We start from the raw sequence: 56073 nt of genomic DNA on the forward strand, positions 1-56073 counted from the left end.
GTTCAGCCCGGCCAGAAGCACGGCGGATTTCACCTGTGCGGACGGCACCGGCACCTCGTAGCGCACCGGCACCGGCTCGGCAGCACCGACCACGGTCATCGGCAGACGGCCCCCCGCACGCCCCACCGACTGCGCACCAAAGAGAGCCAGCGGATCGGTCACCCGCGCCATTGGCCGTTTGTTGAGGCTCGCGTCCCCGGTGAAGGTGGCGCAAATCGGTGAGGTCGCCATCGCGCCCATTATGAGCCGCACGCCGGTGCCCGAATTGCCGCAGTCGATCACCTGTTCGGGCTCTGCAAAGCCGCCCACGCCGACGCCGTGCACATGCCATGTACCGCCCGCGTCGCGCGTCACCTCGGCCCCGAGGGCGCGCATCGCCTTGGCCGTGTCCAGAACGTCATCGCCCTCGAGCAGCCCGGTGACGACCGTCTCTCCCACCGACAGCGCGCCGAGGATCAGCGCGCGGTGCGAGATCGACTTGTCGCCCGGCACCTCCGCCGTGCCGGAGAGCGGCCCGGCGCGGTGCGAGGTCATCGGGATGGGGGTGCCGTGGCCGGACATGGGCGCGCTCCTGAATACGGAAATCGCCTGCCTGATAGCGCAGGCAGGCGACCTCGTCCATCGCTGGCGGAGCGGGCTCAGCCCATGTCGAATTGCAGCGGGCGGATCTGCTGGAACTTGCCCGTCGCGTGCAGCGCCTTGATCGCCGCCTCCGGCACGGGTGCATCCACGTAGAGGAGCGCGATCGCCTCGCCCCCGGCATCCGAGCGGCCAAGCGTGAAGTTTGCGATATTGACGCCACTCTCGCCCATGGTCTGGCCCAGCGTGCCGATGATCCCCGGCACGTCCTCATTGGTGGTATAGACCATGTGCTGCCCGATCTCGGCGTCGATATTGATGCCCTTGATCTGGATGAAACGCGGTTTGCCATCGCTGAACACCGTGCCGCCGATGGAGCGCTCGCGCTTGTCGGTGACGACGGTGATCTTGATATAGCCCTCGAAAGCGCCGGACTTGTCCTGCTTGGTGGTGCTGATCTTCACCCCGCGCTCCTTGGCCACCACGGGGGCGGAAACCATGTTCACCTCGGGGTTCACCGATTTCATGATCCCCGCCACGGCGGCAGAGGTCAGCGCGCCGAGGTTCATCTCGCTGGCCACCCCGTCATAGAGGATGTTGATCGCCTTGATCGGCTCGTCGGTCATCTGGCCGATGAAATTCCCGAGGTGATCCGACAGCTTGATCCACGGCCCCATCACCTTGGCCTCCTCGGCTGTCACCGACGGCATGTTGAGCGCATTGGTCACCGCCCCCGTGAGCAGGTAGTCGGACATCTGTTCGGCCACCTGAAGCGCGACGTTTTCCTGCGCCTCGGTGGTGGCCGCACCCAGATGCGGCGTGCAGACCACGCCCGGCAGGCCGAAAAGCGGATTGTCCACGGCGGGTTCCTCGGCGAAGACGTCGAACCCCGCCCCTGCCACATGGCCCGATTTCAAGAGATCGGCGAGGGCCTGCTCATCCACCAGCCCACCGCGCGCGCAATTTATGACGCGGACGCCCTTCCTGGTCTTTTCGAGGTTCTCGCGGCTCAGGATGTTGCGGGTCTGATCGGTCAGCGGCACGTGCAGGGTGATGAAATCGGCGCGCTTGAGCAACTCGTCAAGCTCGACCTTCTCCACCCCCATCTTGTCGGCCTTTTCCTGCCCGAGGAACGGGTCATAGGCCACCACCTTCATCTTGAGGCCGCGCGCGCGGTCACAGACGATGCCACCGATATTGCCCGCGCCGATCACGCCAAGCGTCTTGCCGGTCAGTTCGACACCCATGAAGCGCGACTTTTCCCACTTGCCCGCTTGGGTCGAGGCCGACGCCTCGGGGATCTGCCGCGCCACGGCGAACATCATCGCGATGGCATGCTCGGCGGTGGTGATCATGTTGCCGAAGGGCGTGTTCATTACGATCACACCCTTTTTCGAGGCCGCAACCTTGTCGATATTGTCGGTACCGATACCCGCCCGCGCGATCACCTTGAGATTGGTCGCGTTGGCGAGGATTTTCTCGGTCACCTTGGTGGCCGAGCGGATCGCCAGACCGTCATACGCGCCGATCACTTCGGCCAGCCTGTCCTTGTCCTTGCCCAGATCGGGCTGGAAATCCACGTCGATGCCGCGATCGCGAAAGATCTGCACGGCGGTTTCAGAGAGTTTGTCGGAAACGAGAACCCTGGGAGCCATTTTTGCTGGTCCTTTGATGAAACATTTGGGGGAGGGCCCGAAGTCTTTGAAAGACTTCGGACCGATTTCTTTTCAAGAAATCGGGGTCACGCCGTCTCGGACAGCGCCGCGATTTCGGCCTCGAAGGCCCATTCGATCCACGGCATCAAGGCCGCCACATCCGCGGTCTCGACCGTGCCGCCGCACCAGATGCGCAGCCCCGGGGGCGCGTCGCGATAGGCACCGATGTCATGGGCCACGCCCTCGGCCTCCAGCCGCTTGACGACCGCCTTGGCAAAGGCAGCGCCATCGGTGATGCGCGGGTCGGTGAACTTGAGACAGACCGAGGTGTTGGAGCGGATCGCCGGTTCCTGCGCCAGAAAGGCCAGCCACGGGTGCCCGGCGACAAACGCCTGCACGGCGGCGAGATTGGCATAGGCCCGCTCGCGCAAACCCTCCAGACCGCCCACCGAGCGCGCCCAGTCGAGCGCGGCGAGGTAATCCTCGACCGCCAGCATCGAGGGCGTGTTGATCGTCTCGCCCCTGAAAATCCCCTCGTTGAGCTTGCCGCCCTTGGTGAGCCGGAAAATCTTGGGCAGCGGCCAGGGCGGCGTATAGCTTTCCAGCCGCTCCACCGCGCGGGGGCTGAGGATGATCATCCCGTGCGCCGCCTCGCCACCCAGCACCTTCTGCCAACTGAACGTGGTCACGTCCAGCTTGTCCCAGGGCAGGCGCTGCGCAAATGCCGCCGAGGTGGCATCGCAGATCGTCAGGCCCTGACGGTCCGCCTTGATCCAGTCGCCATTGGGCACGCGAACACCGCTCGTGGTGCCGTTCCAGGTGAACACCACGTCGTTATCCGTATCGACCGTGGCGAGGTCCACGATCTCGCCATACTCGGCGGTCTTGACCTGCGCATCGAGCTTGAGCTGCTTGACCGCGTCGGTCACCCAGCCCGCACCGAAGCTCTCCCATGCGAGCATTTCCACCGGTCGCGCGCCCAAGAGCGACCACATCGCCATCTCCACCGCACCGGTATCCGAGGCGGGCACGATGCCGATCCGGTAGTCGTCCGGCACGCCGAGGATCTCGCGCGTGCCGTCGATGGCGGCCCTGAGCCGCGCCTTGCCCACGGCGGCGCGATGCGAGCGCCCCAAAGGCGCATCGGCCAGCATATTTACATTATATTCGGGGAATTTGGCACAGGGGCCGGAGGAAAAACGCGGGTTCGCCGGAACGGCGACAGGTTTCGTGACCGGCCGCGCGCCGGGCTTTTCAATAGCCATTTCTGCTATCCTTCCAGATAAGCGCCCCTCGTTGGGGAGGGGTGTCCCACGGACGCCTCTACAGAAAGCCCTTGAAATCGGCAAGTCCTAAAGCACGTTGCCATGCAGGTGCTGGCGACTTGTCGCAGAATGAAACGGGAACGTCCGGGACCAAGCGGTACAAGACCGACACAGGATGTTCGCGGATCGGGGCGGCGGGGCGGCTTCTGAGATCAATCAGTTAACGCCCCTTCGCCGCCTTGTTCACAGAGTTCCCTGAACCGGCAAAAACCGACACCAGGACCTCCGCATGACGCGCGCCATCGTGGATATCCCCCGCCCTGCGGCGGTGCCTGACCGCTGTCATGCGGGGGTCTTTTGGTAACGTTGTGCCAAGACCGCGGTGCGGTTTTCAGTTCGCATGGCTTTCAACGGAGCCGGTCCGTCGCCAGCCTGCCCACCGATCACTCATCGTCCATGACTGCGGTCATAGCCGTTGCGCGGCGGGCTCTGCCAATCGCCCAGCGCGCCCTCGGCGGGCGCGAACACCTCCACCAGCAGAGGGAAACATGCCGCCGAATCGCTGGTGTGTTCGGCCGAGCAATCGCCGCCGGGACAGGCGCTCAGGGCACCCAGAAGATCGATCTCGGCGAAGAACTCCAGATGGTCACCGGGGCGCACCGGACTTGCCTTCATGAAATACTGCCCGGTGTCGCGGGTGAAGCCGGTGCACATGAAGACGTTGAGCACATCATGGACATGCGGCTCGACCTTGGCCAGCGACAGGCCCAGCTCATCCGCCACCGCGCGCGTCAGGTTGGAATGGCAGCAATGGTGATACTGCACACCCGACAGGAGGTTGCCTGTATAAGGATCGCAGCGCGTTCCGATCACGTCATGGACCGAGCCGCCGAATTCGTCGATCCCGTACCAGCCGAGCGTATCCGCGATGATCGTGGCCATCGGGCGCAGGTGTGGGAAGGACGACCAGAGCCGCTCTCCGGTGGTGACATGGGTGCCGTGCAGCGCACGGGTCTTGCCGGAATAGAACCGCTCGGACAGGTCGTGCGCGTTCCACAGGTTGAGGTCGCCCACCTGCGGCCCCTCGACGCTGGTGATGCGAAAGAACTGCCCCGCGTCCACGCGAAAGCAGGCGGCCTCTCGCGGCGCGACGACCACTTCACTCACCTTCGCGGCCGCCTCGCGCGTGGCGCGGTAGCGCGCCAGATCCGGCGCAGGCAGCGTGTCGTTGGGATAGCAGATCACGGGCGTGACGGCGCGGCGCGCGGCGGCATCGGCGGGGACCTGGGACATCGGCTATTTCCTCTGGCGTCCGGGTGCGTGACATACCTTCGGCGGGCCGCCATCGGATGTAAAGACCTCGGCGCCGCAGGCGGCGCAACGCCAGCGCAGCCGCAGGTCGCAGCCGCCCACCCGGTATTCGCGCCAGCGGCAGCCGCGCGTCGCGCGGTTGGAATAGATCATCACCAGGATGAAAGCGACGATCAGGCCGACGACCACCAGCATCCGCGTTACCCTTTCGCCATCGCCGCGACCATCTCGCCAAAGCGGCTGTAGCTGTCGGCCTGCTCCTCTTGGGTGGTGCCGGTGGCGTGGTGGTCCTCGGGGGCCTGCGCATAGTCGAAATTGATGCCCGTGCCCTCGATGATCCGGTTCATCATGTTGAAGAGCGCGCAGACCTGCACCGCCTCGTAGAGCGCGGCCTCGGACCAGCCGGCGTCATAAACCGCCTGCGCGTCGCGCGCGACCAGCTTGCTCGGGAGCGTGTTGAGCTTGGCCACGTAGGCGAGGACCGGGCGCAGCTTGTCGTCGACCGGCGCGGTTTCCGGATCGTCGATCAGCTTATCGATGAGCCCCGCGTCGATGCCGAACACCTCGGCATAGGCCCGGTGCGCGCCGGTACAGAACGTGCAGGCATTGAGTGCCGAGACATAGGTGGCGATGAGCTCGCGCTCGCCGACGCTCAGCTCGCCCGCGCCGCGCAGGAGGCCATCGGTATAGACCATGAGCGGTTGCACGTTGTCGGGGAAGCGGGTGTAGAGATCGCTCAAATGCGCGGGATCGGGGAGGCTGGGCAGAAATGGCATGGCGATCTCCTTGCGTCGGGTCTGCCCGCAGTCATAGACCGCGCGGCGGGGATTTTGTATGGCTCTGCCGAGAGCTGGCGCGGATGTGATCGCGTCCTCCGAGACAAGGAAACTGTCCATGACCCTCTACATCGACGCCGATGCCTGCCCGGTCAAGGACGAGGCGGAGCGGGTGGCCACGCGGCACGGGCTGCGGATGGTTATCGTCTCGAATGGCGGGCTGCGGCCGTCGCGCAACCCGCTGGTGGAAACGGTGATCGTGCCGGATGGTCCGGACGTGGCCGACATGTGGATCGCCGAACGCGCCGGCCCCGGCGACGTGGTGGTGACGGGAGACATCCCGCTGGCCGCGAAATGCGTGGAGACGGGGGCGCTGGTCCTCAAGCACAATGGCGAGGCCCTGACGCGGGCCAATATCGGCAACGTGCTGGCGACGCGCGACCTGATGGCCGACCTGCGCGCCGCCGATCCGTTCCGGCAGGGCGGTGGCAAGGGGTTCACCAAGGCTGACCGGTCGCGGTTTCTCGACGCGCTGGAGCGGGCGGTGCGCAGCGCCGGACGCGCCAGGGAGTGAGGGTCAGCGACGCAGACGCGGAAATCGCGGTTACGTTTCAGAGTTGACCGCACGGGTGACCTTGCCCGCCAGGTCCTCGGCAATCCGGGCTTCGAGTGCCAGACGCACCCGTGAATTGCGCTGGATGCGGCGTTTAAGGGTGGCTGCGTCCCACTCCACGAGACGCGCGCCCGGAGCCACCCGGACCGTTGCAGAGGCCGGCTTGCCGGTCAGGAAGGCGACCTCGCCGATGAACACCTCCGGGGGAAGGGTGAAATCCTGCGAATTCTTCTCTGCCCACATCCCGCCCGACTCAATGAAGTAGAGTTTTTCCGGCACCTCGCCTTCATGCGTCAATGTCTCTGTCGTCTCGACCCCCCGCCGCGCGGCTGATCGCATCAGCGACCGGAACTCGCCCGGCTCCATGCCACCGATCGTGTGGTACAGGTCCATCAGGCTGCCGGGAATGATGAGCTTTGACCGGCTGACCAGAAGGACCACGAGGCCATAGAATGTGGCTGTCGCCATGGCGAGGCTCGCGAACGCGGCCTCCCAGAGGGGCGTGGGCAAAACCACAAGATAGAAAGCGATATAGATCGCGGCACCCGTGATAAAGGTGACGCGCAGGATGACCTGGTGCCGAAAGAGCATGGCCATCGTCTGGACGACCGCGCCGAGCAGCACCAATTGCTCGCCAGAAAACCAGCCTCCCTCCCCGAACATGATCACCTCCCTCTGCCGCCAACGTGCTCCATCTTGCCCACCAAACTGTAGCACCATGGCCTGATCCTGCCTGCCAAACAAGGGCTTGACCCCGCCGAGGGGTGATCAACGCTGCACGACTACCGGATGGATCGCGTTGCCGCGCCGGCGGGACGCCCGGGCACACATCTCTTGCCGCCCCGCGCGACGGCGCGGACGGCCCGGGGGTTTACAATGTGCGGGCGGTCCGCTCATGTAACGGGGACAGTCGGCAAGCCTTGGATATTCATGACCTCCGCGACCGTTCAGCGCGCGAACCTGACCGGCGCCGCCTATGCGCTGGCGGCGGTGTCGTGTTTCTCGATCAACGATGTGGGGATCAAGTTCCTCTCGGGCGGATACGCGCTGCACCAGGTGGTGTTCATCCGGGCATTGGTGGCGCTCGTTGTGTTCACCTGCCTGGTCATGCCGTTCGCGGGGGGCCTCACGGTGCTGCGCACGCGCCGCCCGGTGATCCACCTGGTGCGCGGGCTGTGCGTGGTCGCCGCCAACATGTGCCTGTTTCTCGGGCTGGCGGCACTGCCCATCGCGGATGCCACGGCGATCTTCTTCGTCTCGCCGCTGGTCATCACGGTGTTCTCGGTGATTTTCCTGCGCGAGACCGTGGGGCCGCGACGCTGGGCAGCGATCACAGTGGGATTCGTCGGCGTTCTGATCATCGTCAAGCCGGGCACCGCGGCGTTCCAGGCCGCGTCGCTCCTGCCCATCGCCGCCGCGTTTCTCTATGCCACGCTGCACATGCTCACCCGGCGCATCGGCGGCACGGAGAGCGCCGCGACCATGGCGGTCTATATCCAGATCACGTTTCTCGTCGCCAGCACGCTCATTGGCCTTGCCATCGGCGACGGGCGGTTCGCCGGATCGGGCCACCCGTCGCTGGAATTCCTGTTTCGCGGGTGGGAATGGCCCGCCACCGGCGATTATCCGATTCTGGTGACGTTGGGGGTCTCGGGGCTTTTCGGCGGGCTGTTCATCAGCCAGGCCTATCGCCTGTCGGAGGCCGCCTTTGCCGCGCCGTTCGAGTATGTCGCCATGCCGATGGCGATCTTCTGGGGCGTGACCGTCTTTGGCACATGGCCGGACGCCACCGCCTGGATCGGCATCGCGCTCATCATCGGATCGGGCCTCTACCTGCTGTGGCGCGAAACGGTGCGCGACGCACGCATCGCCCGCCGCGCCCCGACCTATCGACGCTGAGCAGAGGAGACACGCCATGCCCCCCACCATCATCCCCTTCGACGAGGGCGAGTGCGCGCTCGACTGGCTGAGCCTGTGCGCCGCGCTTCAGGCGGGTCACGACCGGCCCCGCGCAGAGATCGCCGACAGCTTTCTCTACCGTGGCGATGACACGCTGCTGAACCGCGCCGCATGGATCGACGGGCTGGGCCTTGCCGTCAAGTCGGCCACCATCTTTCCGGGCAATGCGGCGCATGGCCTGCCCAGCATCAACGGCGGCGTCAACCTCTATGACGACACCACCGGGACGCTTGCCGCGATCGTGGATTTCCACCTCGTCACCAAGTGGAAGACCGCCGGCGACAGCCTCTATGCCGCCACGCGGCTGGCGCGGTCCGACAGTCGGCGCATCCTGATCGTGGGGGCGGGAACGGTCGCACATTCGCTGTGGCAAGCCTATCGCGCCGCCTTTCCCGATGCGGAGTTCACCGTGTGGAACCGCACCCGCGCCCGTGCCGAAGAGATGGCGGAGGCCTGTGGCGGCATCGCGATGGCGGACGATCTGGAACAGGCTGTGCGCGCCGCCGATATCGTGACCTCGGCCACAATGAGCACCGAGCCGATCCTCAAGGGCGAGTGGCTGCAACCGGGCCAGCATATCGACCTCATCGGCGCCTACCGCCCCGACATGCGAGAGGCCGACGACGAGGCGCTGCGGCGCGCACGGCTGTTCGTGGACAGTATCGACACCACCGTCGGCCATATCGGCGAGATCGAGATCCCGCGCGCGGCGGGAACCATCAGCCGCGATGACATCGTGGCCGATTTCTACGATCCGCGCGCGTTTCAGCGCCTCTCCAATGACGAGATCACGCTGTTCAAGAACGGCGGCGGCGCACATCTGGATCTGATGACCAGCCGCTACATCCTCGACGCATGGCAATCGGCGCAGTGATCTGGGGCGCGCTGGCGCTCGGGGCGCTGGCGGGGGCGGCCCCGGTGCTGCACGAGGCCGCGAAGCCGCGGATCGACCGGGCGCGGGGCAACGCGCCGGGCGCCTTCGCACGGCTCAAGCGCGGGCGCGCGCATTACCGCTGGCACGGGCCGGAGGGCGGGCCGGTGACGGTCTGCGTGCACGGGCTGACCACGCCCTCGTTCGTCTGGGAGGGATTGGTGCCGGGGCTGGTGGCCAAGGGGCACCGGGTGCTGGTCTACGATCTCTACGGGCGGGGGTATTCCGACCGGCCCGGCGGGACGCAGGAGGCCGGGTTCTTCGTGAGTCAACTGGAGGAATTGCTGTCTAATCAAGGGATTGAAGGACCAGTGACGCTCATCGGGTATTCGATGGGCGGGGCCATAGCCACAGCCTTTGCCGCGCGGCGTCCGGAGCGGTTGCACGAACTCATCCTGATTGCGCCTGCCGGGCTGGGCCACGATCTGGGGCCGGTGGCACGGCTGGTGGCGCGGGGAGGTATGCTGGGCCGGTGGCTGATGCTCGCCGCCTTTCCCGTGAGCTTTCGCCGTGGATGCGAGACCGAGCGCGCGCTGGCCACGACGGTACCGGGGATCGTGGACCGGCAGCAGGAAGAACTGCGCTGGCGCGGCTTCGTCCCGGCGGTGGCACGGTCGGTGGCGGGGATTCTGGCGGAGGACCAAAGCACGGCCCACACCGCAATCGCCGCCGCCGGCGTGCCGGTGCGGGCAATCTGGGGAGCCGGTGATACGGTCATCCCGCTGTCGCGAAAGGCGCGGTTGGCGGAAGTAAATCCGGATGTGAATCAGTATGTTATCGAGGGCGCAGGGCACGGGTTGACCTATACGCATACCGACCGGGTGCTGGCCGCGATCCTGGGGTAAGCCGCCGCTGGCGCCCGGCAGCGTGCTGGTATATGCCGCGCCTCATGTCCGATTATCACCCGCCCGACACGCCGCTCGACATCCTGCACGCCGACCACGAATTGCTCGTCGTCAACAAGCCCGCGGGCCTCTTGAGCGTGCCGGGCAAGGGCGCGGACCTGGCCGATTGCCTGCTCGTGCGGGTGCAGGAGGCGTTTCCCACGGCGCTCCTGGTGCACCGGCTGGATCGGGACACGTCGGGGGTCATGGTGTTTGGCCTCAGCCCCCACGCACAACGGCATCTCGGTCTGCAATTCGAAAAGCGGCAGGCGAAAAAAACCTATGTGGCACGGGTATTTGGGGCCTTGTCGCCCAAGGTGGGCACGGTCGATCTGCCCATCGCGGTAGACTGGCCCAATCGCCCGTTGCAGAAGGTGTGCTTTGATACCGGGCGGGGGGCGGTGACGGAGTGGCGGGTGCTGCGGCAGGGGGATGGCGAGAGCCGGGTGCGGCTGATGCCGCGCACCGGGCGGAGCCATCAGTTGCGCGTGCACATGCTCAGCCTCGGACATCCGATCCTGGGCGATCCGCTTTATGCCACTGGAAAGGCGCGGGATTATCCGCGCCTGATGCTGCATTCCGAGGAGTTGCGGCTGCGCCATCCCGATGGCGGGGCCGGGGTGCGGTTCCGCGCCAAGGCCCCGTTCTGAGGCCCTGAAACCGGGGGCTGTACCCGCGTCGGTATTCTGTCGGTATTGTGTCGGTGCCGACGGGGGCGGGACGGGGGCAGGACGGCGGCGCGCCCTGTCCCCGCGTCAGGCCCCTCGGTCAGGCGCCGGGTGTCCAGCCCGAGACGGCCTTGACCTCAAGGAAATCCTCGATGCCCCATTTGCCGCCCTCGCGCCCGTGGCCCGACTGTTTCATGCCCCCGAAGGGCGCGCCCGCGCCGCGCGCCTTGCCGTTCATCTCGACCATGCCCGAGCGCAAGCTGCGCGCGAGCCGGTTGGCGCGCGCCGGGTCGCCGGTCTGGACATAGTTGGTGAGGCCATAGGGCGTGTCGTTGGCGATCGCGATGCCCTCCTCCTCCGAATCGAAGGGGATGATCGACAGCACGGGACCAAAGATTTCCTCTTGTGCGATGGTCATGTCGTTGGTGACATCGGCAAAGACGGTGGGGCGGACGTAGAACCCCTTGTTGAAGCCCTCGGGCCGCCCGGTGCCGCCCGCCACGAGCCGCGCGCCCTCGTCTATCCCTTTCTGGATGAGGTCCTGCACCTTCTGGAACTGCGTGGCGTTGACCACCGGGCCGATATGGCGGCCCGGCTCGGACGCGGGGCCGACCTTGAGCCCCTCGGCGATGGCGGCAGCCTCTTCGACGGTGCGGTCGTAGCGAGTGCGCTCAACCAGCATCCGGGTGGGAGCGTTGCAGGACTGGCCGGTATTGTTCATGCAGTGGAGGACGCCGCGCTTGACCGCCTTGTCATCGGCGTCGTCGAAGATCAGGTTGGCGCCCTTGCCGCCCAACTCCAGGCTCACCCGCTTGAGCGTGTCGGCGGCGGCCTTCGAGATCAGCCGCCCGGCGCGCGCCGATCCGGTGAAGGAGATCATGTCCACATCCGCGTGCGCCGAAAGCTGGCTGCCCACCCCCGCGCCGTCGCCGTTGACGAGGTTGAAGACACCCCCGGGCAGGCCCGCCGCGTCGATGATCTCGGCAAATATCAGCGCGTCGAGCGGCGATTCCTCCGACGGCTTGAGCACCATCGTGCAGCCGGCCACCAATCCGGCGATCACCTTGAGCGTGATCTGGTTCATCGGCCAGTTCCACGGCGTGATCATGCCCACGACGCCCACCGGCTCGTGGATGATGCGGTCGTTGGGGGCGTGGTCGCCCAGCGGTTCGTCGAAGCGGAAATCGCGGGCGGCCGTGAGGAAGTTGCCGATATGCCATGTCCCCGCCGGCACCTGGGCAGAGCGGGCCATGTCGATGGGCGCGCCCATCTCCATGCTGATCGCCTGTGCCAGTTCCTCGGCCCGGGTCTCGTAGACCTCCAGGATCTTCTCGACATACGCGATTCGCGTCTCGGGCGCGGTGGCCATCCACCCCGGAAAGGCGGCGCGGGCGGCGGCGACGGCGGCGTCGGTGTCGGCCTGACCGCCGAGCGCGATCACCGCGCAGGGATCTTCGGTCGAGGGGTCGATCACCGGCAGGTCGCGACCGTCGCGCGCATCCACCCATGCCCCGTCGATATAGAACTGGCGTTTCTCGATCATGGTTGACCTCCGTGAATTTGGCGGCACTCTGTCAGGGCCACCGGCGGGCCACAAGCCCGGATCGACCGGGCCGGGCAGGGTATGCGCTTCCGCTCCGCGACCCGCCAAAGGAGCTCACGAAAGGAGACCGCCATGAGTTTACGAATCAACGATACCATCCCCGACCTCACCGTCGAGACCGATCTCGGCACGTTTTCCCTGCATGACTGGATCGGCGACCGTTGGGCGATCCTGTTCTCTCACCCCAAGGACTTCACGCCCGTCTGCACCACCGAGTTCGGTGCCGTCGCGCGGCTGGCCGAGGAGTGGGAAAAGCGCGGTGCCAAGGTGATTGGCGTCTCGGTCGATGGCGTCGAGGACCACCGCAAGTGGAAGGCCGATATCGAGAAGGTGGGCCGCGCCGCGCCGACATTCCCGATCATCGCCGATGACGGACTGGAGGTCTCGAAGGCGTTCGACATGCTGCCCGCCGAGGCCTATCTGCCCGATGGCCGCACGCCCGCCGACAGCGCCACGGTGCGCTCGGTGTTCATCATCGGGCCGGACAAGCAGGTCAAGCTGATGATGACCTATCCGATGACCGTGGGCCGCAACTTCGCCGAAGTGCTGCGCGCGCTCGATGCGCTTCAGACCACGGCGAAGCATGGCGTGGCCACGCCCGCAGACTGGACCATCGGGCAGGACGTGATCGTGCCGCCCTCGGTCGATGACGCGGCGGCGCGCGAGAAATTCGGCGATTTCGACGCCGACCTGCCCTATCTGCGGCGGGTGAAGCTGCCGGGGTGAGCGGGTGAAGGGGCCGGGCGACCGGCCCCGTTTTCCGTCGCAAGCCGTATCACCGGGGAATGGGGAATGAAGCCTGGTTGTGGGGCGAGATTGGCCTGTTGCTGCCATTCGCCTTCTGCCCCGCGCGGAATCGAGGTGCCGTCAGGCACCGCCGCGCGAGCGCCCGACCGCCCCCCGGTCGGGCGCTATTCAACGTCTCAAGCTATTGTGAACGAAGGAGTATGTGGCACCATAAAGTGCTTTGCCTCACCCTCGCAGCGCCCACCCGCGGTCGGGCGCTCGCGCGGCTGCTCCAACGTCCGCTCAAGGCCAGAATGGACCGAACGCCCCCTACCGCACCACCATCACCGAGCAATCGGCGTGGCGCACCACGCGCGCCGCGTTGGGACCGAGCAGGAAGTCGCGGAAGTCGGGTTTGTGCGCGCCGATCACGATGAGCGCGGCCGCATCCACGCGGGCCACGCGCAGGATTTCCTCGTAGGCGTTGCCGGTCACGACGACGTGGCGGATGTTTTCGTTGGCTTCCGCGCCCAGAACGTCAGCCACGAGGTCGTTGAGCCGCTGGCGCGCGTCTTCCTCGATCTTCGGGTGGTGATCCTTGTCGAAATAGCCGCCCACCACGCTCATCCCGTAGTCGGGCACGACGGTGATGACATCGAGCTGCGCGTCTTCGAGCGCGGCGAGCCGCGCGGCCATGCGCAGGACATGATCGTCGCGATGCGGATTGCTGACATCGACGGCGCAGAGAACAGGGCCGGTCATGCGGTGACTCCTTGCTTGGCCTGGGGCTCTCGGGACATGCGCCCGCGCTGCAGAAGGGCGACAAGGCCCAGCAGGATGAACGCGGGGATGAAGATCAGCTCTTGCGGCCATTGCGCCACCGGGGCCTTGACCGAGGTGATCGTGACCGGCTGGTCGCCGTAGAAATCGTAGCCCTGCATCGTTTCGGAGAAGGGTGTGCCGAACATCGGTTCCTCCAGCAGCACCTGATCGCCCTCTGGGATGAGGGTGAGGCCGTAGTCCTGCAAGAGCGCGGCGCCGTCCTTGCCCTCGGTCGCGGTCAGAACGAGCGTGGTGTCCTTGGGGTCGCCGCTGATGAAATCCGGCCCTGCGACCACCATGCGCAGGTCCTGCCCCGGCGCGGCGTTGTCGAGCGCCTGCTCGAGGTTGGCCGGTTCCACCATCTCGAAGGGCGGCTGGATGCGGTTCATGAAATAGTCGGGCCGGAACAGCGCGAAGGCGATCAGGATCAGCGCCACGCTTTCATAGATGCGGTTTTTCGTGAGGAACCAGCCCATCGTGCCCGCCGTGAACACCAGAATCGCGATGGTGGCGACGATGAAGGTGATGATGCCTTGGGTCACCGTCACGTCGATCAGCAGAAGGTTGGTGTTGAAGATGAACACAAAGGGCAGCGCCACGGTGCGCAAGCTGTAGAAGAAGGCGGCAAAGCCGGTGCGGATCGCATCGCCCCCCGACACGGCGGCGGCGGCAAAGCTTGCCAGCCCCACCGGGGGCGTCACGTCGGCCATGATGCCGAAGTAGAACACGAAGAGATGCACCGCGATGAGCGGCACGATCAGCCCGGATTGCGCGCCAAGCTCTACCACCACGCCCGCCATCAGCGACGAGACGACGATGTAATTGGCGGTGGTGGGCAGGCCCATCCCGAGGATCAGGCTGAGCAGCCCCACAAAAATCAGCATCAGCACGAGGTTGCCGCCCGAGACGAACTCCACCAGGTCGGCCATCACCTGCCCCACACCGGTCAGCGTCACGGTGCCGACGATCACCCCCGCGGTGGCGGTGGCAAGGCCGATGCCGATCATGTTGCGCGCGCCCGCGATCAGGCCGTCGAGCAGGTCGAGCAGGCCCGCGCGCATGGCGTTGGCGGTATTGCTCTCACCGCGAAAGATCGCCTTGAGCGGGCGTTGGGTGATCAGGATCACGAACAGGAGCGCCGTGGCCCAGAAGGCCGAGAGGCCGGGGGATTTCTGCTCGATCATCAGGAAATAGACCAGCACCACGATGGGCAGCAGGAAGTAGAGCCCGGCCTTGTAGATCTCGCCCACCACCGGCAGGCGCACGTCCTCGGAGTTGGGGTCGTCCGGCTCCAGATCCGGCACCCCGGCGGCGAGCCACAGGAACGCCAGATAGGCCAGCACCAGAAGCCCCGAGAGGATCAGGCCGGAATTGTCGGGCATCATGGCGACGATCCAGCCCACCGGGTATTGCACGCCGTAGCACAGCGCCGCGAACCCCGCGAAAAAGACGAACATGCCGCCGATGGTGCGCCCGAGACTGACCACGCGGTCCCCCAATGTGGGCATGTTCTGTTTCACCGCTTCGAGATGCACGATGTAAACCAGCGCGATATAGCTGATCGTGGCGGGCAGGAAGGCGTGGGTAATCACCTCGACATAGGAGATGCCCACGTATTCCACCATCAGGAAGGCCGCCGCGCCCATCACCGGCGGCATGATCTGGCCGTTGACGGAGGATGCCACCTCGACCGCGCCGGCCTTTTCCGAGGTAAAGCCCACGCGCCGCATCAGCGGGATGGTGAAGGTGCCGGTTGTGACCACGTTGGCGATGGAAGAGCCGGAGATGAGGCCGGTGGCGGCAGAGCCCACCACGGCGGCCTTGGCCGGGCCGCCGCGCAGGTGACCCAATGCGCCGAACGCCATCTTGATGAAGTAGTTGCCCGCCCCCGCCTTATCCAGCATCGCGCCGAACAGGACGAAGAGAAAGACAAACTTGGTCGAGACCCCGAGCGCGATGCCGAACACACCCTCGGAGGTTATCCACATGTGGCTCATCGCCTTTTGCAGGCTGGCGCCCTTCCAGCGGATCACCTCGGGCACCCATTCGGAGGCCCCGAAGAACACGTAGCCGAGGAAGATCGTGGCGATGATCGCCATCGCCGGGCCGAGCGCGCGGCGCGCGCCCTCGAACAGGATGATGAGACCGGCGAGCGCGGCCCACTTGTCGGTGTGGTCGGCAAGGCCGCCGTTGTTGACGATCTTCTCGTAGAAGAAATAGCCGTAGAGCGCGAGATAGGTCCCCGCGAGGCCGAGCACCCAGTCATAGATCGGCACATGGCTGCGCGGGCTGGATTTCAGCATCGGATAGGCCATGAACGCCAGGAAGATCGCGAAGGCGAGGTGGATCTGGCGCGAATTGTTGATCAGGTCGCCGGGCAGGACGTAATTGGCGAGCGGCGAGGCCAGGAGCACCTGGTAGAGCGACCAGACCACCGCCACCACCGCGATGAGCAGCGCCACGGCACCCGTCGGGTTGCGCGCACCGCCATCGCTGGAGGCGACCATTTCCTGGAGGTCTTCCTCGCTGAGCGGGCCCCTGCCCTGCCTGTCATCGGCCATCTGTCCCGTCTCCCTGAGCCGCCGCGACCGGGCCGCGGTCTTTGAGTATCGCTTGATAGTGGAATGACCCGAACGAAAATGGCAAGGGCGGCGTGCCGCCCTTGCCTGATTGGGGCGGTCGTTATTCGACCCAGCCCTGTTCCTTGTAGTACTTCGCCGCGCCCGCGTGCAGCGGGGCCGAGAGACCGGCGGTCGCCATTTCCTGCGGGTCGAGATTGGCGAAGGCGGGGTGCAGGCCGCGGAAATCATCGAAGTTCTCGAACACCGATTTCACGACCGTGTAGACCGCATCCTCGCTGACCGCGTCGGAGCTGACGAAGGTGGCACCGACGCCGAAGGTCTGCGTGTCGTCGTCATTGCCGCGATACATGCCGCCGGGGATGGTGGCGGTGCGGTAATAGGGGTTGTCGTTGACGAGACCCTCGACCGCGTCACCCGAGACGGTGACCAGCACGCTGTCGCAGGCGGTGGTCGCCTCCTGGATCGAGCCGGAGGGGTGGCCGACGGTGTAGACCATCGCGTCGATCTGGTTGTCGCAGAGCGCCGCGGACTGCTCGGCGGCCTTGAGCTCGGTGGCGAGGGCGAAATCGTCGGTGGTCCAGCCCTTGGCGTCCATCAGCACTTCCATCGTACCGCGCTGACCGGAGCCGGGGTTGCCGATATTGACGCGCTTGCCCTTGAGGTCGTCGAAGGTGGTGATGCCGCTATCGGCGCGGGCCACCACGGTGAACGGCTCGGGGTGAACCGAGAAGACCGCGCGCAGGCCCTCGAAAGCGCCGTCATCCTCGAAGCGCGAGGTGCCGTGATAGGCGTGATACTGCCAGTCGGACTGCGCGACGCCGAATTCCAGCTCCCCGGCGCGGATGGTCTTGATGTTGTAGATCGAGCCGCCCGTCGATTCGACCGAGCAGCGGATGCCGTGATCCTTGCGGCCCTTGTTCACCAGACGACAGATCGCGCCGCCGGTGGGATAATAGACGCCGGTGACGCCGCCGGTGCCGATGGTGATGAACTCCTCGGCCATGGCCGCCGGTGCCATCATCGTGGCCAACGCGGCCCCCGCGACGGTGAATTTGAACTTTGAAAACATCATGATCTCCCTTGCTTGATGTTTGGTGGTTTGGGGTTCAGCCGCCCCAGGTTTCGCCAAGGCGGCGGCTGCTGATTTCGACCCGCGCGATCCGCTCTCGGGCGGCGGGGCCAGCGCGGCTCACCAGCATCCCGATCATGGCCTCGACGAGCACCATGGTGGTCACGTAGGACGAATAGAAATGCGGGCTGTCGGTGGGCACCACGAAGCCGGCCGAGGCATGGCGCAGCGCCGGGCAGCCATGGCTGTCGGTGATCACCACCACATAGGCCTGCTGCCCCGCCGCCATTTGTGTGGCCTCGATGGAGCGGGTGGAATAGGGCGGTTTGGTCACCGCGACGAGGGCGTCGCGCGCATCGAGATCGGCAAGCCCCGCGCCCAGCGACGCGCCCATGCGACCGGCCATGGACCAGTTGCCGGTGCAGAAATGCGCCATGTAGGCGAGGTATTCCACCACACCCGTGGAGCCGAGCGCGCCCAGCAGAAGAACGTTGCGCGCCGCGTGCAGGCGGTCGACCGCAGTTTCGAGCAATTTCTGGTCCATGTCGCGCAGAAGCGTCTGGATATTGTTCTGACAGGCCCCGACATGGGCCTCGAAAAAGCCGCTCTCGCCCGCCTCGTGAGCGTTCTGGAGCCGCTCGGCGCGTTCGGCGAAGCTGTTGACGCGCTCGCCGATCTTCTGGCGCATCTCCTCGCGCAGTTCCTCGAAGCTCTGGTAGCCGATGGCGCGGGCAAGCCGTGAGAACGTGGCCGGAGCAAGGCGGCTGTCATGTGCGACGGTGCGCAGGGAGCGGGTCGCGGTATCGACCGGGTGCGCCGCCACGTATTCCCCTGCCTGCCGCAGCTTGTCGCTGAGGCCGTCGAAATTTCGCGACAGTCTTTGTTCGAACGAAGCGTTCAAACGGTTCCTCCCTTATCAGTGATAATTGCTTCCATCTGTTTCACCACTTGTCAACAGGCGATTCATTTGTTTCAGTCGGATGCAACAGCAAGGATGCGCGCCATGACCCATGTCTTTCCCCGCCATACTAGGGCCCGCCCACCCCGCGCGGCACGCGGCGACGGTGCCTATATCATCGACGAGACCGGCAAGCGGTATCTCGATGGCTCGGGCGGGGCGGCGGTGTCGTGCCTTGGCCATTCGGACCCCGACGTGACGCAGGCGATCAAGGATCAGGCCGACCGAATCGCCTTTGCGCATACCGGGTTCTTCACGTCGGAGCCTGCGGAACGACTGGCCGACCGCTTGATCGCCCATGCGCCGCAAGGGATCGAACGTGTCTATTTCGTCTCGGGCGGGTCCGAGGCGGTGGAGGCGGCGCTGAAGCTGGCGCGGCAGTACTTTCTGGAAAAGGGCGAGCCGTCGCGTACCCGGTTCATTGCCCGGCGGCAGAGCTATCACGGCAACACGCTGGGCGCGCTGGGCACGGGTGGCAACATGTGGCGGCGCGAGCCGTTCGCGCCGCTGATGGTCGAGACCTCGCATATCGCGCCCTGTTACGAGTATCGCGGGCGTGAAGCAGGCGAGACGCCCGAGGATTACGGCCTGCGCGTGGCCGATGAGCTTGAGGCGGAACTGCGCCGCGTCGGACCGGAGACCGTGATCGGCTTTGTCGCCGAGCCGGTGGTGGGCGCGACGCTGGGCGCGGTGCCGTCGGTGCCGGGATATTTCCGGCGCATCCGCGAGATTTGCGACCGGCATGGCATTTTGCTGATCCTCGACGAGGTGATGTGCGGGATGGGGCGGACCGGCACGCTCTTTGCCTGCGAGCAGGACGGCGTGCGCCCCGATATCGTCACCATCGCCAAGGGGCTGGGCGCGGGCTATCAGCCGATCGGTGCGATGCTGTGCTCGGGCGAGATCTATGCCGCGATCGAGGGCGGATCGGGGTTTTTCCAGCACGGGCACACCTATATCGGGCACCCGGTCGCCTGTGCCGCCGCCGATGTGGTGGTGGAGAAGCTGACGACGGGCGGCATGACAGCCCGCGCGGCACGCATGGGCGAGGTGCTGGGCGAGGCGCTCACGGCGCGGTTCGGGCAGCATCCGCATATCGGCGACATTCGCGGGCGCGGCATGTTTCGCGGGCTGGAACTGGTCGAGGACCGCGAGAGCAAGACCCCGTTCGACCCGTCGCGCGGCATCAACAAGCGGATCAAGGCGGCGGCGTTCGAGGCGGGGCTGATCTGCTACCCGATGGGCGGCACGATCGACGGGCGGCAGGGCGATCACGTTCTGCTCGCGCCGCCGTTTATCCTGACCGACGATCAGGTCGGCGAATTGGTCGACAAGCTGGCCACCGCGCTCGATGTGGCACTGGCATGAGGGCGCTGCCCCGGCTGATGGTCGCGCCCAACGGGGCGCGGCGCGGCAAGGCCGATCACCCGGCGCTGCCCGTGAGCCTGCCCGAGATCGTCGAGACCGCGCGCGCCTGTCATGCGGCGGGGGCGGATGGGCTGCACCTGCATCTGCGTGACGCCGAGGGGCGGCATCTGCTGGATGCCGGGGCCTATCGCGAGGCGCTGACAGAATTGCGCCGCGTGGTGCCGGGGATGGCGGTGCAGGTGACGACCGAGGCAGCGGGGGCCTATGCGCCGCCCGCTCAGCGGGCGGTGGCGCTTGGCTCGGGGGCGGATCTGGTGTCGGTCGCCTTGCGCGAGATGGCGGCGGAGGAGGCCGAGGCACCGGGGTTCTACGCCGCCTGCGCCGAGCGTGGCATCGCGGTACAGCATATCCTGTACGATGAGGCGGATTTCGAGCTGCTGGCGCGGCTGGTGCCCGAGGGTCTGCGCGACGCGGCGGGCTTGCAACTGATCTTCGTTCTGGGCCGCTACAGCGACGGGCAGGAGAGCGATGCGCGCGACCTCGCGCCGTTCCTCGGCCGGCTGGCGGCACGGGAGACACCCGCCGACTGGGCGCTCTGTGCCTTTGGCCGGGCCGAGACCGCCTGTCTGCACGCCGCCCATGCGGCGGGGGGCAAGCTGCGGGTGGGGTTCGAGAACAGCCTGTGGCACGCGGATGGCCAAGTGGCGCGCAACAATGCCGAGCGGGTGCGCGCGGTGGTGGCGGCCTGCGGGCTGGCCGTCTGAGCCGCGAGGCTTGTGCGGGGCGCCGTCATTGCCGAGTATGTCCCCATGACCGCCGCGCCCGACACAAAAAGCCCCACGCGCCCGCTCGCCCGCGTGGTGATCATGACGGTGACGGCGCTCTGCGTGGGGACGGCGGCGTCGTTCGCCGCGATCGCCTTTGTCGAGCTGGTGTCGCTGCTCAACGCGGGGCTGCTGGTGGCGCCGCGGGCGCGGGTACAGTGGGAAAAGCTGCCCTGGCTGGTGACGGCCGCGACGCTGCTGGTGCCGACGCTGGGCGGGCTGGCGGTGGGCCTCATCCACCGTTACCTGTCGCCCGAGCGCCGCCCGCTCGGGCCGCCCGACGTGATCCGCGCCGTGCAGTTCCAGCGCCCGCTGCCGGACGCGCGCAGCGGCCTCGTCTCGACGCTGACGGCGGTGCTGTCGCTGGGCTGCGGGGCGTCGGTGGGGCAATACGGGCCGATGGTCTATCTTGGCGCGCTGTTCGGCGGGGCGGCGCGGCGGCTGCGCGTGCGGGTGCCCAATCTCGGGGGTATCGCGCTGAGCTGTGGCGTGGCGGCGGCCATCGCCACGGCGTTCAACGCGCCCATCGCGGGGCTGGTGTTTGCCCATGAGGTGGTGCTGCGCCACTACGCGACGCAAGCCTTCGCGCCGGTCACGGTGGCCTCGGTCACCGGCTATGTGATCGCCAATGTGATCTTTGAGCGGCCGGCGCTCTTCCTGGTGGATTTCGCGGGCGTGGCGCATGGCTATGAGTTCGCGCTCTTTGCCGTGCTGGGGGTACTGGTGGCGCTCGCGGCCATCGGCTTCATGCGGCTGGTGCTGGCCTGCGGGCCGTGGCTGGCGGGGCTGGTGGCCGCGCCCGCGCTGCGCCCCGGTGTGGCGGGGCTGGCGGTCGGGCTGACGGCGCTGGCGCTGCCCGATGTGTTGGGCATCGGCACCGAGACGCTGCGCTTTGCCACCATCGAGGGGGCGTTCGGGCGGGCCGAGTTGCTGGTGCTGATCCTGGCCAAGATCGGGCTCACCGCGCTGTGCGTCGGTGCCGGGTTCTCGGGCGGGGTGTTCAGCCCGGCGCTCTTGATCGGAAGCCTGATCGGCGCGCTGTTCTGGATGCTGGCCTCGGGGATCGCGGGGGTTCCCACCTCGGGGGTCGCGGTCTATGCCATCGGCGCGATGATGGCCTTTGCCAGTGCCGTGATCGGCGCGCCGCTGACCTGCATCCTGATCGTGTTCGAGTTGACCCGCAACTACGACATCACCATTGCCGCGATGGTCGCCGTGGTGTTTTCCAACCTCGTCTCGCACCGGCTGTTCGGGCGGTCGCTGTTCGATATTCAGCTTGCCCGGCGCGGCATGGATTTCTCGCGCGGGCGCGACCGGGCGCATCTGGCGGCGCTGCCGGTGCGCGACCTGCTGAGCGACGCGGCGGTGGTGATGGGACCGCAGGACAGCGCGGCGCAGGTGGATGCGCGGCTGGCCGATGCGGGCTGGCGGCAGGCCTTCGTTCTGGACGGGGACGGGCGGCTCGCGGGGGTTTACAGCCCCTCGGAGGGGGTGCGGCCCGCCGGTCTGCGCTTCGAGGAGGATACGAACCTTGCCGACGCGATGGAGCGGATGCGCGGATTCGTGGGCGATGCGGTGCCGGTGGTGACGGGCGACGGGGGCTACATCGGAGCGGTGTCCGAGGCCGACATGGTGAGCGCGTGGCTCGATCATGCCGCGCGTATCCGGGAGGAAGAGAATGCGGTGCTGTAGCCTGCTCCTTGTGTGGCTGTTCTGGGCCGTCCCGCTCGCGGCGCAGGACCTGACCGTCGCCACATGGGGCGGGGCCTATGAGGCGGCGCAGCGGCGCGCGATCCTCGACCCCTATGCCGAGGCGACGGGGCGCGAGGTGGCCACGGTGCAATACGATGGCAGCGTCGCGGCATTGCGCGAGCGGGCCGGGGCCGGGGGCTGGGACGTGATCGACATGCTGGCCGATCAGGCGCGCGTGGCCTGCGACGCGGGGCTGTTGCTGCGGCTCGACGCGGGCGCGATCCTGGGGCCGGAGGCGGAGGCCGATTTCAGCCCGCGCGCGCCCACCGCGTGCGGCATCGCGCAGAATGTCTATGCCCGCGTGCTGGCCTATGACGAGCGCGCCTTTCCGGGCGTGAAGCCGACCCGGATCGAGGATTTCTTCGACCCCGTGCGCTTTCCCGGCGCGCGCGCGGTGCAGCGCGGCCCCGATGGCATCCTCGAATGGGCGCTGATGGCCGAGGGTGTGCCGCCCGCGCAGGTCTATGGCCTGCTGAGCACCGACCGGGGCCTGCGGCTGGCGTTTCGCAGGCTCGACACGATCCGCGATGACATCATCTGGTGGGACGACCCGGCCACGCCCGCGCGGATGCTGGCCGAGGGGCGCGCGGTGATGGCCGCCGGATTCAACGGGCGGTTCTTCGACGTGGCGGCGAAGGGGGGCGCGCCGGTGGATATCGTCTGGGACGGGCGGATCATCGGCACCGAGGTCTGGGCGATCCCGGCGGAGACGGATGCGCCGGAGGCGGCGCGCGATTTCCTCGCCTACGCGCTGCGCCCGTCGTCGATGGCGCGGCTGTCAGAGTTGATCCCCTACGGGCCGACGCGGCGCTCGGCCTTTGCGCGGATCGGTCTCAACCCCGAGAGCGGCGTGCCGATGCGCGCCCATCTGCCCAACGCGCCGCAGCATGGCGGGCGGGCTCTTATCCGCGATGCGGCGTGGTATGCCAACACGCGCGACCTGCGCCAGCGGCGGTTTCAGGCCTGGCTGGAGGGCGGGGGCTGATCGAGGGCGGCGGCGAGGCGGTGCCACTGTTGCGGCGATCCGGCGAGGCCGAGGCGCAGCCAATGCGGCGAATAGGGGAAGACGCGCGACCAGATGCGGCGGCGCGCGAGATGCTCTTGCGCCGCCGCCGCATCCGGCGTGGCGTAGGTGCGGAAAAGCGGCGTGCCGCCGACAAGCGGCCAGCCCGCGCCCCGCGCCAGCCGGTCGAGCCGGGCGGCGTCACGGGTGAGGCGGGCGATGGTGGCAGCCTGCCAGCCGGTATCGGGCAGAGCGTGCAGCGCCGCCTCGATCGCGGGGCCGGAGACGGGCCACGGCCCGGCCATGTCGGCAAGGGTGCGGGCGATCGCGCGTGACGACAGCGCGAAGCCGAGGCGCAGCCCGGCCAGCCCGTAGAACTTGCCGAAGGAGCGCAGCACGAGGATGTTTTGTGGTCCCTGGTGCAAGCGCAGGGCGAGGGAAAGGCCCGGCTCCGGGTCGGCAAAGCTCTCGTCCACGACCAGCAGGCCGACGCGCTCCGCGAGCGCCGCGAGGCGGTCGGGGTCGTGGCGCGCGCCGTCGGGATTGTTGGGGTTGACCACCACGGCGCAATCGGCCCCGGCGAGGGCGTCGGGAGCCTTCTCTTCGCCGACCGTCCAGCCCGCGCCGCGCAGGGCGGCGGCGTGTTCGTTATAGGTGGGCGAGAGCACCCGGGCGCGGCCCGGCGCCATCAGGCGGGGCACCGCCTGAATGGCCCCCTGCGCCCCCGCGAGCGGGGTGACATGGACGCTTGTGCCATAGCAGGCGGCGGCGGCGGCGCGCAGGCGGGCCATGTCGGATTTGGTGGGCAGGGCGGCAACCGCGTGCCGTGACAGCGGCGGCACCGGGTAGGGCACGGGGTTGATCCCCGTCGAAAGGTCGAGCCAATCGCCCGCGTCGCCGCCGAAGCGGCGCAGCGCGGCGTCGAGATCGCCGCCGTGATCGCGGAGAGCGCTGTCCATGCCGTCTTAGACCAGCCAGACGAGCCCGAGCGCAAGCGCCATGAGCGCCATCGCGCGGGCGTAGAGCGACAGGGCGCGGTGCAGGTCGCGTGCTCCGGGGTCGGGGGCGGTGCCGTTCAGCCATGGCTCATCGCTGACATGCGTGCCGTAGGCGCGCGGCCCCGAGAGGCGGATGCCCAGCACGCCCGCCATCGCCGCCTCGGGCCAGCCCGCGTTGGGCGAGCGGTGGTGGCGGGCATCGCGCCACATGATGCGCAGCGCACGGGTAGTATGCCGCGGAGTGGCGAGCGCAAAGAGCAGGCCGGTGAGCCGGGCGGGGATGAGATTGGCCAGATCGTCGAGGCGCGCGGCAAATTTGCCGAACGCCTCGTAGCGGTCATTGCGGTGGCCGATCATCGAATCGAGCGTGTTGACGGCCTTGTAGGCGGCGATGCCGGGCAGGCCTGCCACCGCGCCCCAGAAGACCGGCGCGACGATGCCGTCGCCGGTATTCTCGGCGAGGCTCTCGATGCCCGCGCGGGCGACGCCTGCGGTGTCGAGGTGGCTCGGGTCGCGGCCGACGATCATCGCCACCGCGCGGCGCGCGGCGTCGAGATCGCCATCGACCAGCGGCGTGGCCACGGCGGCGACATGGTCGTGCATTGAGCGCAGCGCAATCAGCGGCCAGACCAGCACCCCGCCGAGGAGAATGCCGGGGAGGTTGTCGGGCAGGAGCCGTTGCAGGGCCAAGGCAGGCACGGCGGCGAGCGCCACCACGGCCAGCGCGGTGAGCGCCCCGGCGGCCAGCCGCCGCCCGCGCGGCCCGGTATTCCAGCGGCCCTCCAGCGCCGCGATGGCCGCGCCGAGCCACGTCACCGGGTGGCCGATGCGGGCGTGGAGCCGGGCGGGCCAGCCGAGGGCGAGGTCGAGCGCCAGCCCTGTCAGCATCATGGCCGCAAAGCTCATCCCGCGCCGCCGGTGGCGAAGGTCAGCACGCCCGTAAACCCCGCCTCGTGCAGGGCCTGTGCCGCGCCGTCAGGCACCTTGCCGGGGGCAAAGATCAGCGCCCGCGCGGTGCCGGTATGCGCCCGCGCATGGCCCAGCGCGCCCAGATCGCGCGCCAGCGCGTCGATCGGACCCTCGGGGCCGCGCAGGGCGGTGCAGCGCCGCGCCGATTCGGTGGCGATCCCGGCCACGGCTGCAAGGTCGGCGCGCGCGACGGCGGCGCGCCAGAACGGCACGAGATCGGCGATGTCGGGGAAACCGGTATCCTCGGGGTCGGTACGCCGCGGCGCGCCGAGATAGCCGCCCATGATCTCGCAGGGCGGTGGGGGATCAAGCTCTTCGATCACCCGCCCCTCGCGCGAGGCCCAGAGCAGCCGGTCGGGGGCCGGGTGCATCAGCGGATCGGTCGCGCCCTCGACGTCGAGGCAGGCGCGGGCCAGCGCCTGCGCCTCGCCCTGCCAGCCCATCGCCCGGGCGCTCGCCACGAGGCAGGCGGTGGAGGCCCCCGCGCCCGCGCCCATCGGCATGTCGGGGTCGAGCCCTGGCCACGCCACCGGGCCGAGACCCAGCGCGCGGCCAAAGCCCGCCACCGCGCGGGGCGGGAACAGCCGGTCGATCCCCGGCCCGGTGCCGGGGGCCGTGACCGCCAGCGCCGGGCAGGCCAGCGTCACCAGCGCGACCGGCCCGTCGGGGCCCAGCCGCCCCTGTATCCATTCACCGAAATGGCCCGGCACGCACGCGGCGGGCCGGGCCATCGGGGCCTTTGCATCAGCCATTCGCTTCGCTCCCGTCATCCCCCGACTTGTCTCGCGCGGGGCTACGAAAGTCGAGGCCGAAACGCCGCGTCAGTGCACCACGGCGTCGGCGGGCGGGTCCTGCGTCGCGGTGCCGACGCGCTCGCCGATGATGAGCCCGTCGGGCCCTGCCGTCACCGGCACGGTGCTGCCGTCGAGGATCTCGCCCGAGAGCAGCGCCTCGGCCAGCGGGTCCTGCAGCGCCTTCTGGATCACGCGCTTCAACGGGCGCGCGCCATAGACCGGGTCATAGCCCTCGTCGGCGAGCCATTGCCGCGCGCTGTCGTCCAGCTCGAGCCGGATGTTGCGGGTGGCCAGCCGCTTGAGCAGGCGCTTCATCTGGATATCCACGATGCTGGTCATCTGATCGCGGGTGATCCGGTCGAAGACCACGATCTCGTCCAGACGGTTGAGGAACTCGGGCCGGAAATGGCTGCGCACCGCCTCCATCACGTCGCGCTTGGCGGCCTCGGCATCGGCCCCCTCGGGCAACTGGCTGAGCGCCTGGCTGCCAAGGTTGGAGGTGAGCACGATGGTCGTCTGCTTGAAGTCCACCGTCCGGCCATGCCCGTCGGTCAGCACGCCATCGTCGAGCACCTGCAACAGCACGTTGAACACCTCCGGGTGCGCCTTTTCGACCTCGTCGAACAGCACCACCTGGTAGGGGCGGCGACGGACGGCCTCGGTCAGCACGCCGCCTTCCTCGTAGCCCACGTAGCCCGGCGGCGCGCCGATCAGGCGGGCGACGGAGTGTTTCTCCATGAACTCGGACATGTCGATGCGCACCATCGCCGAATCGTCGTCGAACAGGAACTCGGCCACCGCCTTGGTCAGCTCGGTCTTGCCGACGCCGGTGGGGCCGAGGAACAGGAAGCTGCCAAGCGGCCGGTTCTCGTCGTTGAGCCCGGCGCGGGCACGGCGCACGGCGTTGGCCACGGCCTTGACGGCGGTATCCTGCCCGATCACGCGGCGGTGGAGGTTCTCCTCCATCCCCAGCAGCTTCTCGCGCTCGCCTTCGAGCATCTTGGCGGTGGGGATGCCGGTCCAGCGTTCGACCACCTGCGCGATCTGCTCGGGGCGCACCGCCTCTTCGACCATCATGTCGTCATCGGCGCGGCTCTCGGCCTCGGCAAGCCGTTTCTCAAGCTGCGGGATGATGCCGTAGCTCAGCTCCCCGGCCTTGGCCAGATCGCCCGCGCGCTTGGCATTGTCGAGATCGATCCGCGCGCGGTCGAGCTGTTCCTTGAGGTCGCGGGCGGAGGCGAGCTTGTCGCGCTCGGCCTGCCATTGGGCGGTCATCTCGGAAGACCGTTCCTGAAGCTCGGCAAGCTCCTTTTCCAGCTTGGCCAGCCGGTCCCTGGAGGCGGCGTCGTCCTCCTTGCGCAGCGCCTCGCATTCGATCTGCTTTTGCAGGATGTCGCGGTCGAGCGCGTCCAGCTCCTCGGGCTTGCTGTCCACCTCCATGCGCAGGCGGCTTGCGGCCTCGTCCATCAGGTCGATGGCCTTGTCGGGCAGGAAGCGGTCGGTGATGTAGCGGTGCGACAGCGTCGCCGCCGTCACCAGCGCCGAGTCGGAGATGCGCACGCCGTGGTGCAGCTCGTATTTCTCCTTGATGCCGCGCAGGATCGAGATGGTGTCCTCGACCGTCGGCTCCTCGACCGTGAGCGGTTGAAACCGGCGGGCAAGCGCCGCGTCCTTTTCGACGTGCTTGCGGTATTCGTCGAGCGTGGTGGCACCGATGCAGTGCAATTCGCCGCGCGCCAGCGCCGGCTTGATCAGGTTGGCGGCGTCCATCGCGCCGTCGGTCTTGCCCGCGCCCACAAGCGTGTGCATTTCGTCGATGAACAGGATGATTTCACCGGCGGCCTGCGTCACCTCGTTGAGCACGCCCTTGAGCCGCTCCTCGAACTCGCCGCGATACTTGGCCCCGGCAATCAGCGCGCCCATGTCGAGCGCCAGAAGCCGCTTGTCGCGCAGGCTCTCGGGCACGTCGCCGTTGACGATGCGCAGCGCGAGCCCCTCGGCGATGGCGGTCTTGCCGACGCCCGGCTCGCCGATCAGCACCGGGTTGTTCTTGGTCCGGCGCGAGAGGACCTGCATGGCGCGGCGAATTTCGTCGTCGCGGCCGATGATCGGGTCGATCTTGCCCTCGCGCGCCCGCTTGGTGAGATCCTGTGCGTATTTCTCCAGCGCCTCATAAGTGTCCTCGGCGCTCGCGGTGTCGGCGGTGCGGCCCTTGCGCAGATCGTTGATCGCCTCGTTGATGGATTGGGCGCTCACGCCACCGGCGTCGAGCGCCTGTTTGGCGGGGCTCTTGACCACGGCAAGCGCGGTGAGCATCCGCTCGACGGGTACGAAGCTGTCGCCGGCCTTCTGGGCAAGCTTCTCGGCCTCGGCCAGAACCTTGCCGGTCTGCTGGTCCATGTAGGTCTGGCCCGCGTCGCCGGAAACCTGCGGGATTTTCGCCAATGCGAGGTCGTTGGCCTGCGTCACCCGCGCGGCATCGCCGCCCGCGCGCTTGATGAGATTGGCGGCGAGTCCCTCGGGATCGTCGAGCAGCGCCTTGAGCAGGTGTTCGGGGGCGAGTTTCTGATGGCTTTCGCGCATCGCGATGGTCTGGGCGGCCTGGATGAAACCGCGCGACCGCTCGGTGAACTTGTTGAAGTCCATATGTCTTTCTCCTTTTCCAAGCGTTCCCTCGCGGCGCACCCTGCAAGAGGCATACGCCGACCGGAACCTCAGGCATTGAGATGGGGAAGCCGCGATGCCGGTTCAAGTCACGCGGCGCGGAAATCCGGCCTTCGCCGCGTGCGGGCTTGACGCCGCGCACGCCCGCCGCGATGAAGACCGCCAAGCCGCGCCGGAGACCCCCATGACCCAAGCCGATGACCGCCTGATCGTTGCCCTCGACCTGCCCGACGCCCATGCCGGGCTGCGGATGGCCGAGACGCTGGGCGATGCGGTGTCGTTCTACAAGATCGGGCTGGGGATGCTGACCGGCGGCGGGCTGGCGCTGGCCAACGAGCTTAGCCAAGAGCATGGCAAACGGATTTTCCTCGACATGAAGCTCTTCGACATCGGGGCCACGGTGGAGGCGGCGGTGCGCGGGCTGGCGCGGTTCGATCTCGATTTCCTGACCGTGCATGGCGATCCGCACGTTGTGCGCGCGGCGCGCGAGGGGACGGGCGGCACCGATCTGCGCATTCTCGCCGTCACCATCCTCACCTCGCTCGACCGGGACGATCTTGATGCCGGGCTGATGAAGGCGGGCGACCTGCCCGACCTGGTGGCCGAGCGCGCGGGGCGCGCGTTCGAGGCCGGGGCCGATGGCGTGATCGCAAGCCCGCAGGAGGCGGCGATGATCCGGGCGTTGCCGCAGGCGGCGGGCCGCCTCATCGTCACGCCCGGCGTGCGCCCTGCGGGCAGCGCCCTTGGCGATCAGAAGCGCGTGGCCACGCCGGCGCAGGCAATTGCCGACGGGGCCGATCACATCGTGGTGGGCCGCCCGGTACGCGACGCGCCCGACCCGCGCGCCGCCGCGCTCGCGATCCTCGACGAGTTGCGCAGGGCATAGGCGGGGCGCGGTATGTGCCGTCTTTCGGGGGCTTGCCGCCTCCGTGCTTGCGCAATGCGACAGGCTGGCTTAACCCCGAAAGAGGCACGGGGCAGCGAAGAAGACGGCGGTATGAAGACGGCACTCATCACCGGCATCACCGGGCAGGACGGCAGCTATCTGGCGGAATTTCTGCTGGAGAAGGGCTATGCGGTGCACGGGATCAAGCGCCGCGCGTCGCTGTTCAACACCGCCCGGATCGACCACATCTATCAGGATCCGCATGCCAACCATCAGCGGCTCAAACTGCATTACGGCGATCTGACCGACAGCTCGAACCTCACCCGCATCCTGTCGGAGGTGCGGCCCGACGAGGTCTACAATCTCGGCGCGCAGAGCCATGTGGCCGTCAGCTTCGAGGCGCCGGAATACACCGCCGATGTCGATGCCATCGGCACGCTGCGCCTGCTGGAGGCGATCCGCTTCCTGGGGCTGGAAAAGACCACCCGGTTCTATCAGGCGTCGACATCCGAGCTTTACGGGTTGGTGCAGGAAACCCCGCAGCGCGAGACGACGCCGTTTCACCCGCGCTCGCCCTATGCGGTGGCCAAGCTCTACGCCTACTGGATTTGCGTCAATTATCGCGAGGCGTATGGCATGTATGCCTGCAACGGCATCCTGTTCAACCACGAGAGCCCGCGCCGCGGCGAGACCTTCGTCACCCGCAAGATCACCCGCGGTCTGGCGAATATCGCGCAGGGGCTGGAGGACTGTCTCTACATGGGCAACATCGACGCGCTGCGCGATTGGGGCCATGCGAGGGACTATGTGCGTATGCAGTGGATGATGCTGCAACAGGAGACCCCTGAGGATTTCGTGATCGCCACCGGGCGGCAATATTCGGTGCGCGACTTTATCCGCTGGACGGCGGAGGAGCTGGGGATTTCGCTGGCGTTTTCCGGCGAGGGGGTGAACGAGATCGCCACCGTGGCGGGCGTCGAGGGCGACCGCGCCCCCGCCGTGACACCCGGCGACGTGGTGTTGCGCATCGACCCGCGCTATTTCCGGCCCGCCGAGGTGGAGACGCTGCTGGGTGACCCCTCAAAGGCGCGCGACAAACTCGGCTGGGTGCCCGAAATCACCGCGCAGGAAATGTGCGCCGAGATGGTCGCCGAAGACCTGCGCACCGCGCGGCGGCACGCGCTGCTCAGGGAACATGGCATGGAGATGCCGGTGAGTTTCGAGAGCGGGTGAACGCGATGCGCATCTACGTGGCAGGGCACAGGGGCATGGTGGGCGGTGCGATCCTGCGGCGGCTGGAGGCGCGACGGGAGGCGGGCGGGGAGATCGAGCTGATCACCGCCACGCATGACGCGCTCGACCTGACGGACCCGGCGGCGGTGCGCGCGTTCATGGCCGATCAGCGCCCCGACGTGGTGATCCTGGCCGCTGCGAAGGTGGGCGGCATCCATGCCAACAATACCTACCCGGCCGATTTCATCTACGAGAACCTGATGATCGCGTGCAACGTGATCCATCAGGCGCATGAGGCGGGCGTGCGGCGGCTGTTGCAGCTAGGATCATCCTGCATCTACCCGCGCGAGGCCCCGCAGCCGATGCGCGAGGACGCGCTGCTCACCGGTCCGCTGGAGCCCACCAACGAGCCTTATGCCATCGCCAAGATCGCCGGGATCAAGCTGTGTGAGAGCTACAACCGGCAGCATGGCACCGATTACCGCTCGGTCATGCCGACCAACCTTTACGGCCCCGGCGACAATTTCCACCCGGAGAATGCCCACGTCCTGCCCGCCCTCATCCGCCGCTTTCACGAGGCGGCGCAGGCGGGCCGCGAGGAGGTGGTGATCTGGGGCACCGGGCGGCCGCGGCGCGAGTTCCTGCATGTCGATGACATGGCCGGGGCGTCGCTCTTCGTGCTGGACCTCGACAAGGCGGCCTACGCGGCCAACACGCAGCCGATGCTGAGCCATATCAACGTGGGCACCGGCGAGGATATCGCCATCCTCGACCTGGCGCATATGGTGGCGCGGGTGACGGGATTCGACGGTCGGATCGCCACCGACCCGACGCGGCCCGACGGCTCCATGCGCAAGCTGATGGATGTGGGGCGGCTGGCGGATATGGGCTGGCGGGCGCGGATCGGGCTGGAAGACGGGATCGCGGAGACCTATCGCTGGTTTCTCGATAATCAGGACAGGTTTCGCGGCTGAGCCGCGACGGGGAGGGCGCAAGGGGGAGGGCGCAAGGATGGCACAGGATATTCACCCGCTGCTGCTCTGCGGCGGCTCCGGCACGCGGCTCTGGCCACTGTCGCGCAAGAGCTATCCCAAGCAGTTCACCAAACTGACCGGAGAGGAGAGCCTGTTTCAGGCCTCGGCGCGGCGGCTGTCGGGGCCGGGTTTTGCCGCCCCTGCGATCATCACCGGGTCGGATTTCCGCTTTGTCGTGACCGAGCAACTGGCGGCGGTCGAGACCGCAGCCGCCGCCACGCTGATCGAGCCGGAGGGCCGCAACACCGCGCCCGCGATCCTCGCAACGGCGCTGGAATTGCACGCGCGCGCGCCCGGCGTGCTGATGCTGGTGGCGCCGTCGGATCACGTCATTCCCGATGCGCAAGCGTTTCGCGACGCGGTCATGGCGGCGGTTCCCGCGGCGGAGGCGGGGCAGATCGTTACCTTCGGCATCCGGCCCGACCGGGCCGAGACGGGGTATGGCTGGCTTGCCCTGAGCGACGCGCCGGGGGCGGATTTCGCGCCGGTGCCGCAGGTGCTCGACGGCTTTGTCGAGAAGCCCGACGCGGCGACGGCGGAGAGCCTTCTCGCCGGCGGGATGCATTTGTGGAACGCCGGCATCTTCCTGTTTTCCACCGACACGATCCTCGCGGCCTTCGAGCGCCATCAGCCCGCGATGATGGCCGCCGTGACGCGCGCCGTTGACGAGGCCGAGCAGGACCTGCATTTCCTGCGTCTCGCGCCAGAGCCGTGGGCGGACTGCGCCGACATCTCCATCGACTACGCGGTGATGGAGAAGGCCGCGAACCTCACCGTCGTGCCCTATGGCGGGGCCTGGTCGGATCTCGGCGGCTGGGACGCGGTGTGGCGCGAGAGCGGGCCGGACGCGGACGGTATCGTCACCTCTGGCCCCGCCACCGCGATCGACTGCGCGGGTACACTGTTGCGCGCCGAGGACGAACAACAGGCGCTGGTGGGGATCGGGCTGGAGGACATCATCGCCGTGGCCATGCCTGACGCGGTGCTGGTGGCGCATCGGAGCCGCGCGCAGGACGTGAAGCAGGCAGTGGAGGCGCTGAAGGCGCGTGGCATGACGCAGGCCGAGACGCTGCCGCGCGATTACCGCCCCTGGGGCTGGTTCGAGAGCCTCGCCACCGGCGGCCGGTTCCAGGTCAAGCGCATCCATGTCAATCCCGGCGCGGCGCTGTCATTGCAAAGCCACCACCACCGCTCCGAGCACTGGATCGTCGTCGCGGGCACCGCCCGCGTGACCATCGACGGGCGCGAGCAGCTCGTGACCGAGAACGAGTCGGTCTATATCCCGCTGGGCGCGGTGCACCGGATGGAGAACCCCGGCAAGGTGCCGATGATCCTCATCGAGGTGCAGACCGGCACCTATCTCGGCGAGGACGACATCATCCGCTACGAGGACGTCTATGCCCGCGGGCAGGGAGCGAAGGGGTGATCAGGCCCAGCGCCCGATCGCCGTCACGGTGACCTCGGGCGCGCCCGGCTGGCTGGTGGCGGCCATCGCGCGCAGGTACCCGGTGATCCCGTCGCCCGCGCGGGCGGCGATCCACAGATCGGGGGCGGTGGTGGTGCTGGCCGTGAGCGTGGGCCGCGTGCCGGAGGCGAAGGGGGCGGGATAGCTCCATGCCGTCTCCGCCGCGCCGGCAAAAAGCGCGCCCTGCGCCGTGTCGGGCGCGGCAAGGGTGAGCGTGTGGCGGCACACCTGCGTGCCGTCCGGGCTGCGCATCGCCTCGCCGTCGGGGGTGGTTATGCGGGTGGTGTTGTGATCGCCCTGCACCGCCTGCCACACCCCCCACGCGCCGGCCGACCGGGTGCGAAACGCCAGTGCCGCGCCATCCGCACCGAGGAATATCTGTGCGATATCATCCGCCCCGAGCCGCATCGACAGGCACAGCCCGTCCGCTGCCCCGGAGGGACGGGGACCGATGGTGGTGCTGTCCACGGCAAAGCTGCCCGAGGGCTGCGCCGGGTCGTCGAGATCGGCCATCGCCGGCACCGCCCCGGCCCCGTCCTGCCCCCAGCCGAAGGCCCCGGCGGTCAGTAGCCGCCCGGGCGTCGCATCGTCCGCACCGGCCTGCACCGCCGCGCCGGTGGCGAGGCCGGTGGCGGCGTCGAGCCGCAGCGCCGTTACCCAGGCCGCGCCGTCGGCGCTGACCTTGACGGCGAAGTCGTCGCTGCCGCCGGTGCCCATCTCGGCCCGCCCGCCGAAGCCGGTCTGGAACAGCAGGCTGGCGGTGTCGGCGGCCCCGGCCTTGTTGATCTTGAGCTGATGGCCCGCCCCCTCGTGGTTGAGCAGCGTGGCGGGGGCGGAGACGGCGAGCCGGTTGGTGCTGTCATGGCCGGCGTTGATGCCCACCCCGTCGAGATTGTCGAGAAGCGGCGGCGCGAGTGGCACCCAATCCGGGGCGGCGCGGCGGAAGAGACGCCCGTCGCTCTTGTCGAGGGCGCGCCAGCCCTCGCCGGGCGCGACGAACAGCCAGCTTTCGTTGACGAAGGCGGCGAGCATCCCCGCTTGCCCGGCCCATGCCCCTGTGGGCGACGGGCCCAGCGCCCAGACCTGCCCCGCCTGCGGCAGCGCCGGGGGCGTGGCCGCGCCGACCGCTTCGACCGCCAGTTGCACCGCGATGTCGAGCCGGGTCAGCGCCTCGTTATGGGTGACGTGTTTCTGGGCCTGCGAGGGCAGGATGAAGGGCAGTGACAGGCGCGGCGAGGTATCTTGCATTGGGGCACTCCGGGTTTTGGGGCATCGCTCGGGACGTGCCCAATCTTGGAGCGATGTCTTGCCAGTCCATGAACGTTGCGCGCGGTGCTCAGCCCGTGAGCCGCACCACCATCGCGCTTGCCGGATCGCCCAGCGCCTCGATTACGTCGAAATGGTGCTTGCCTCTCGCGATCTCGAGCGGCGCGCCCCACGCCTCGGACAGCCAGCGTGCCTGGTCGAGGAAGGCGGGCAACTCGTCTCCGCCCACCCGGACCGAGACCGGAACGGGCAACGGGCGCATGAGCACCGGGCTTTCGGCCTCTGCCGCCGCCTTGTCGAGGCGGAACTGTTCGTTCATCGAGGTGCGCAGGAGCGGGCGCAGGTCCGAGACCGGCGAGATCGGCGCGACGTGCGAGAGCCGCGCCGCCACATCGGAGGGCAGCACGCCGGGCACCGCCATGCGCGCCACGAGATGTCCGCCCGCCGAATGCCCGGCAAGCGCAACCGGGCCCGCTACGCGGTCTGCTGCCATCGTCACCGCCTGCGCGATCTGACGGGTGATGTCGGCGATGTGCACCTCGGGGCAGAGATCGTAGGACGGCATCGCCACCGCCCAGCCGCGCGCAAGCGGCCCAGCCGCGAGATGCGACCAGAACGAGCAGTCGAAACGCAGCCAGTAGCCACCGTGCACAAAGACACACAGCCCCCGCGCCGTACCCTCGGGGTGGAAGAGGTCGAGCGCCTGCCGCGCGCTCTTGCCATATGGCAAGCCAAGTTCCGCCCGCCCTGCCTGCCGCGCGCGGAACGCCTCGGCCGCCACGGTCCAGCGCCCGGGATACTGCGTGCCGCCGGGAATGTTGGGCGCGTTGGCATAGGCATCGTCCAGATCCGTCATCGCTCTCCCCCTGTCTGGCCCTAGACATTCCTAGCCCAAGCTGCTTTGCCTTTGCGAGAGCAATCGACACCGCAAGAGGACCGCGCCATGACCACGACCGACCTGAAATCCATGCTGAACGATCCCGCCCTGCTGGCGGAAAAGGCCTATGTCGGCGGGCAATGGGTGGATGGCGACAACGGCACCTTCGAGGTCACGAACCCCGCGCGCGGCGACGTGATCGCCCATGTCGCCGATCTGAGCCGCGCACAGGTGGCCCATGCCATCGCCACCGCAGAGGCCGCGCAGAAGGACTGGGCCAAGTGGACCGGCAAGGAGCGCGCCGCCGTGCTGCGCCGGTTCTTTGACCTGATGATGGAGGCCCAGCACGATCTCGGCGTGATCCTGACCGCCGAGCAGGGCAAGCCGCTGGCCGAGGCAAAGGGCGAGATCGCCTATGGCGCGTCCTTCATCGAGTTCTTTGGCGAAGAGGCCAAGCGCATCTATGGCGAGACCATCCCCGGCCACCAGCGCGACAAGCGGATCACCGTCATCAGGCAGCCGATCGGCGTCGCCGCCTCGATCACGCCGTGGAATTTTCCCAACGCCATGATCACCCGCAAGGCCGCGCCGGCGCTGGCCGCCGGCTGTGCCTTTATCGGGCGGCCCGCGACGGAAACGCCGCTGTCGGCCACGGCGATGGGCGTTCTGGCCGAGCGGGCGGGCATCCCGGCGGGCGTGTTCAACATCGTGCCGTCATCGAGCGCAAGCGACGTGGGCAAGGAGTTCTGCGAGAACCCGGGCGTGCGCAAGCTCACGTTCACCGGCAGCACCGAGGTGGGGCGCATCCTTCTGCGCCAGGCCGCCGACAGCGTCATGAAATGCTCGATGGAGCTGGGCGGCAATGCGCCGTTCATCGTCTTCGACGATGCCGATCTCGATGCGGCGGTCGAGGGCGCGATCCTGTGCAAGTTCCGCAACAACGGGCAGACCTGCGTCTGCGCCAACCGCATCTACGTGCAGGCGGGCGTCTATGACGCCTTCGCCGCCAAGCTCAAGGCGGCGGTGGAGAAGCTGAAGATGGGCGACGGGTTCGAGGAGGGCACCACGCTCGGCCCGCTGATCAATGCCGATGCCATCGAGAAGGTGCAGGAGCACGTCGCCGACGCCACCGCCAAGGGCGCAACCGTGGTGATGGGCGGCGGCACGCCCGAACAGGGGCCGGGCCATTTCCTGCCGCCGACGATCCTCGCGGACGTGACGCAGGAGATGCTTATCGCCACCGACGAGACCTTCGGCCCGCTGGCGCCGCTCTTCCGGTTCGAGGACGAGGACGACGTGATCGCGATGGCCAATGACACGATCTTCGGCCTCGCATCCTATTTCTACGCGCGCGACCTGAGCCGCGTCACCAAGGTGGCCGAGGCGCTGGAATACGGGATCGTCGGGGTCAATACCGGCATCATCTCGACCGAGGTCGCCCCCTTTGGCGGGGTCAAGCAGTCGGGGCTGGGCCGCGAGGGCAGCCATCACGGCATCGACGAGTTCCTCGAGATGAAATACATCTGCGCCAGCGTGTAGGGCAATCACCGCTTTGGCCGGGCCCGGACTGGCGCTACGCTGTGCGCGTGGCGTCACGATGAAGGATGCGGCCATGATTCGGTTTCTTGCCCTGGGCCTGGTGCTCTGCGCGGCCCTGATCCCCGAGGCGCGGGCCGATGAAACGCGCGCCGTGACCGGGACGCTGACCTACAGGCAGAAAATCGGCCTGCCACCCGGCGCGCGGGCGGTGGTGCGGGCAGAGGGCCGGTTCGGCGTGACGCTGAGCGAGGTCACGCTTGAGGGTGACGCGCTGGAGATGCCGCGCGGCTTTGTCCTGGAGGTGCCGTCAGGGCTGTCGGGACGGGTGCGGGCACTGATCAAGGTGAACGGTACGCCGCGCTGGATCAACGAGGGTGTCCCATTTTTCGCCGGCGAGGAGGCGGTGACGCTGGGCGAGTTGTTCGTCGATCCCGTCAGCCCGCTCGCCTTTGCCACGGCGTTCATCTGCGGTGACATGCGCGTCTCGGTCGGCATGCTGGGCGACGAGGCGGTGCTGCGCGCCGAGGGCCGCGACATTCCCCTCGCGCAGGTCAAATCGGCGTCGGGCGCGCGCTACGACGCCGTGAACGAGCCCGGCACGAGCGTCTGGAACAAGGGGGGCGCGACCGTGGTCCGCCTGAGCGGGCGCGACCTGCCCGAGTGCCGAAAGGTGCTGCCGCCCGCAAAGCGCCCGTACCGTGCACGGGGTAACGAGCCGGGCTGGCATGTCGCGCTCGCGGGGGACACCGCCGAGGTGGTGGCGGATTACGGCGAGATCACCCGCGAGGCACCCCGCCCCGCGCCGGAGGCGGTGCCGGGCGGCTTCAGATTCGATCTCTCCGAGGCCGGTGCCCGCCTTCTTGTCGAGGAGCGGATGTGCCACGACAACATGAGCGGCATGCCCTATCCCGATACCGCGCAACTCGTACTGGACGGTCGGGTGCTGCGCGGCTGTGGCGGCGATCCCGTGGACCTTCTGACCGGCGCGGCGTGGCGGATCACCGCTCTCGGTGACGCCGCGCTGATCGAGCCCGAGCGCCTGTCTATCAACTTTCTCGACGGCGGGCGCGTGGCGGGCAGCGGTGGGTGCAACCGGATCGTCGGCGGGTTCAGCCTGTCGGGCGAGGGGCTGCATTTCGGGCCGATGGCCAGCACAATGATGGCCTGCCCCGAGACTCTGATGGAACAGGAGCGGCGAATGCTTGATTCGCTGGAGCAGGTCGTGGCGTTCGATGTCGACACGCGCGGGCGGCTGATCCTGCTGGCCGAGGACCGCCGCACGGTCCTGATCGAGGCGGTGCGCCCGTGACCACGAAAAGGCCCGGCGAGGCGGTGCCTGCCGGGCCGTAAGCGGTGCGAGGCGCGGGCCTCAGTTCACCTTCTCGGCGTCGATCACGTCCTGCTCCTGGGCCGTGTCGGCGCTGGTGATGGCGATCCGCCGCGGCTTGAGCGCCTCGGGCACCTCGCGCACGAGATCGACATGCAGCATGCCGTCGGCGTGGCTAGCACCCGAGACTCGCACATGATCGGCAAGCTGGAAGCGCCGCTCGAAGGCGCGCGTGGCGATGCCGCGATGCAGGTAGGTGCGTTCACTCTCGTCATCATCGCTCTTGCGGGCCGAGACCACGAGCGCGCCGTCCTTGACCTCGACCGTCAGGTCGTTGGCGGAAAAGCCCGCGACGGCGATCGAGATGCGATACGCGTCGTCATCGGTCTTCTCGATGTTGTAGGGCGGATAGCTCGGCTGGCTCATGTCGCTGGCCATCACGCGATCCAGAAGATCGGCGATCTGGTCAAAGCCGACAGTGGCCCGGTAGAGCGGTGCAAGATCGAAATTACGCATGGGTCATCCTCCTTTGAGCGATACCAATGTTGGCGGCCTTCCCTATGGAGACAGGCCGGTTGCGCCCCGGCCCGGTTTCCGGCCCCGGAGCAGCTTTGATCTGGGAAATGCCCCCGCGCCTGTCAAGAGGGGGATGGCGGGCGCTCAGGGCCGGGCGAATTTCGCGCCGGTGCCGCGCCGGTTCTCGCCCGCCCGCGCCCGTTTGAACCCCGGGTTGGCGGTGGCCTGTCCCGCAGTGGCGGCGCGCAGGTCGTGCTTGAGACGGGTGACGAGATCAGCAAGATCCATGCCATAGGCGCGGCGCTCGCCCTCCGCGCCGCTGCCGCCGCTCACCAGCGACAGGATGCGTGGGCGAACGCCATGCGCGGCGAGGACCGGCGCGCCGGAGGAGCCGAAGATCACGTCGCAGTCGAAGGCCATGATCCCCTCGGCGCGCCACAGCATGTTGCACCGGCGCTGCCATGAGGGGGCACTGTCGCGGTCGCGCCCGTAGGAGACGACGCTGACCTGCGCACCGTCGCACGGGCGGTCATGGATGGCGAACGGGGCCGCCACGGCGCTGTTGACCGGGGTGGCGAGCCGCAGCAGGGCGGCGTCGCTGCGGATGTTGGCGGCGCTCATACCGCCGCGCGGGTCATAGCCTTCCGCGGCGACGTAGCCCGCCACCCCCGCCTCGGCAATCACCTCGCCGTCGCGCAGCCCGGCGCGGAAGCGTATTGTGTCGGCGGAAACGGGTCGCCCGGCGCGGTCAAAGACGCAATGCGCCGCCGTCAGCACCTGATCCGGCGCGATGAGCACGCCGGTGCAGAACCCGGTGCGCCCGATATCGACCCGGCCCACGGCCTCCCAGCCGAACAGGTCATCGCGGTCGGTCAGCCGGGTAAGACCGCTCGACTGGGCCACGGCCCCGCCCGCCCAGAGGCACAGCGCCGCCAGCAGCGCGAGGACGGGCCGCGCACCGCTCATGGCCGGGCGAACTTGGCACCGGTTTCGCGCCGGACACCGGAGGTAAAGGTCTTTGGTGCCGCGTCCTGGAACACCCCCTGCCCGGCGGCGAGCGCCGCGCGCAGCGTGTCGAGCGGAGCGAGAAGCTGTGTGCCCAGCGACACCTTGCGTCCCTCCACCTCGGCCATCGCCGAGACCACCGAGACGATCCGCGCACGCCCGCCATCGAAGGAAAAGACCGGCGCGCCCGAGGCGCCGAAATCCACATCGCAGGACATGACGAGCACGCCCTGCTGCCGCGCCATCACGTTGCACTCCTGCTGGAGCGATGGGGCCTCGGCGCGGTCCCTGGCGTAGCTCACCACGCCGATGCGCTGCCCCTTGCGGGGGCGGCGGTCGGTCTCGAACGGGGTGACGCGGGTGTTGCGGATCGGGTGGTGAAGCTCCAGCAGCGCCACGTCGTTGCGCACCCGGTCCGCCGTCACATCGCCGTCGAAGCGGTAATCGGGGTGGAGCACCGCCCGGCTCACCGTGCGGTAAGCCGCGGCGCGCCCGTTGCGCCACCCGGCCTTGAACTCGATCCTCGCCGGGTCGATCCGCTTTCCGGTGGCGCGGTCATGCAGGCAATGCGCCGCCGTCAGCACCAGATCGGGGGCCACAAGCGCACCGGTGCAAAAACCGCGCCCGGCCAGTTCGAGCCGTCCCACCGCCTCCCACGCGCGGGCGGCATCGCCCGCGTCGAGCCGCTCGAGGCGGCTGTCCTGCGCGGCGAGCGGCGTGGCGACAAGGGCGAGAAGGGCGAGAAGGGCAAAGGTGCGCAGCATGGTCTCTCCGGCGGTGCGATCCTCCACCGGCTAGCAACCGTTTCGGGCCAGATTATGACCGGTTTGCGCGCAGAACGGGGACACCGGCCATGCCGCTTTCCGCCTGCGTCAGCGCGGGTGGCCGCGGCCCGCCGGTGGCCCAGTCCAGCAATTCCACAGTGTGCACCACCGGCACCGCGGTGCCGCCGCCGATCTGCATCATGCAGCCGATATTGCCCGCTGCGATCACATCGGGAGATTTGGCCTCGAGCGTACGAACCTTGCGGTCCTTGAGCTGTTTCGAGATTGTCGGCTGCATCAGGTTGTAAGTCCCCGCCGAACCACAGCACAGGTGACCGTCGGCGGGCTCGACCACTTTGAAGCCGACGCGTTTCAGGAGGTCCTTGGGATAGCTCTTGATCTGCTGGCCATGCTGTAGCGAACAGGCTGCGTGATAGGCGATCGTGAGGCCCTTTTCCTCGCCCTCGGGCAGGTCTAGCTGCATCAGCAATTCGCTCACATCCACCGCGATATCGCTCACCCGCGCGGCATCGCTGGCCAGCGGCTCGTGGCGGAACATGTGGCCGTAATCCTTGACCGTGGTGCCGCAACCGCTCGTGTTGATGACGATGGCATCGAGCCCGCCCTCGTCCATCTCGCGCGCCCAGGCGCGGATGTTCTTCGCCGCCGTCGCGTGGCTCTCTTCGGTCTTGCCCATGTGATGCGTCAGCGCCCCGCAACACCCCGCCCCCTCGGCCACCACCACCTCGCAGCCAAGCCGGGTGAGCAGGCGGATGGTGGCGTCGTTGATATCGGTGTTGAGCGCGCGCTGCGCACAGCCGGTCATCAGCGTCACGCGCTTCTTGGGTGCGCCTTGCGCGGGAAAGGTCTGCGGATCGTCGTTGCGGCTGACGGGCGGCACCTGTTTGGGGGCCATCTCCAGCATCGCGCGCAGCCGCGCATCGGGCATGAGCCGCGCGAACGGCCGCCCGATCCTGGCCCCCAGAAGCGCCACGCGGAACCGCATCGGATAGGGCAGGATGCGCGCCAGGATCCAGCGCAGCACCCGATCGCCGAGCGGTCGTCGATACCGCTCTTCGATATACTCGCGCGCCTGATCGACGAGGTGCATGTAATGCACGCCCGAGGGGCAGGTCGTCATGCAGGCGAGGCACGACAGGCACCGGTCGATATGCCTGACCGTCTTGTCATCGGGGACACGGTCATTTTCCAGCATGTCCTTGATGAGGTAGATACGGCCCCGTGGGCTGTCCAGCTCATCCCCCAGAACCTGATAGGTGGGGCAGGTGGCGGTGCAGAACCCGCAATGCACGCAGGATCGCAGGATTTCGTTGGCGCGGGCGATTTTCGGATCGGCCAGTTGCTCGGGCGTGAACTCGGTCTTCATTCCGTCCCTCTCCTACGCCTCGGCCATCAGGCCGGGGTTGAGGATGCCGCGCGGGTCGAACCGCCGCCGCAGCCCGGACTGAAGCGCCGCCACAGCCTCGGGCAACGGGGGAAAGGCGTCCGTTCCCGCCCCGCGCACCCGCGTGGCATGACCGCCGCGCTGCGCCACGGTCTCTCGTATCTCCGTCCCGCCTGTCCCCTCGGGCATCAGCAGCCAGACAAGGCCCCCGCCCCAGTCATAGACTGCCTCGGTGCCCGGCAGGGCCGCGACGATCCCCGGCGCGTCTGTGGGCTTGACCGACAGTCGCCACACGTCGCCCGGCCGCCCGTGAAACGGCTCGACATCGCGGATATACCGCCAGCCGGCAGCGGTGCGGTCCGGGTCGGTCTCCAGCGTGAAGCTGCCGGAATCGGACAGCAGCTTTTGCATCTCCCCGGCCCGATAGGCGACCGACTCGGCGAACCCTTCGAGCCGGATCATCGTCACCGGTGCGCCATCAAGACCACGTTGCAGATGCGCGGCACCGCTCACCTCGTAGGGCGAGCCAAGCGCACGGCACAGCACCTGAATTGCGGTGGCGTCGTCCAGCCCCTCGCACAGCAGCACGCCGGTGGCGCGCGGGCGCGGCAGCACCTTGAGCGCCACCTCGGTCAGCACACCCAGCGTGCCGTAGCTGCCCGCCATCAGCTTGACCATGTCGTAGCCGGTCACGTTCTTCATCACCCGCCCGCCATTGCGGATGATGCGCCCCTGCCCGTCGACAAAGCGCACCCCGAGCAGGAAATCGCGGCAGGCCCCGGCCTGAACGCGGCGCGGCCCGCTGACATTGGCGGCCACCACGCCGCCGATGGTCGGGGTTCCTTCGGTGCCCAACAGCCCGCGATGATCCATCGGCTCGAAGGCGAGCCGCTGCCCCTCGGCCGCGAGCGCGGCCTCGACCTCCGCCACCGGCGTGCCCGCCCGCACCACGAGGGTCAGCGCGCCGGGCTCGTAAAGCTCGATCCCGGTCATCGTCAACGTCGAAAGCCGCGCGCCGTTCGACGCCCCGCCTATTGGCCGCGTGCCGCCGCCCTCGACGCGCAGCGGGCCGTCGGCTTCCTTGATGATCGTGGCAAGCTCTGCCTCTGTCTGGGGTGTCATGCGGTTTCTTCTTGGCAAAAATACTCTGGGGGTCCGGGGGTGAACCCCCGGAATTTGACGGATCAGGCCGCGCGCCGCGTGCCCGAGACGTCCAGCGGAAACACCTTGGCCGGGTTCAGGAGCCATTTCGGGTCGAACACGTCCTTGACGTCCATCTGCGCGGCGAGATCGCAGGCCCCGTATTGATGCGCCATCAGGTCGCGTTTCTCGATGCCCACCCCGTGCTCGCCGGTGAGACACCCACCGACCTCGACGCAGAGCTTGAGGATTTCCGCGCCGAACGCCTCGCAGGTCTCGAGATCGCCGGGCTTGTTGGCATCGAACAGGATCAGCGGGTGCATGTTGCCGTCGCCGGCGTGGAACACGTTGGCCACGTCGAGACCAAACTCGCGGCTCATCTCGCCGATGCGGCCCAGCACATGCGGCAGGGCGCTCACGGGAATGGTGCCGTCGAGGCACATGTAGTCGCCGATCTGACCCATCGCGCCAAAGGCGGATTTGCGCCCCTTCCAGATCGCCGCGCTCTCCTCGGTCGAGCGGCTCTGGCGCAGCTCCACCGGGTCGTGGCGGCGCGCGATCTCCTCGATCAGCGCGAGCTGCGCGTCGATCTCGGGGTCGGAACCCTCGACCTCGACGATCAGCAGCGCCTCGCAATCGGGGTATCCGGCATGGGCGAAATCCTCGGTGGCGCGGATGCAGGGCCGGTCCATGAACTCGATCGCCACCGGCAGAACGCCCGCCTTGATGATGTCGCTCACACAGGCGCCTGCCACCTCACTCGAGTCGAAGCCGATCAGCACCGGGCGCGCGCCCTCGGGCTTGCGCAGGATGCGCAGTGTCGCCTCGGTCACCACGCCAAGCTGCCCCTCCGATCCGCAGATGACGCCCAGCAGATCATAGCCCGCGGCATCGAGATGTGCCCCGCCGAGCTCGACCACGGTGCCGTCCATCAGCACCATGGTCACGCCCATCAGGTTGTTGGTGGTCACGCCGTACTTGAGGCAATGCGCCCCGCCCGAATTCATCGCGATGTTGCCCGCGATGGCGCAGGCAAGCTGGCTTGACGGGTCGGGCGCGTAGAAGAAGCCCTCTTCCTCGACCGCGCCGGTGATGCTTAGATTGGTGCGACCGGTCTGCACCCGGATGAAACGGTTGTCATAATCGGTCTCCAGCACCCCGGTCATGCGCGCCACGCCGAGGATCACGCTGTCGGCGGTGGGGAGCGCGCCGCCCGCAAGCGAGGTGCCCGCGCCGCGCGGCACCACCGGCACGCCCATGTCGTGACAGATGGCCAGCGCATCCGAGACCTCCCGCGTCGAGGCGGGCAGGATCACGGCGAGCGGCGGGCATTTGTAGGCGGTGAGCGCGTCGCACTCGTAGGCGCGCGTCTCCATCGGGTCCTCGATCACCGCGTCGCGCGGCAGCACCTTGCGCAGGCGCGCCACGAGATCCGCCTTGCGGGCGAGAATGTCGGCGTTCGGCTCGGGCATCTGCATGGCTATCTCCTGAAAATTGGTAAAATCATATAACCAATTTGGCCTGTTCGCGAGTCCTTTTTTGACAAGGGACGCGCGGCAGACCTTGCGCAGGCACACGGCCTCGGGCAGTCATCGCACATGGAGTGGGTCAAGATCATCCATATTCTTTGCGTCATGGGGTGGATGACCTCCATATTCGCCGTGCCGCGTGCGTTGATCTACTGGCATCGCGAATGGGACCGGCTTGGCGAGTTCGGGCCGTTGGGCGACCTGACGATCCGGCTCTATCGCTTCTCGCTGGGTCTTGGCGTGATCGCCATTGCCACCGGGCTCTACCTTGCGCACTGGCTGGGCTGGCCCGGCTGGACGCATCTTAAGCTGGCGTTGGTGCTGGCGCTTGCCGCGCATTACGGCTGGACCGGTCGGTTGGTGTTGCGCGCGCGCCGGGGCACCTTCACCGAGAGCGATCGCTTCCTGCGTATCTTCAATGAAATCAGCGTTCTGGGCGCGATCGCGGTGCTCTGGGCCGTGGTCGTCCGTCCGTTCTGACCGCCATGATGGAGATGCTCAACGACGCGCTGGGGCATTTCACGCCGCGCGATCTCGCCGCCTTCCTCACGCTCGTCGGCGCGTGGGCGGGGGTGACGCTTCTGATCGAGCACGCGCCGCGCCGCTTTCCCTCGACCTCGAACCTGATGGCGCAGTATCGCCGCGAATGGATGGTGCAATTCGTCGCCCGCGATCCGCGCATCTTCGATTCGCAGATCATCGGGCAGCTCAGGCAAGGCACCTCGTTCTTTGCCTCGGCGACGCTCATCGCAATCGGTGGCACACTGGCCCTGCTGGGCGAGGTCGAGCGGCTGATCGGGCTCGCCGATGACCTGATGGACGGCACCGCGCCGGTGATCGTCTGGGAGGTCAAGATCCTGGTGATCGTCGCCTTTCTCACCAACGCCTTTCTGAAGTTCGTCTGGGCGAACCGGCTGTTCGGCTATTGCGCGGTGGTGATGGCGGCGGTACCGAACGATCCCGCCGACCCGGCGGCGCTGCCGCGCGCGCAAAAGGCGGCGGAGATCAACATCACCGCCGCGCGCGGCTTCAACCGGGGGCTGCGCGCGCTCTATTTCGCGCTGACCGCGGCGGCGTGGCTCTTGGGGGCCTGGGCCCTGCTGCTGGCGGTGGCGATCACACTCATGGTGCTGCTCAGGCGCGAGTTTGCCTCTCTGTCGCGTGCCGTGCTGATGCGCCCGGAAGGCGACGGGCCGGACACGCGGTCGTGAGTGCATATTGCGACCACACCGGTTATAATGTCGCTCATGAGACAGATCGCCTTTCCGTTCGCCGCGGCGCTTGCCGCATTGCTCGCCGCCCCTGTGTTTGCGCATGAGCCCAGGATCCTCGACGCGACGGCCACCAAGTCGGGCATGTCGTGGCGTGTCGATGTCACGCTGGAGCATCCCGATACCGGTTGGGATCACTACGCCGACGGGTGGGAAGTGCTCGACGCCGACGGCAACCGCATCGGCTACCGACTGCTGCACCATCCGCATGTCAAGGAACAGCCCTTCACCCGCTCGCTCACCAATCTCGACCTGCCCGACGGCACGCGCACGATCTATATCCGCGCGAATTGCTCGGTCGATGGCTGGGGAGACGAGAGAGTCCGCGTCGATCTCGAACCCTGAAGACGGACCGGCGCGACCGGCGGCAAAGCGAATAGCGTTCATTCGCATTCGCATCCGGGAAGCTCAAGACCGGGGCCTGCTCTCGCGTGACGCGTTCAGCGCCGCCCCTCGCGCAGCCAGCCTGTGGTGAGGAACCCGGCGGCCAGCAACAGCACCAGCCAGGGCGGCAGGAGCGCCATGCTGCGCACGCTCACCGTCTCGTAGGCGCCGCGCGGGGTGATCCCGATCCAGCCGCGCCCGGCGGCGGGGCGGCCCGACCGCACCTCTCGGATCGCCGGGAGCCCGTCCTCAAGCGCGAGCGCGCCGCCGCCCGTGGGCGCGATGGCGGGATCGAGCACCTCGCCGGTGGCCAGCGTGCGCTCGAACTCGACTGGCGCCGCCGGGCCGAGGCCGATCACCGCCGTCCGGTCGCCGTTCTCCAGCCGGTAGAGCCCGATTTCCGGCCCCTCGTAGACCGTCTCGAACCGCCCCGGGGCCACCTCCTCGAGAGAGCGGACCACCTCGTCGCCCGAAGGCGTGGTGATGGTCAGGTCGGGCACCGCCTCGGACAGGGTGCGCCGGGTGATGCGCATGGTCTGTCCGGTCGCCTCGGCGCGCAGCGCCTCTTCCTCAAGCTCGGGCTCCTTCATCATCCAGTGCGCCAGCCGCCGCAGCAGGTCTAGCTGCGGCCCGCCGCCCTCGTAGCCTCGCCCCCAGAGCCAGGCATGATCGGAGGCCAGCAGCGCCACGCGCCCTTCGCCAACCCGGTCGAGCACCAGCAGCGGGCGATCCCCCGCGCCGGTCATCACCACCTCGCCGTCCGCGTCGGGCTCCACCTCGATCTGGCGCAGCCAGCGGCCCCATTCACCCTCCGGTGCCTCGCCGAGTCCCGCCGTCACCGGGTGGCGCTGCCCCAGGTCGCTGATCTGCGGGCGGTATCCCTCCTCGACCACGCGCGCGGTGGGGCGGGCAGGGACCATTTGCTCGAACGGGCCGCGATAGATGCTCTCGGCCCCTGCGAAATCGGGGCCCGCGGCCAGCAGCACCGCGCCGCCCCGCTCGACATACTGGCGGATATTCTCGAGATAGATCGACGGCAGGATGCCGCGCCGCCGGTAACGGTCGAAGATGATGAGGTCGAATTCGTCCACCTTCTCGAGGAACAGCTCGCGTGTGGGGAAGGCGATGAGCGACAGCTCGCGCACCGGCACGCCGTCCTGTTTCTCGGGCGGACGCAGGATGGTGAAATGCACGAGGTCCACGGAACTGTCGGATTTCAGCAGGTTGCGCCATGTCCGCGTGCCCGCGTGCGGCTGTCCCGAGACCAGCAGTACGCTCAGCCGATCGCGCACGCCGTTGATCTGCACCAGCGCGGTATTGTTGCGGTCGGTCAGCTCTCCGTCGGCGGCGGGGGTGGAGAATTGCAGCACGTTGCGCCCGCCATGCGGCAGCGTGAGCGGCAGCGTCACCTCGCGCCCCAGCGGGGCGTCGTAGCGTTGCGGCGGCGCACCATCGACGGAGATATCCACGGGCACGGTCGTCACGTCCTCGGGCGCGTCGCCCTCGTCGGCGATCGTGAGCGTCAGGCGCACCTCTTCGCCCAGGATGGCAAAGGCCGGGGCATTGTCGATGCGCAGCCGCCGGTCCCAGTCGCCCTCGCGGCCCGTGTGCAGGAGGTGCAGCGGCGCGGGCATGTCCGGGGCGGCGTCGGTATCGTGCGCCTGCCCGTCCGACAGCAGGATCGCGCCCGCGATCCGCCCGCGCGGCAGCTCTGCCAGTGCCTCGGAGAGCGCCCCCATCACCAGCGAGCCGCGATTGTCGGGGGCATCCCCCACCGTGACGCGGCGCAGCTCGGTATTGTCGCGCGCCTCGATCCGGGCGGCGAGTGTCTCGGTGGCGGCGGCGGTGGTTTCCGCGCGGTCCGCGAGCCGCTGGCTGGCGCTGCGGTCATCCACCAGCAGCACGATATCGCTGAGCGGCTCGCGCTCTTCCTGCCGGTAGGAGGGGCCCGAGAGCGCGGCGATCAGCACCAGCGCGGCCAGCGCCCTGAGCGCCCAGCCCGCCAGCCCACGCCGCGCCGCGAGGACAAGCCCCGCACCCGAGACCACCGCCAGCGCGGCGACGAACCACAGCGGCACGAGCGGGTCGAAGATCACCGTGCCGGTCATTGTCCCAGCCTTTCCAACAGCGCGGGCACGTGCACCTGATCGGATTTGTAATTGCCGGTGAGCACGTGCATCACAAGATTGACGCCGAAGCGATAGGCCATCTCGCGCTGCCGCTCGCCGGTATAGCCGCGCCCCACCGGAAAGAGCGGGTCACCCTGCTCGGTCACGGCCCAGGCCGCCGCCCAGTCATTGCCGCCGATCACCACCGGCGTCACCCCGTCGTTGAGATCGCGGAACGGCATGCCCTCGGCCCGCTCGGCATCGGGCGGCGCGGCCTCGACCCAGACGTCGCGGCCCCTGTGACGGCCGGGAAACTCGCTGAGCAGGTAGAAGGTGCGGGTCAGGACGTGATCCTCTGGCACCGGCTCCAGCGGCGGAATGTCGAGCGGGGCGGCCAGCCGTTGCAGCCGCGCCCCGTTGGGCGAGGCCGCGCCATAGCCCGCGATATCGGCATCGCGCGTGTCAAAAAGGATCAGCCCGCCGTTGCGCAGGTAATCGTTGAGCCGGGCATAGGCGTCCGCCGACGGCAGCGGCTGATCCGGGGTGATCGGCCAGTAGAGCATCGGGTAGAAGGCGAGCTCGTCGCGCTCGAGATCGACGCCGATGGGTGCCGCGGGCTCGACCGAGGTGCGGAAGGTGAGCACGCGCCCCAGCCCCCGCAGGCCGGCGCGCGCGGCATCGTCCACCTGTGCATCGCCGGTGAGCACGTGGGCGAGCACCGTCTCGGACGTGGCCGCGATCGCGCGCGCGTCGCCGCCGGCCTGCGCCTGCGCCGGGCCGGGTGGTATCACGACAAGCGTCAGTGCCATCAGCACCGCAGCCACCGCGCCCCCGCGCCATAGCCGCCCGGAGAGCGCCAGCGCCGCGAGGATATCCGCCACCATCAGCGCCAGCGCCGCCGACAAAAGCCATCCGCCCAGCGGTGTCTCGGGGTCGAGCGCCAGCCCTTCGACGGGCACGCGCGCGGGCCAGTCCGCCGCCGCGATCCGCGTGTCGGACCCGATCACGTTGCGCGCCACGCGCCGCTCGGGGCCTTCGTAGATGCCGGGCAAGAGATCCGGGCCGAGGGCCGCGTCGAGCAGACGTTCGCCCGCCACGCCGGGCCGTGTGCCGGCGTCCTGCAGGCGCCCGAACCCGTCGAGCACCTGCACCGGCTGCCATGTCGTCCCGGCAAGCTCTGCCGGTGACGGGGCGGCCCGGGTCGAGGACACCGCGAGCCGGTCGAGCATCTGCACGAACAGCCCCGACAGCGGCAGCGACGACCATTCGGCATTGGCCGTGACGTGGAACAGCACCACCTGCCCCGCGCCGATCCGCTTGCGCGTGACCAGCGGCGTGCCATCGCCAAGCTCCGCGATCACGCGGTCGGCGAGCGTGGGGTCGGGCTGCGCCAGCACCTGCGCGCTGACGTTGACATCCCCGGGGATGTCGAGGCCGCGAAACGGGCTGCCCTCAGGGAACGGGGCAAGTGTCTTGGGCGCGCCCCAGCTCATCGCGCCGCCCACCGTGCGCCCGCCGGCGCGGAGGCGTACCGGCATGAGCGGGGCCTCCTGCCCGCGCGACACATCGCTCGCCGCCAGCCGCGGCCCGGCAAAGCGCACCAGCACGCCGCCCGCCGCGACCCATTCGGACAGCGCGTCCTGTTCCGCCGGCGAAAGCGTCGCCACATCGGCCAGCACCACGGCGTCGGGATTGGCGGGCATGAGATCGAGCAGCGCGCCCTCGAGGATCTCGGCATTGGGGGCGAGCGCCTTGCGCAGGTAGTAGAGCGGTGACAGAAGCTCCAGCCCCTCGCGGTCCTCGCGGCCCGCGACCAGCGCCACCTCGCGCCGCCGCAGCCCGTCATCGGACAGGCTCACCGCGCCCGCATGGCGCGCGCCGGCGATTTCGAACCGATCGATCCGGGCGCGCAATTCGGGCGGCAGCGACAGGCGGCCCGTGGCCTCGGCGGCGCCAGCCTCAAATGTCAGCGGCAGGCGCGCCAGCACCCGCTCGACCCCTGCCGGATCGCGGCCATGCGCGGCGATCTCGATGTCGCGCGTGCCCTGCGTGCCCGCGCGCAACGCCCGAATGGCCACCATCCCGTCCTCGAGGGTGGGGGGGGTCAGCGCAAGCAGGGGCCGCGCGCTTTCGTGCACCACCACCGGGCCGCGCGCCTCGAGCGCGCCCAGCAGGCTCTCACGCCCGTCGCGGTCCAACCCGTCGGAGAACCAGCGTGTCTCGACCGCGCCTTCGGGCAGGAGCGCCGCGGCCTCGGCATAGCTTGTGGGCTGCGCGCTCCACGCCGCGGGCGCAAGCCCCGGCAGCCGGCTGCGCAGGTCGGCGGCGGCGCGGAACACCGGGCGTTCCGGCGCGCCCAGCCGCAGCAGCGCGGCGGTGCGCCCGTCGCGCGCTGCCCGCGCAAGCTGTGCGTCGATCGAGGCGCGCAGGGCCGGCCAGTCGCGCGCGGCGGCCCAGCTATCCTCTACCACGATCAGCAGCGGCGCGTCGCTCGCCGCGTTGTCGGCGCCACGCGGATTGAGCACCGGGCCCGCCAGTCCGACGATGGCCGCGGCCACCGCCAGCATCCGCAACAAGAGCAGCCACCACGGCGTGCGGTCGGACACGCTGTCCTCGTCGCGCAGCCCGATGAGCAGCGCCACCCCGGGAAAGCGGCGACGCACCGGCGCGGGCGGCACCGCGCGCAGCAGAATCCACAGCAGCGGCAGCGCCACCAGCGCCCACAACAGCCACGGCGTGGTGAATCCGATGGCCGACAGGCTCATGTGTGCCCTCCCCGTCCCTCGGAGATGGCGCGGTGCAGCCACAGGAGCGCCGCCTGCGCCAGGCCATCGGTGTGGTGGCAGCCGTATTGCCAACCGGTCGCCGCCGCCAGCGCCGACAGCTCATCCTTGCGCGCTGCGAGCCGGGCGAGGTAGCGCTCGCGCAGGTCCGAAGCCTTGAGCGTCTCGTGGGTGATCCCGCCCGCCACGCTCTCGAAAACGGTGCGCCCGCGATAGGGAAATGCCTCTTCCGCCGGGTCGAGAACCTGTAGCAGCACGCCACGCACGCCGCGATCCGCCGCCGCCGTAAGGGCGGTGCGCACCGGGCCCGGATCGCCCAGGAAATCCGACACCAGCAGCGCGCGCCCGTGAGGCACGAGGCCGGACATGTCCGGCGCGGCGTGGTCCGCGCCGCTTTCGGCGGTGAGTGCTTCGGCCAGCCGCGCGATCTGCGCCGCGCCGCGCCGCGGCGGCAGCGCCGTGCCGGTCATCCCGACGCGTTCGCCGCCGCGGTCGAGCAGCAGCGCCACCGCCAGCGTCAGCAGCCGCGCGCGGTCCGCCTTTTCGGGCAGGTCGGTGCGCGAGGCAAACCGCATCGAGGCCGCGGGATCGACCCAAAGCATCACGCTCTGCGCCAGTTTCCATTCGCGCTGCCGGACGAATTGCGCATCCGAACGGGCCGAGCGCCGCCAGTCGATCATCCGGCGGCTGTCACCCGGCATCACCGGACGGTATTGCCAGAAATCGTCGCCGGTGCCCGCACGCCTGCGCCCGTGCTCGCCCATCATCACCGTGCGCGCCAGCCGGTCGGCGCTCGCCAGAAGCGGCGGCAGGCGGGCGGTTTCCGCCTCGGCACGGGCGCGCAAGGTAGGGGCGGGCTCGGCCATCTCAGGCTGCCGCCTCGGTACGGGTGGTGTCCTCGACCAGCCGCGAGATCAGCGCGCCGAGGCTGTCGCCGCGTGCCCGTGCCGCAAAGTTGAGCGCCATGCGGTGGCTCAGCACCGGCATCGCCATCGCAGCCACATCGCTCGCATCCGGGGCGAGACGGCCCTGCAACATCGCCCGCGCGCGCACCGTCAGCATCAGCGCCTGCGCTGCGCGCGGCCCCGGCCCCCATGCCACGTTCTCGCGCACCGTTTGGGACGCGCCCGGCTCCTCGGGGCGGCCCGCACGCACCAGATCGAGGATCATCTCCATCACGCTCTCGCCCACCGGCATCCGCCGCAGCATCCGCTGCGCGGCGATGAGCTCTTCGGGCGTGAACACGCCGTGCGCCTCTTCCTCGTCGGCACCTGTGGTGGCCAGCAGGATCGCGCGCTCGGTGTCGCGGTCAGGATACGGCACCTCGACCTGCACGAGGAAACGGTCGAGCTGCGCCTCGGGCAGAGGATAGGTGCCTTCCTGCTCGATCGGGTTCTGCGTGGCCAGCACATGGAAGGGCGCGTCGAGCGCGCGGGTCTCGCCCGCCACGGTCACCTGCCGCTCCTGCATCGCCTGCAACAGCGCCGATTGCGTGCGCGGGCTTGCGCGGTTGATCTCATCGGCCATCAGAAGCTGGCAGAAGATCGGCCCCTCGATGAACTTGAAGGCGCGGCGGCCGTCATCCGAGGTTTCGAGCACCTCGCTCCCGAGGATGTCGGCAGGCATCAGGTCGGGGGTGAACTGCACCCGGTTGGTGCCGAGCCCCATCACCGTGCCCAGTGTTTCCACCAGCCGGGTCTTGCCCAGCCCCGGCAGGCCGATCAAGAGACCATGACCACCGCACAGAAGCGCCGAGAGCGACAGATCGACGACGCGCTCCTGCCCGATGAAACGCCGGGTGATCGAGGCCCGCGCGCGCGCCAGCTTATCCTCCAGCGCCTCCAGCCCGGCAACGAGATCGGTCTCTTCGGTCATGGCAAAACTCCGGTTGGGCCTATATCCTGATATGGAATGTATCCTCTCGAACTGAAATGGCAAAAGCAATGAGTGCACGCCCTGTCACGACTCCGTCAGCCGAAAACCTCGCCGCCTCGGCGCGTGCCGCGAAATCCGACGGCCATGACCTGCCGCCGGTGCATGCGTGGAACCCGCCCTTCCGCGGTGATCTCGACATGCGGATCGCCCGCGACGGGACGTGGTTCTATCTTGGCACGCCCATCAACCGCCCCGCGCTTGTGCGTCTGTTTTCCACCATTCTCCGCAAGGACGGCGACAGGTACTTCCTCGTCACCCCGGTGGAAAAGGTGGGAATCACCGTCGATGACGCACCCTTCGTCGCCGTGGATTTCGAGCGGACGGGCGACGGCGAGGGTCAGAGCCTGCGGTTCGCAACCAATGTGGGCGATCACGTCACCGCCGGGCCGGATCATCCGATCCGGGTGGAGCGCGACTCCGGGACCGGCGAGCCGTCGCCTTACGTCCATGTCCGCGCCGACCTCGAGGCGCTGATCGACCGCAAGAGCTTTTACCGGCTTGTCGAGATCGGGGATCGCCGCGACGGGTGGTTCGGCCTGTGGTCGGGCGGCGCGTTCTTTGCCATCATCCCCGAGGCGGAGTTGCCGGAATAGCGCGCGCTTTGCTCTTGCGGCGCGGGCGCATTTGCGGGTAATCAAGGCACGTCGCGGGTGTAGCTCAATGGTAGAGCAGCAGCTTCCCAAGCTGACGACGAGGGTTCGATTCCCTTCACCCGCTCCATTGCCCTCGTCGACCGTTTGGTTACACTAGCGTCATGTTACTCACGCCTTCCGAACGAGCAACATACAAGACAGAGATTGCCCATCGGCTTTCACCACTTTCGTGGTCAGAAGTTGATGTGATCTTAGACGAGTTTGGTGCAAACACTCAGGACATGTGGAGCGGTGACGTATTTTCGTACGTGGTCACCATGATTAAGGGACTTGGGGATTTACCGCTCCGGCAACTCGCGGCGCACCTTAATATCGAGACTGGTGAGAACAGCGTTCTAGATCCACCCGTGTTTTGGATAGAAGGACAGCTATGGGTCTTTCTCTCACACCTCTCCAAGCACAAAATCTTTGCATCTGAGCTTCAAGCAGCGCTTGCGACATACGGAATTTGCTCTTTTGTCGCCCATGAAGACATAGAACCGGATGCCGAATGGCAGGAAGAAATTGAAAAGGCACTCCGAACTTGCGATGCCTTAGTTGCACTTCTGAATGAGGGCTTTAACCAAAGCACTTGGACCGATCAAGAGGTAGGATATGCTCTTGGACGCGGTGTCCCTGTGTTTTCGGTTAGGTTGGACATCGCACCGTATGGGCTTTTTGGTAAGAAGCAAGCCTTTAATGGAAAAGGAAAAGATGCTGCATCTATTGCCAACGAACTCTACGATGCTTATCGAAAGCACCCTAAGACTCGCGACAAACTCGCGGACATAGTAGTCGATCGCTTTTGCAATAGTGGCTCGTTTGCTGAAGCCAAGGCCAATAGCAAACAAGTAGAAGAGCTAGAAGTTTGGAAGTCTGAATACAAATCACGCCTCCGTGACGCGGTTAATAACAACGGGCAAGTCAAGCATTCTTGGGGAGTTCCCGAAAAGATTGAAGCAGTGATAAAGAAACACGATCCGGACGCCGTTAAAGAGGATTTTGACGACAAAATCCCTTTTTGATTCGCCTAGAAAAATTCATCAGTAAGAATATAAGAGTAAAAGTTACTACTTCATTTGAAACAAGGAAAGCGAAATTCACCACGGAGTCACCAAGCTGACGACGAGGGTTCGATTCCCTTCACCCGCTCCAGTCCCTTCACACAGGTCCGGCCGATACCGGCGCGACGCGAGCGCCGCGCCGGCGGGGTTCAGGCGTGGATCGCGCCGTCGCCGCAGGCGAGCGCCGCCTCGCGCACCGCCTCGGAATAGGTGGGGTGGGCGTGGCAGGTGAGGGCGAGGTCCTCGGCGCTTGCGCCGAATTCCATCGCGACGCAGATCTCGTGGATGAGATCGCCCGCCATCGGCCCGATGATATGCGCGCCGAGGATGCGATCGGTCGCCTTGTCGGCGAGAATCTTGACGAAGCCGTCGGCGGCGAAATTCGCCTTGGCGCGACCATTACCCATGAAGGAAAACTTGCCGACCTTGTAGGCACGGCCTTGATCTTTCAGGGTTTCCTCGGTCTCGCCCACGTTGGCGACCTCGGGGTGGGTGTAGATCACGCCGGGGATCACGCCGTAGTTGACGTGGCCGTGCTTGCCCACCAGCACCTCGGCCACGGCCATGCCCTCGTCCTCGGCCTTGTGGGCGAGCATCGGGCCCTCGATGGCGTCGCCGATGGCGTAGACGCCCTTGATATTAGTCTGCCAATCACGGCCCACCGCGACCTGCCCGTGCTTGGTCATCTCGACGCCGAGGCCGTCGAGGCCGAGCCCTTCGGTATAGGGCTTGCGCCCGGTGGCCACGAGGACGACATCGGCGTCGAGCTGATGCTCGCTGTCGTCCTTGCGCAGCTTGTAGTGCACCTTGGCCTTGGTCTTGAGCGTCTCGACGGTGTGGACGGCGGCGCCCATGACGAAATCAATGCCTTGTTTCTTCAGGATTTTCTGGAAGTTCTTCTGGACCTCGCCGTCCATGCCCGGGGTGATGGCATCGAGGAACTCGACCACCGTGACCTGCGCGCCGAGGCGGGCATAGACCGAGCCCATCTCGAGCCCGATCACGCCGCCGCCGATCACCACCATGCTCTTGGGAACCTTGGACAATTCCAGCGCGCCGGTGGAGGTGACGACGACCTTCTCGTCGATGGTGACATCGGCGCCGGGAACGGAGGCCGACTCGGAGCCGGAGGCGATG

At 68.0% G+C, this 56073-nt stretch carries 50 protein-coding genes and 1 tRNA gene (2 of these 51 cut by a window edge); 22 read left to right on the plus strand and 29 right to left on the minus strand.

What is annotated here, in order from left to right; all coding sequences use genetic code 11:
• The 6 genes from aroA to ACFFU4_RS02465 all read right to left on the minus strand — a co-directional run.
• Positions 1–561, minus strand: the start of a protein-coding gene (gene aroA, locus ACFFU4_RS02440) for a 3-phosphoshikimate 1-carboxyvinyltransferase (RefSeq protein ID WP_377066694.1). Its footprint begins 786 nt before the window's first position; the window shows 561 of its 1347 coding nt (coding positions 1–561); its start codon is at positions 559–561; its stop codon lies beyond the left edge, outside the window.
• 77 nt (positions 562–638) lie between these two features.
• Positions 639–2234, minus strand: a complete 1596-nt coding sequence (gene serA, locus ACFFU4_RS02445; RefSeq protein ID WP_377066696.1) for a phosphoglycerate dehydrogenase — start codon at positions 2232–2234, stop codon at positions 639–641.
• 86 nt (positions 2235–2320) lie between these two features.
• A complete protein-coding gene (locus ACFFU4_RS02450; protein ID WP_377066697.1) occupies positions 2321–3499 on the minus strand; it encodes a phosphoserine transaminase in 1179 nt (392 codons plus the stop codon).
• Between the two features lie 447 nt (positions 3500–3946).
• Positions 3947–4792 carry an urea carboxylase-associated family protein gene (locus ACFFU4_RS02455; protein WP_377066699.1) on the minus strand — a complete coding sequence of 282 codons (846 nt, stop codon included), beginning with the start codon at positions 4790–4792 and terminating at the stop codon, positions 3947–3949.
• 3 nt (positions 4793–4795) lie between these two features.
• On the minus strand, positions 4796–5005 hold the full coding sequence (locus ACFFU4_RS02460; protein ID WP_377066701.1) for a hypothetical protein: 210 nt from the start codon (positions 5003–5005) through the stop codon (positions 4796–4798).
• A 5-nt stretch (positions 5006–5010) separates the two neighbouring features.
• Positions 5011–5586 carry a carboxymuconolactone decarboxylase family protein gene (locus tag ACFFU4_RS02465; RefSeq protein WP_377066703.1) on the minus strand — a complete coding sequence of 192 codons (576 nt, stop codon included), beginning with the start codon at positions 5584–5586 and terminating at the stop codon, positions 5011–5013.
• A 118-nt stretch (positions 5587–5704) separates the two neighbouring features.
• On the opposite strand from ACFFU4_RS02465, the gene ACFFU4_RS02470 reads away from it, so the two are divergent.
• A complete protein-coding gene (locus tag ACFFU4_RS02470; protein WP_377066705.1) occupies positions 5705–6160 on the plus strand; it encodes a YaiI/YqxD family protein in 456 nt (151 codons plus the stop codon).
• A 30-nt stretch (positions 6161–6190) separates the two neighbouring features.
• Here the strand turns inward: ACFFU4_RS02470 and ACFFU4_RS02475 are convergent, their stop codons facing one another.
• Positions 6191–6862: a cyclic nucleotide-binding domain-containing protein gene (locus ACFFU4_RS02475; protein ID WP_377066707.1), complete on the minus strand. Its 672-nt coding sequence runs from the start codon at positions 6860–6862 to the stop codon at positions 6191–6193.
• 267 nt (positions 6863–7129) lie between these two features.
• Here ACFFU4_RS02475 and ACFFU4_RS02480 point away from each other — a divergent pair, with 267 nt between their 5' ends.
• From ACFFU4_RS02480 to ACFFU4_RS02495, 4 genes are read left to right on the plus strand one after another with little or no spacing between them, the layout of a single operon-like run.
• Positions 7130–8098, plus strand: a complete 969-nt coding sequence (locus tag ACFFU4_RS02480) for a DMT family transporter (RefSeq protein WP_377066709.1) — start codon at positions 7130–7132, stop codon at positions 8096–8098.
• Between the two features lie 16 nt (positions 8099–8114).
• Positions 8115–9032 carry an ornithine cyclodeaminase family protein gene (locus ACFFU4_RS02485; protein WP_377066711.1) on the plus strand — a complete coding sequence of 306 codons (918 nt, stop codon included), beginning with the start codon at positions 8115–8117 and terminating at the stop codon, positions 9030–9032.
• On the plus strand, positions 9014–9934 hold the full coding sequence (locus ACFFU4_RS02490) for an alpha/beta fold hydrolase (RefSeq protein ID WP_377066713.1): 921 nt from the start codon (positions 9014–9016) through the stop codon (positions 9932–9934). Before ACFFU4_RS02485 ends, ACFFU4_RS02490 begins: the two co-directional genes overlap by 19 nt.
• 44 nt (positions 9935–9978) lie before the next feature.
• Positions 9979–10623 (plus strand): RluA family pseudouridine synthase, encoded by a 645-nt coding sequence (locus ACFFU4_RS02495; RefSeq protein WP_377066715.1) that lies wholly within the window; start codon positions 9979–9981, stop codon positions 10621–10623.
• 118 nt (positions 10624–10741) lie between these two features.
• Here ACFFU4_RS02495 and ACFFU4_RS02500 read toward each other — a convergent pair whose 3' ends face one another.
• Positions 10742–12184, minus strand: a complete 1443-nt coding sequence (locus ACFFU4_RS02500) for an aldehyde dehydrogenase family protein (protein ID WP_377066717.1) — start codon at positions 12182–12184, stop codon at positions 10742–10744.
• 132 nt (positions 12185–12316) lie between these two features.
• Between ACFFU4_RS02500 and ACFFU4_RS02505 the strand changes: the two genes are divergently transcribed.
• Complete coding sequence (locus ACFFU4_RS02505) at positions 12317–12970, plus strand: peroxiredoxin (protein ID WP_377066719.1); 654 nt, start codon at positions 12317–12319, stop codon at positions 12968–12970.
• A gap of 330 nt (positions 12971–13300) precedes the next feature.
• Here ACFFU4_RS02505 and ACFFU4_RS02510 read toward each other — a convergent pair whose 3' ends face one another.
• From ACFFU4_RS02510 to ACFFU4_RS02525, 4 genes are all read right to left on the minus strand, one after another.
• Positions 13301–13732 (minus strand): universal stress protein, encoded by a 432-nt coding sequence (locus ACFFU4_RS02510; RefSeq protein ID WP_377066721.1) that lies wholly within the window; start codon positions 13730–13732, stop codon positions 13301–13303.
• Positions 13729–16353 carry a TRAP transporter permease gene (locus ACFFU4_RS02515; RefSeq protein WP_377066723.1) on the minus strand — a complete coding sequence of 875 codons (2625 nt, stop codon included), beginning with the start codon at positions 16351–16353 and terminating at the stop codon, positions 13729–13731. The genes ACFFU4_RS02510 and ACFFU4_RS02515 overlap by 4 nt, the downstream gene beginning before the upstream one ends.
• A gap of 121 nt (positions 16354–16474) precedes the next feature.
• A complete protein-coding gene (locus ACFFU4_RS02520) occupies positions 16475–17443 on the minus strand; it encodes a TAXI family TRAP transporter solute-binding subunit (protein ID WP_377066725.1) in 969 nt (322 codons plus the stop codon).
• A 37-nt stretch (positions 17444–17480) separates the two neighbouring features.
• Complete coding sequence (locus ACFFU4_RS02525) at positions 17481–18344, minus strand: MurR/RpiR family transcriptional regulator (protein ID WP_377066727.1); 864 nt, start codon at positions 18342–18344, stop codon at positions 17481–17483.
• Positions 18345–18446: 102 nt separating this feature from the next.
• On the opposite strand from ACFFU4_RS02525, the gene ACFFU4_RS02530 reads away from it, so the two are divergent.
• Genes ACFFU4_RS02530 through ACFFU4_RS02545 form a run of 4 tightly spaced genes read left to right on the plus strand, consistent with a single transcriptional unit; the run spans position 18447 to position 23330 of the window.
• Positions 18447–19769, plus strand: a complete 1323-nt coding sequence (locus ACFFU4_RS02530; protein WP_377066729.1) for an aspartate aminotransferase family protein — start codon at positions 18447–18449, stop codon at positions 19767–19769.
• Positions 19766–20533, plus strand: a complete 768-nt coding sequence (locus ACFFU4_RS02535) for a beta-keto acid cleavage family enzyme (RefSeq protein WP_377066731.1) — start codon at positions 19766–19768, stop codon at positions 20531–20533. Before ACFFU4_RS02530 ends, ACFFU4_RS02535 begins: the two co-directional genes overlap by 4 nt.
• A gap of 45 nt (positions 20534–20578) precedes the next feature.
• Complete coding sequence (locus tag ACFFU4_RS02540) at positions 20579–22285, plus strand: chloride channel protein (protein WP_377066733.1); 1707 nt, start codon at positions 20579–20581, stop codon at positions 22283–22285.
• Positions 22272–23330 (plus strand): extracellular solute-binding protein, encoded by a 1059-nt coding sequence (locus ACFFU4_RS02545; protein WP_377066735.1) that lies wholly within the window; start codon positions 22272–22274, stop codon positions 23328–23330. The genes ACFFU4_RS02540 and ACFFU4_RS02545 overlap by 14 nt, the downstream gene beginning before the upstream one ends.
• On the opposite strand, the gene cobD is transcribed toward ACFFU4_RS02545, so the two are convergent.
• The 4 genes from cobD to clpB all read right to left on the minus strand — a co-directional run bounded on the left by cobD (position 23303) and on the right by clpB (position 28755).
• The gene (cobD, locus tag ACFFU4_RS02550; RefSeq protein ID WP_377066737.1) at positions 23303–24307 is read right to left on the minus strand and encodes a threonine-phosphate decarboxylase CobD; all 1005 of its coding nucleotides are present in this window, start codon (positions 24305–24307) and stop codon (positions 23303–23305) included. The genes ACFFU4_RS02545 and cobD overlap by 28 nt on opposite strands.
• A gap of 6 nt (positions 24308–24313) precedes the next feature.
• On the minus strand, positions 24314–25252 hold the full coding sequence (gene cbiB, locus ACFFU4_RS02555; RefSeq protein WP_377066739.1) for an adenosylcobinamide-phosphate synthase CbiB: 939 nt from the start codon (positions 25250–25252) through the stop codon (positions 24314–24316).
• Positions 25249–26067, minus strand: a complete 819-nt coding sequence (locus tag ACFFU4_RS02560; protein WP_377066741.1) for a propanediol utilization protein — start codon at positions 26065–26067, stop codon at positions 25249–25251. The genes cbiB and ACFFU4_RS02560 overlap by 4 nt, the downstream gene beginning before the upstream one ends.
• 69 nt (positions 26068–26136) lie before the next feature.
• Positions 26137–28755, minus strand: a complete 2619-nt coding sequence (clpB, locus tag ACFFU4_RS02565) for an ATP-dependent chaperone ClpB (protein WP_377066743.1) — start codon at positions 28753–28755, stop codon at positions 26137–26139.
• A 202-nt stretch (positions 28756–28957) separates the two neighbouring features.
• On the opposite strand from clpB, the gene pyrF reads away from it, so the two are divergent.
• From pyrF to ACFFU4_RS02585, 4 genes are all read left to right on the plus strand, one after another.
• The gene (gene pyrF, locus ACFFU4_RS02570) at positions 28958–29659 is read left to right on the plus strand and encodes an orotidine-5'-phosphate decarboxylase (protein WP_377066745.1); all 702 of its coding nucleotides are present in this window, start codon (positions 28958–28960) and stop codon (positions 29657–29659) included.
• A 111-nt stretch (positions 29660–29770) separates the two neighbouring features.
• A complete protein-coding gene (gene gmd, locus ACFFU4_RS02575) occupies positions 29771–30892 on the plus strand; it encodes a GDP-mannose 4,6-dehydratase (protein WP_377066747.1) in 1122 nt (373 codons plus the stop codon).
• Positions 30893–30897: 5 nt separating this feature from the next.
• Complete coding sequence (gene fcl / locus ACFFU4_RS02580; RefSeq protein ID WP_377066749.1) at positions 30898–31866, plus strand: GDP-L-fucose synthase; 969 nt, start codon at positions 30898–30900, stop codon at positions 31864–31866.
• Positions 31867–31903: 37 nt separating this feature from the next.
• Entirely contained in the window at positions 31904–33352 is a 1449-nt protein-coding gene (locus tag ACFFU4_RS02585) for a mannose-1-phosphate guanylyltransferase/mannose-6-phosphate isomerase (RefSeq protein WP_377066751.1), read from the plus strand.
• Here ACFFU4_RS02585 and ACFFU4_RS02590 read toward each other — a convergent pair whose 3' ends face one another.
• Both ACFFU4_RS02590 and ACFFU4_RS02595 read right to left on the minus strand, forming a co-directional pair.
• Entirely contained in the window at positions 33353–34639 is a 1287-nt protein-coding gene (locus ACFFU4_RS02590; protein ID WP_377066753.1) for a DUF2793 domain-containing protein, read from the minus strand.
• 88 nt (positions 34640–34727) lie between these two features.
• Entirely contained in the window at positions 34728–35513 is a 786-nt protein-coding gene (locus ACFFU4_RS02595) for a hormone-sensitive lipase (protein WP_377066755.1), read from the minus strand.
• An 87-nt stretch (positions 35514–35600) separates the two neighbouring features.
• Here ACFFU4_RS02595 and ACFFU4_RS02600 point away from each other — a divergent pair, with 87 nt between their 5' ends.
• The gene (locus tag ACFFU4_RS02600) at positions 35601–37073 is read left to right on the plus strand and encodes an NAD-dependent succinate-semialdehyde dehydrogenase (protein WP_377066757.1); all 1473 of its coding nucleotides are present in this window, start codon (positions 35601–35603) and stop codon (positions 37071–37073) included.
• A 73-nt stretch (positions 37074–37146) separates the two neighbouring features.
• The gene (locus tag ACFFU4_RS02605; RefSeq protein ID WP_377066759.1) at positions 37147–38382 is read left to right on the plus strand and encodes an META domain-containing protein; all 1236 of its coding nucleotides are present in this window, start codon (positions 37147–37149) and stop codon (positions 38380–38382) included.
• Between the two features lie 60 nt (positions 38383–38442).
• Here the strand turns inward: ACFFU4_RS02605 and ACFFU4_RS02610 are convergent, their stop codons facing one another.
• The 6 genes from ACFFU4_RS02610 to ACFFU4_RS02635 all read right to left on the minus strand — a co-directional run bounded on the left by ACFFU4_RS02610 (position 38443) and on the right by ACFFU4_RS02635 (position 44708).
• Complete coding sequence (locus ACFFU4_RS02610) at positions 38443–38916, minus strand: Hsp20 family protein (RefSeq protein WP_377066761.1); 474 nt, start codon at positions 38914–38916, stop codon at positions 38443–38445.
• A 144-nt stretch (positions 38917–39060) separates the two neighbouring features.
• The gene (locus tag ACFFU4_RS02615; protein WP_377066763.1) at positions 39061–39882 is read right to left on the minus strand and encodes a trypsin-like serine peptidase; all 822 of its coding nucleotides are present in this window, start codon (positions 39880–39882) and stop codon (positions 39061–39063) included.
• Positions 39879–40685 carry a trypsin-like serine peptidase gene (locus ACFFU4_RS02620; RefSeq protein WP_377066833.1) on the minus strand — a complete coding sequence of 269 codons (807 nt, stop codon included), beginning with the start codon at positions 40683–40685 and terminating at the stop codon, positions 39879–39881. Before ACFFU4_RS02620 ends, ACFFU4_RS02615 begins: the two co-directional genes overlap by 4 nt.
• A 52-nt stretch (positions 40686–40737) precedes the next feature.
• Positions 40738–42072, minus strand: coding sequence for a glycolate oxidase subunit GlcF (gene glcF, locus ACFFU4_RS02625; RefSeq protein WP_377066765.1), 1335 nt, complete (start codon positions 42070–42072; stop codon positions 40738–40740).
• A 12-nt stretch (positions 42073–42084) separates the two neighbouring features.
• Positions 42085–43212, minus strand: coding sequence for a glycolate oxidase subunit GlcE (gene glcE / locus ACFFU4_RS02630; RefSeq protein WP_377066767.1), 1128 nt, complete (start codon positions 43210–43212; stop codon positions 42085–42087).
• Between the two features lie 62 nt (positions 43213–43274).
• Positions 43275–44708 (minus strand): FAD-linked oxidase C-terminal domain-containing protein, encoded by a 1434-nt coding sequence (locus ACFFU4_RS02635; protein WP_377066769.1) that lies wholly within the window; start codon positions 44706–44708, stop codon positions 43275–43277.
• A gap of 120 nt (positions 44709–44828) precedes the next feature.
• Between ACFFU4_RS02635 and ACFFU4_RS02640 the strand changes: the two genes are divergently transcribed.
• From ACFFU4_RS02640 to ACFFU4_RS02650, 3 genes are read left to right on the plus strand one after another with little or no spacing between them, the layout of a single operon-like run.
• Positions 44829–45239: a CopD family protein gene (locus tag ACFFU4_RS02640; protein ID WP_377066771.1), complete on the plus strand. Its 411-nt coding sequence runs from the start codon at positions 44829–44831 to the stop codon at positions 45237–45239.
• Between the two features lie 14 nt (positions 45240–45253).
• The gene (locus tag ACFFU4_RS02645) at positions 45254–45970 is read left to right on the plus strand and encodes a DUF599 domain-containing protein (RefSeq protein ID WP_377066835.1); all 717 of its coding nucleotides are present in this window, start codon (positions 45254–45256) and stop codon (positions 45968–45970) included.
• A 36-nt stretch (positions 45971–46006) separates the two neighbouring features.
• Positions 46007–46375 carry a hypothetical protein gene (locus ACFFU4_RS02650; protein WP_377066773.1) on the plus strand — a complete coding sequence of 123 codons (369 nt, stop codon included), beginning with the start codon at positions 46007–46009 and terminating at the stop codon, positions 46373–46375.
• 95 nt (positions 46376–46470) lie between these two features.
• On the opposite strand, the gene ACFFU4_RS02655 is transcribed toward ACFFU4_RS02650, so the two are convergent.
• Genes ACFFU4_RS02655 through ACFFU4_RS02670 form a run of 4 tightly spaced genes read right to left on the minus strand, consistent with a single transcriptional unit; the run spans position 46471 to position 53180 of the window.
• Positions 46471–48522 carry a glutamine amidotransferase gene (locus ACFFU4_RS02655; RefSeq protein WP_377066775.1) on the minus strand — a complete coding sequence of 684 codons (2052 nt, stop codon included), beginning with the start codon at positions 48520–48522 and terminating at the stop codon, positions 46471–46473.
• Positions 48519–51287, minus strand: a complete 2769-nt coding sequence (locus tag ACFFU4_RS02660) for a DUF4159 domain-containing protein (RefSeq protein WP_377066777.1) — start codon at positions 51285–51287, stop codon at positions 48519–48521. The genes ACFFU4_RS02655 and ACFFU4_RS02660 overlap by 4 nt, the downstream gene beginning before the upstream one ends.
• Positions 51284–52171 carry a DUF58 domain-containing protein gene (locus ACFFU4_RS02665; protein WP_377066779.1) on the minus strand — a complete coding sequence of 296 codons (888 nt, stop codon included), beginning with the start codon at positions 52169–52171 and terminating at the stop codon, positions 51284–51286. Before ACFFU4_RS02665 ends, ACFFU4_RS02660 begins: the two co-directional genes overlap by 4 nt.
• A 1-nt stretch (position 52172) precedes the next feature.
• A complete protein-coding gene (locus ACFFU4_RS02670) occupies positions 52173–53180 on the minus strand; it encodes an AAA family ATPase (RefSeq protein WP_377066781.1) in 1008 nt (335 codons plus the stop codon).
• 68 nt (positions 53181–53248) lie between these two features.
• Here ACFFU4_RS02670 and ACFFU4_RS02675 point away from each other — a divergent pair, with 68 nt between their 5' ends.
• From ACFFU4_RS02675 to ACFFU4_RS02685, 3 genes are all read left to right on the plus strand, one after another.
• Positions 53249–53833: a DUF1285 domain-containing protein gene (locus tag ACFFU4_RS02675; protein WP_377066783.1), complete on the plus strand. Its 585-nt coding sequence runs from the start codon at positions 53249–53251 to the stop codon at positions 53831–53833.
• 53 nt (positions 53834–53886) lie between these two features.
• Positions 53887–53960 (plus strand) — tRNA-Gly (locus ACFFU4_RS02680).
• A gap of 34 nt (positions 53961–53994) precedes the next feature.
• A complete protein-coding gene (locus ACFFU4_RS02685) occupies positions 53995–54897 on the plus strand; it encodes a toll/interleukin-1 receptor domain-containing protein (RefSeq protein WP_377066785.1) in 903 nt (300 codons plus the stop codon).
• A gap of 188 nt (positions 54898–55085) precedes the next feature.
• On the opposite strand, the gene lpdA is transcribed toward ACFFU4_RS02685, so the two are convergent.
• A protein-coding gene (gene lpdA, locus ACFFU4_RS02690; protein ID WP_377066787.1) for a dihydrolipoyl dehydrogenase crosses the window boundary here: on the minus strand, positions 55086–56073 show its 3' portion. 407 nt of this gene lie beyond the right edge of the window; only the last 988 of its 1395 coding nucleotides appear in the window; the start codon falls outside the window, past its right edge — the gene reads right to left on this strand; the stop codon is at positions 55086–55088.

This window comes from Roseovarius ramblicola (genome assembly GCF_042430665.1).
In the GTDB taxonomy this organism is placed as follows: domain Bacteria; phylum Pseudomonadota; class Alphaproteobacteria; order Rhodobacterales; family Rhodobacteraceae; genus Roseovarius; species Roseovarius ramblicola.

Excerpts from the sequence above, each read along its gene's own strand:
- serA (WP_377066696.1), bottom strand. The coding sequence starts at position 2,234 with ATGGCTCCCAGGGTTCTCGTTTCCGACAAACTCTCTGAAACCGCCGTG.
- ACFFU4_RS02450 (WP_377066697.1), bottom strand. The coding sequence starts at position 3,499 with ATGGCTATTGAAAAGCCCGGCGCGCGGCCGGTCACGAAACCTGTCGCC.
- ACFFU4_RS02455 (WP_377066699.1), bottom strand. The coding sequence starts at position 4,792 with ATGTCCCAGGTCCCCGCCGATGCCGCCGCGCGCCGCGCCGTCACGCCC.
- ACFFU4_RS02460 (WP_377066701.1), bottom strand. The coding sequence starts at position 5,005 with ATGCTGGTGGTCGTCGGCCTGATCGTCGCTTTCATCCTGGTGATGATC.
- ACFFU4_RS02465 (WP_377066703.1), bottom strand. The coding sequence starts at position 5,586 with ATGCCATTTCTGCCCAGCCTCCCCGATCCCGCGCATTTGAGCGATCTC.
- ACFFU4_RS02470 (WP_377066705.1), top strand. The coding sequence starts at position 5,705 with ATGACCCTCTACATCGACGCCGATGCCTGCCCGGTCAAGGACGAGGCG.
- ACFFU4_RS02475 (WP_377066707.1), bottom strand. The coding sequence starts at position 6,862 with ATGTTCGGGGAGGGAGGCTGGTTTTCTGGCGAGCAATTGGTGCTGCTC.
- ACFFU4_RS02480 (WP_377066709.1), top strand. The coding sequence starts at position 7,130 with ATGACCTCCGCGACCGTTCAGCGCGCGAACCTGACCGGCGCCGCCTAT.
- ACFFU4_RS02485 (WP_377066711.1), top strand. The coding sequence starts at position 8,115 with ATGCCCCCCACCATCATCCCCTTCGACGAGGGCGAGTGCGCGCTCGAC.
- ACFFU4_RS02490 (WP_377066713.1), top strand. The coding sequence starts at position 9,014 with ATGGCAATCGGCGCAGTGATCTGGGGCGCGCTGGCGCTCGGGGCGCTG.
- ACFFU4_RS02495 (WP_377066715.1), top strand. The coding sequence starts at position 9,979 with ATGTCCGATTATCACCCGCCCGACACGCCGCTCGACATCCTGCACGCC.
- ACFFU4_RS02500 (WP_377066717.1), bottom strand. The coding sequence starts at position 12,184 with ATGATCGAGAAACGCCAGTTCTATATCGACGGGGCATGGGTGGATGCG.
- ACFFU4_RS02505 (WP_377066719.1), top strand. The coding sequence starts at position 12,317 with ATGAGTTTACGAATCAACGATACCATCCCCGACCTCACCGTCGAGACC.
- ACFFU4_RS02510 (WP_377066721.1), bottom strand. The coding sequence starts at position 13,732 with ATGACCGGCCCTGTTCTCTGCGCCGTCGATGTCAGCAATCCGCATCGC.
- ACFFU4_RS02515 (WP_377066723.1), bottom strand. The coding sequence starts at position 16,353 with ATGGCCGATGACAGGCAGGGCAGGGGCCCGCTCAGCGAGGAAGACCTC.
- ACFFU4_RS02520 (WP_377066725.1), bottom strand. The coding sequence starts at position 17,443 with ATGTTTTCAAAGTTCAAATTCACCGTCGCGGGGGCCGCGTTGGCCACG.
- ACFFU4_RS02530 (WP_377066729.1), top strand. The coding sequence starts at position 18,447 with ATGACCCATGTCTTTCCCCGCCATACTAGGGCCCGCCCACCCCGCGCG.
- ACFFU4_RS02535 (WP_377066731.1), top strand. The coding sequence starts at position 19,766 with ATGAGGGCGCTGCCCCGGCTGATGGTCGCGCCCAACGGGGCGCGGCGC.
- ACFFU4_RS02540 (WP_377066733.1), top strand. The coding sequence starts at position 20,579 with ATGACCGCCGCGCCCGACACAAAAAGCCCCACGCGCCCGCTCGCCCGC.
- ACFFU4_RS02545 (WP_377066735.1), top strand. The coding sequence starts at position 22,272 with ATGCGGTGCTGTAGCCTGCTCCTTGTGTGGCTGTTCTGGGCCGTCCCG.
- cobD (WP_377066737.1), bottom strand. The coding sequence starts at position 24,307 with ATGGACAGCGCTCTCCGCGATCACGGCGGCGATCTCGACGCCGCGCTG.
- cbiB (WP_377066739.1), bottom strand. The coding sequence starts at position 25,252 with ATGAGCTTTGCGGCCATGATGCTGACAGGGCTGGCGCTCGACCTCGCC.
- ACFFU4_RS02560 (WP_377066741.1), bottom strand. The coding sequence starts at position 26,067 with ATGGCTGATGCAAAGGCCCCGATGGCCCGGCCCGCCGCGTGCGTGCCG.
- clpB (WP_377066743.1), bottom strand. The coding sequence starts at position 28,755 with ATGGACTTCAACAAGTTCACCGAGCGGTCGCGCGGTTTCATCCAGGCC.
- pyrF (WP_377066745.1), top strand. The coding sequence starts at position 28,958 with ATGACCCAAGCCGATGACCGCCTGATCGTTGCCCTCGACCTGCCCGAC.
- gmd (WP_377066747.1), top strand. The coding sequence starts at position 29,771 with ATGAAGACGGCACTCATCACCGGCATCACCGGGCAGGACGGCAGCTAT.
- fcl (WP_377066749.1), top strand. The coding sequence starts at position 30,898 with ATGCGCATCTACGTGGCAGGGCACAGGGGCATGGTGGGCGGTGCGATC.
- ACFFU4_RS02585 (WP_377066751.1), top strand. The coding sequence starts at position 31,904 with ATGGCACAGGATATTCACCCGCTGCTGCTCTGCGGCGGCTCCGGCACG.
- ACFFU4_RS02590 (WP_377066753.1), bottom strand. The coding sequence starts at position 34,639 with ATGCAAGATACCTCGCCGCGCCTGTCACTGCCCTTCATCCTGCCCTCG.
- ACFFU4_RS02595 (WP_377066755.1), bottom strand. The coding sequence starts at position 35,513 with ATGACGGATCTGGACGATGCCTATGCCAACGCGCCCAACATTCCCGGC.
- ACFFU4_RS02600 (WP_377066757.1), top strand. The coding sequence starts at position 35,601 with ATGACCACGACCGACCTGAAATCCATGCTGAACGATCCCGCCCTGCTG.
- ACFFU4_RS02605 (WP_377066759.1), top strand. The coding sequence starts at position 37,147 with ATGATTCGGTTTCTTGCCCTGGGCCTGGTGCTCTGCGCGGCCCTGATC.
- ACFFU4_RS02610 (WP_377066761.1), bottom strand. The coding sequence starts at position 38,916 with ATGCGTAATTTCGATCTTGCACCGCTCTACCGGGCCACTGTCGGCTTT.
- ACFFU4_RS02615 (WP_377066763.1), bottom strand. The coding sequence starts at position 39,882 with ATGAGCGGTGCGCGGCCCGTCCTCGCGCTGCTGGCGGCGCTGTGCCTC.
- ACFFU4_RS02620 (WP_377066833.1), bottom strand. The coding sequence starts at position 40,685 with ATGCTGCGCACCTTTGCCCTTCTCGCCCTTCTCGCCCTTGTCGCCACG.
- glcF (WP_377066765.1), bottom strand. The coding sequence starts at position 42,072 with ATGAAGACCGAGTTCACGCCCGAGCAACTGGCCGATCCGAAAATCGCC.
- glcE (WP_377066767.1), bottom strand. The coding sequence starts at position 43,212 with ATGACACCCCAGACAGAGGCAGAGCTTGCCACGATCATCAAGGAAGCC.
- ACFFU4_RS02635 (WP_377066769.1), bottom strand. The coding sequence starts at position 44,708 with ATGCAGATGCCCGAGCCGAACGCCGACATTCTCGCCCGCAAGGCGGAT.
- ACFFU4_RS02640 (WP_377066771.1), top strand. The coding sequence starts at position 44,829 with ATGGAGTGGGTCAAGATCATCCATATTCTTTGCGTCATGGGGTGGATG.
- ACFFU4_RS02645 (WP_377066835.1), top strand. The coding sequence starts at position 45,254 with ATGCTCAACGACGCGCTGGGGCATTTCACGCCGCGCGATCTCGCCGCC.
- ACFFU4_RS02650 (WP_377066773.1), top strand. The coding sequence starts at position 46,007 with ATGAGACAGATCGCCTTTCCGTTCGCCGCGGCGCTTGCCGCATTGCTC.
- ACFFU4_RS02655 (WP_377066775.1), bottom strand. The coding sequence starts at position 48,522 with ATGACCGGCACGGTGATCTTCGACCCGCTCGTGCCGCTGTGGTTCGTC.
- ACFFU4_RS02660 (WP_377066777.1), bottom strand. The coding sequence starts at position 51,287 with ATGAGCCTGTCGGCCATCGGATTCACCACGCCGTGGCTGTTGTGGGCG.
- ACFFU4_RS02665 (WP_377066779.1), bottom strand. The coding sequence starts at position 52,171 with ATGGCCGAGCCCGCCCCTACCTTGCGCGCCCGTGCCGAGGCGGAAACC.
- ACFFU4_RS02670 (WP_377066781.1), bottom strand. The coding sequence starts at position 53,180 with ATGACCGAAGAGACCGATCTCGTTGCCGGGCTGGAGGCGCTGGAGGAT.
- ACFFU4_RS02675 (WP_377066783.1), top strand. The coding sequence starts at position 53,249 with ATGAGTGCACGCCCTGTCACGACTCCGTCAGCCGAAAACCTCGCCGCC.
- ACFFU4_RS02685 (WP_377066785.1), top strand. The coding sequence starts at position 53,995 with ATGTTACTCACGCCTTCCGAACGAGCAACATACAAGACAGAGATTGCC.